We start from the raw sequence: 44475 nt of genomic DNA on the forward strand, positions 1-44475 counted from the left end.
ACGTGTTACAAGTTTAGATCGTTAAGAACGACCACCGAAATAAAAGGAACCTATGTTACCGAAAATGACAATCGGGTGACCAGAATCGGAAAGTTTTTACGTAAAACGAGTATCGACGAGCTACCACAATTTTTAAATGTTATTAAAAACGAGATGTCGGTGGTGGGGCCAAGACCGCACATGCCATCTTATACTGAAGACTACTCAAAAAAAATTGATAAATTCAATTTTATTTTTCGACACAATGTAAGACCTGGAATTACAGGGTTAGCACAAATTAAAGGGTACCGCGGGGAAATTAAAACCGACGAGGATATTATAAACCGAATTAAATACGATATCTTTTATATCGAAAATTGGTCATTGTTATTAGACATTAAAATTATTTTTCAAACAATAATTAATATGTTTAAAGGGCAAGACGAAGCTTATTAACTGACTATTTGAAAGCCTTAGTTTCTATTATTACGCCGCTTTATAATTCGGAGCTTTTTATTTCCGAAACGATAACGAGTGTCCTAAATCAAACCTATTCGCATTGGGAACTATTGTTAATCGACGATGGCTCTACCGATGCAACGTGTACTATTGTAAATAATTTCGTTGCTAAATACCCTAATATTTTCCTCTTAATAAATGATACAAATAGGGGAGCAGGGCATTCTCGAAATAGAGGTATTCAAGTGGCAAAAGGTGATTTTATAGCCTTTTTGGATGCAGACGACCTTTGGAAACCTGAAAAATTAGATAAACAAGTTTCGTTTTTAAACACGCAGGATACCGACATTTGTTTTAGTAGCTATGAACTTATTAACGAGGCCAGCCAGCCGCTTAACACTAAGGTGGAGGCCTTACCTATATTGAATTATGCCAAACTCTTAAAAAGCAACTATATTGGTAATCTCACCGGAATGTATAATGCCAAAACGTTGGGTAAAGTCTATATGCCACTTTTAAGAAAACGTCAAGATTGGGTACTGTGGTTAAATGCCCTAGAACGCTCCGGAAAACCAGCGCTAAGTATCAACGACGCGCTGGCGTATTACCGCCTACGAAAAGCATCTATTTCAGCAAGCAAGTGGCGTTTAATTAAGTATAATTATTGGGTGTATAAAAAAGGTTTAGGGTATTCTATACCCGCTTCCATTTTAAAAATGATAGTGTTTTTATACGAACATTTTTTAGTAAAATCTAAACAGAATAAAACAATCTAATAACACACGCCGTTTTCCTAATTTAAAACACTCCAATACGAATTACGCACACCAAGACTCGCGTTTTCAGCACTTCCTGTTGGGCTTAAAAGACAATAATTACCTTTTCAATTAGGTTGCTTTTTTTTATTGTTAAAAAAGTAACCATAGAAATCTAGGCTTACCAAGCGTCATCTAAACTTTTCATTCGACACCTAAATGTAGGAACTCGTTTATTATAATTTGGAGTATCTACCTTTGATATGACAGGTTTTATGAGTTTATAAATTTTATATTTGACTTCTTGTATAGAAGATTTTGTTTAATTAACGGCGCCACTAATTTATCAAGAATGCCATTCACTTTCAATTAAATAGAACTCTTAAGTTTCTCGATGTAATTTATTCATTACGTATAAACTTCAAAAAAACACGAAATCAAAACCATATACTTAAAAGTGTCATTAGCCAAAAGCTATTCACAAAAGAAAGGCATTCATAAAAAAACTATAAATAAGAAACAAACTGCTTCAACTTCCCACTTTTAGACCGATGCAACACCTGTTTTTGTTTGTAAACAAGGTGCAGTCCTGGTTCTAAATAGATGTCGAATGCGTGTTGAATCTCTCGTTTTTTATCCTCGGAAAGACTATTGGTACTCACATAGCTTATCTTAAACGTGTTTAATTCTAGCTGCTCGATAATAAACTCTTTTACTATCGAGGCGTCTTCAATAATCGTTTTGGTGATATAATAAAAGGTGAGTCCGGCGGCTGTTTTACCACTGGGTAGCCTTGCGATATCGCTCGTTCGACCTATAAGGGTTTCTAAAAGGGGTGTCTTTGTAGTACTGGATTTTGAAAGACGCCCCAAATCACCAAGGTCGTAACGAATAAAAGGATGCGCCTTGTTGTACAACGACGTGACTACAACACGACCTATTTCGCCGTAGGGCAACACTTTATTATCATCATCAATAATTTCAACGTATAAGTCCGCACTGTTTACGCGCCAGTGGTCATTAGCGTCTTGGAATGCTATCAATCCTAATTCGGCAGCGCCATATTCGTTAATTATGGGTACACCCAAATACTGTTCTAAAAGATGCTTGTCGTCTTCAAAAAGCATTTCGGAAGTGACAATACACGCTTTTAAAGTGGGACAAACGGATTGTAATATAATCTGTTCGCGTTTTAAATATTTAGCAAACTGTACGATGGCACTGGTGTAGCCATTAATATAATCGAACGGCGTATTCGAAAAGGTTTTTAGGTTGTTTTTAAATGTCGCATCGCTTAAATCAAAAACCGAAAACCGATAGCGATTACTGAGCGCGTCTTTTAACCGTTCTTTATAGTAGCCTTGAGTATCTAAAGGAATGCCATAAAAGCGCGCTTGTTTAGAGTGGTTGAGGTTGATATTAAAAACGTTATAGCGCTTTATAAACCCGGCCCACGTTAGGGCGTGACAGTAATTGTCTTTAGCAAAAATAAAAGGGGTACCAGACGAGCCCGACGTTTTATGAATATGGCAATTTCTTAAAGTAAACCCCTCAGATAAGCGCTGTTGCAACGGTTGTTGTACCTCTTTTTTTGTTAGAATAGGCAAAGAGTTCCAATCGGTAGTATTTATCCCTTCCGTTAAACCGCGATAAAAGGAATTGTGTTTTAAGTGATACGTTACAATCTTTTGACGTTGTTTTTCGATGTACAAAGGATATTCCGCGGAAGAGATCGCAGAAATGGCTTCAAAATCGGAGCACGCCTTAGTCATCGGGAAACCTTTAAAACGTAAAGAGAGGTTAAATAAATTCAAAAGAAAAACGGATAAATATGTTTTTGTAAAGTAAATAATTATTTTTGCGGAAACAACAACAACTATGAACATTTTAATTCTTGGTTCTGGCGGAAGAGAACACACAATTGCTTGGAAAATCGCACAAAGTGCAAAGTGTAAACATTTATTTGTAGCACCTGGAAATTCAGGGACTTCAGAAATTGCGACTAATGTGCCGCTTTCTGTTACCGATTTCGAGGCTATAAAAGACGTCGTCCTTAAAAACGATATTAAAATGGTGATTGTAGGGCCAGAAGATCCTTTGGTGTTAGGGGTTCATGATTTCTTTTTAGCGGACGCGCAACTCAAGAACGTGGCGGTTATTGGACCACAAAAAGCAGCCGCCGAATTAGAAGGGAGTAAAGAGTTTGCTAAAAAGTTTTTATTTAGACATAACATACCAACAGCCGCTTACCAGAGTTTTGATGCCACTACCGTTGAAGCGGGGTGCGACTTTTTAGAAACGCTTAAACCACCGTATGTTTTAAAAGCAGACGGGTTAGCAGCCGGAAAAGGTGTGCTTATTTTAAAGGATCTTGAAGAGGCTAAAACCGAACTAAAAGCAATGCTTGTAGATGCCAAATTTGGAACGGCAAGTACCAAAGTGGTTATTGAAGAGTTTTTAGACGGGATAGAATTAAGTTGTTTTGTGCTAACCGACGGTAAAAACTATAAGATTTTACCTACGGCGAAAGATTATAAACGTATTGGAGAAGGGGATACGGGATTAAACACTGGAGGAATGGGAGCCATTTCTCCAGTGCCATTTGCCGATAACGAGTTTATGTCTAAAATAAAGGAACGCGTGGTAATACCCACCATTAACGGACTCCAAAAAGACAACTTACCGTATAAAGGCTTTGTATTTATTGGTCTAATTAAAGTTGGAAATGATCCATTTGTAATAGAATATAATGTGCGCTTGGGAGACCCTGAGACCGAAGTGGTGTTACCGCGTTTAAAGAATGATTTAGTAGAGGTGTTTCAAGCAGTTGCGAGCCAAACGCTAAATGACATCACTATTGATATCGATGATAGAGCGGCAACAACAGTTATGTTGGTGTCTGGAGGGTATCCTGAAGCTTACGAAAAAGGAAAAGAAATAACAGGCTTAGAAAACATTGAAGGGTCTTTAGTGTTTCATGCGGGTGCAAATTTAAAAGAGGGTAAAGTGGTAACGTCTGGCGGACGTGTAATGGCAGTTACAAGCTTTGGAAAGACCTACCAAGAGGCCATAAAAAAATCTTACCAGAATATAGATAAACTACATTTTGATAAGATGAATTATCGTAAGGATATAGGTTTCGATTTATAAGAAACCTATCGCTTTAATTTATAAAAAGGAGTGAGAAGATACCGATTTATCTTCTTCGTTATTATCACTATGTTTTTTCAATTGAAGCATCCAGTATACGACCGCGACAGCAGCGATTACTATAAAGATCCAAGAAAATAAATTTGCGATCCACCAGTTCTCTAATTCTATTGTTGCTAAGGCATCAAATGGAACAAGCGCTACATTTACAAAAAAATCCTGAATGGCATAAAAAAAATCTTTCATCTGTCTTATATTTATAAGTACAAAAATACAAAAACTGCTTATGATTACAAGTTTTTTTAGTAAATCAAAACCAATTAATTTTTTAATTGTATTTCTTATATCTTTCATAGCCTTATTAACAGCTGTTTTTAAATACGAATCGGGGGCTTTTACGCTTGAGCGAATAGTAAAATTAGGCCTTGTTTTCGGGGTGTCTTACGTGTCCATTTTAGTCGTTGATTTTATAGTAACTAAGAATTCCTTAACCGGAAAAAGTAATTACGAAATACTCTTATATAGCTTGTTTTTGCTATTAGTACCCCAGGTTTTTACCAATCAAGAAGTATTATTTTCTAATCTTTTAATCCTGCTTGCAATACGCCGTATTGTAAGTATAAGAACCCAAAAAGAGGTAATTAAAAAATTGTTTGATGCCGGATTTTTGGTGGCCTTGGCAAGCTTAATTTATTTCTGGGCTGCACTGTTTTTTATCGTTATTCTTTTGGCATTATTCTTTTTTTCGGAGCAACGTTTAAAAAACTGGTTGGTACCTTTTGTGGGGTTTTCTGCGGTAATTGTAGTCGCTATTACAGCTTCCGTAGTGTTTAACGATACGCTTTATGGCTATTTAACCCTAGCGCCTCAAGTAGATTTTGATTTAAGTCATTACAATTCCATTCAATTTATGGTAGCAATCACCGTACTATTATCGTTTGGTTTATGGTCTTCTATCTTTTATTTGAAAGACTTAAATACGAAAACAGGAACCTTTAAACCAGCTTATAAAGTGGTGTTTGTAAGTTGTCTAGTAGCAGCGGCTATTTTAATTATTGCACCCAATAAAGACGGAAGCGAATTTGTATTTCTCTTTGCACCATTATCGGTGGTCATCACCAATTACATAGAAACCATCGCAGATAAATTGTTTAAAGATTTATTTGTTATTGTACTCTTTATAATTCCCTTTTTATTGTTAGTGTTGTAGTTTTTTACCGAAAGCCAAATCGCCAGCATCGCCCAAGCCAGGAACAATATAGCCGTTGTCGTCTAGGGCTGGATCTACTGCCGAAATCCATAAATGGGTATCGTCCGGAAAGTGTTCTGACACAAAATCAATGCCTTCTTGTGCGCCAATTACAGCGACCAAATGAATATGTTTAGGGGTTCCAAAAGGTTGTAAAGCTTCAAAAGTAGCGCGTAATGATTGCCCGGTAGCAATCATAGGATCGGCTAAAATTAAAGTTTTGCCTTCCAAATCTGGACACGCTAAATATTCGACTATAATTTCGAAAGATTCAGGGTCTTTTAAATGGTGTCTATACGCCGAAATAAAGGCGTTTTCTGCGGTATCAAAGTAATTTAATAAGCCATTATGAAGTGGTACTCCTGCCCTTAAAATGGAACACAACACAATGTCATTATCTATAAGTGGTATGGTCGATGCGCCCAAAGGGGTCGTAATGGTTTGATTGTTATATTGAAACGTTTTACTCATTTCGTAGCTTAAAATTTCGCCGATACGTTCAATATTTCTTCTAAAACGCATACTGTCTTTTTGAACGGTCACCTCTCGTAATTCTGAAATAAACGTGTTAAGGACAGAGTTTTGTAAAGCAATATTGTGAACAATCATAAAAAAAGGGTTTAAGAGAACGCAAAGTTAGGTATTTCTAATGATATAGACTTAATGCGAAAAATGTAAAAAGCCTTCAAAATTTTAGTTAATAGTGTTGTGCTATTTTGTCTGTTTTGAGCGCCGTCTAGTCCTCAATAGTATACCTTTTGAAGGTCAGGAGTGTGTGCGGACAGTTAATTGCGTAAGTGTTTAAAAAATTAATCATCTAAGGTTTGGTAAAACATTATTAAATTAAAAAAAAGTGTTTTACTGGCCTATCGGAAATCTATCGTAAAATTTGAAATGAATACGCCTTAAAATTTCAGACTGTTTGAGCAATCGATACAGAGGCGTCAGGCACTATTATACTGGCTGGGCTTTGATATTTAGTTGTACAATGAAAAATTTAGATAGCGGTTCGTAAGTCTAGATTTTTATGGTTACTTTTTTCAGCAATGGAAAAAAGTAATACTATAAATACTAAGAAAGTTATTAGGTATTAAAAGTTAAGCTATAGTGCGCTCGCACCTTCAAAAATATAAGAGATAAACAAAAGCTTTTGCTTTGACGCCTTTGCTAAGTAGTTCGCTATGATATTCTATTGGGTAAATATCACTAGTGTTGCGCGTAAAAAACAGAAAATGAATACCAAATTTTGAATACCCGCAGAGTGGCTAAGCTTAATTATCTTATTTTATTTGCTTAGATTTGTATTCAAAATAAGGCAACAATGAACTTTACAAGCAAAGCAAATTCAATACTTCAAGAGGTAATTAATACCTATCACGTTGTAAATACTGTAGACCAACCGTTTACTAATATATACGATGAAAAAGACCAATTAATAGAGCACTTACTATATAGAAAATGTTGGATAGATACCGTGCAATGGCATTATGAAGACATTATTAGGGATCCACAAATAGATCCAGTTGCGGCATTAACGTTGAAACGTAAAATTGATGCGTCAAATCAGGACAGAACCGATATGGTGGAGTATATTGATGGTTATTTCTTAAAGAAGTTTGCCAATATAACACCTAAAGATTCAGCTAAAATCAACTCTGAAAGTCCGGCTTGGGCAATCGATAGACTGTCTATATTAGCCTTGAAAATTTATCACATGAATGAAGAAGTAGAGCGTAAAGATGCTTCTGAAGCACATAGTGCTGCCTGCCATAAAAAACTTACTGTGTTGTTAGAGCAACGTGCAGATTTAAATATAGCAATCGATGATCTATTACAAGATATAGAATCTGGCGATAAATATATGAAGGTGTACAAACAAATGAAAATGTACAACGACGACGAATTAAACCCTGTTTTAAGAGGGCAGAAATAAAACTCTTTTAATACTATTTAGAAACGAGATGTCTACACAACCAAAGCATATTTTAGTAATAAGACTCTCTGCTATGGGAGATGTTGCAATGGCCGTACCGGTTTTGCGTGCATTTACCGAGCAACACCCGCAAGTGAGGCTTACCGTGTTAACACGAGCGTTTTTTAAGCCGTTTTTTAAAGACTTAAAACAAGTCACCGTTTATGCACCTAATTTAAAAGGGAAACATAAGGGTGTTTTAGGAATGTATGCATTGGCGAAAGAATTAAAAACGCTAGATATTGATGCCGTAGCCGATGTACACAACGTATTGCGTAGTAAATTGTTAAAATGGTTTTTAAAAGGACTTCCGTTTAAGCAAATTGATAAAGGGCGTAAAGAAAAAGAAGCACTAATAAAAGGGACTGCCGTTAAGCAATTAAAAACGACGCACGAGCGTTACGCCGATGTGTTTCGTGCGTTAGGGTTTGACTTAGACTTAAGTGCGCCTACTTTTCCAGATAGTAAGAATTTAAGCGGAAACGCTTTAGCGCTTATCGGGAACGATTCAAATAAGTGGATTGGGATTGCTCCTTTTGCACAGTACGACTCTAAAATGTATCCTATCGATTTAATGGAGGACGTCATTACTGTTCTTTCTAAACAACACACCGTTTTGTTATTTGGTGGCGGAAAGAATGAAATAAGCCTTTTAAATGCCTTGGAGAGCAAATACGATAATGTTATAAATGTTGCTGGAAAACTAACCTTTACAGAAGAGTTAGATGTTATTTCTAATACCGATGTAATGTTGGCTATGGATTCTGGTAATGCGCATATCGCCGCAATGTTAGGTAAAAAAGTAGTGACGGTATGGAATGTAACGCATCCGTTTGCAGGTTTTGCACCATTTAATCAACCGGCAAGTAATAGTTTACTGGCTAATCGAGAAGAATTCCCCCTAATACCGACGTCCATATATGGTAATAAATATCCGGAAGGTTACGAAAAAGCCGCGAGAAGTATTCGACCTAAAGACATTATCGCTACAATAAACACTTTACTATAAACTAGTATTGGCCGATTATAGGGAGCAGACCACATGTCTTTTAAGAATAAAGAACTAAGAATTAATTAGAAACGGTCTGAACGGTCTGAAAAACAGAAAGGCGCGAAGAAAAATCCCTCACTATCTTTTTAAAACCAGTGATGATAACCAAATAAAAAGCTCCGTAAATTACGGAGCTTTTTATTTTTATAGGAGATTACTAAAACGCATTATTATACATCATCATAATCTACCGTTATTGTTGCCGTGTCGGGATGTGCTTGACAGGTTAATATTAAGCCTTCGGCAACTTCACCATCAGTTAAAATATTGTTTTTTCGCATCGTTGCTTTGCCCTCGGTTACTCTAGCGATACAACTACTGCAAATACCTCCTTGACAAGAATAAGGAGCATCTAGGTCATTGTCTAACGCCGCTTCAAGTATGGTTTGCTTTTTTTGCATAGTAAAGGTAGCCTCTTCATCGTCAACAATAACTTTAATCGTAGCGTTACCGTCGCTTACGGTTTCCGGCGTCGCTACATCGGCAGATTTTGCAGCCTTAAACAATTCGTAATGAATACGGTCGCTAGGTGTGTTATGCTCAATTAACACATCTCTTACGGTATGGATCATCGCTTCTGGTCCGCATAAATAATAAGCATCAACATCAATATGTTTATGCTTGTTTTTCATAACGTAGTTTACCGTGCTTTTTTCAATACGACCAAAGATAGCATCCTCTTCATCGGCTTGACTAAACACAAACTGAATATCAAATCGGTTTTTATATTGGTGATGTAAGTCTAATAATTCCTGAAGGAAAATAGTGTCTTCCGTTGTTTTATTACCGTACACTAAAATAACTTTACTGTGCACCTCTTCTTCCAAAGCGCTTTTAATAATACTTAAAATAGGAGTAATGCCACTTCCAGCAGCAAATAAGGCGATGTTTTTAGTTATTTTATCGTTCGGCTTAAAATTAAAACGCCCTTTTGGTGGGGCGACATCTAGTATGTCACCTTCTTTTAAGGTGCTATTTACATAGGCGGAAAAGGTACCGTCTTCAACTTTTTTAATGGCTACTTTTATGTCGCCACTTTTTGGAGACGAACACATCGAGTAATCTCTTCTAATTTCTTTTCCGTTAATCGTCGTTTTTAAAGTAATGTATTGTCCAGCGATAAAGGAAAACGTGTCTTTTAAAGTCTCTGGTATCGAAAAACTTAAAGTAACGCAGTGCGCGGTCTCTCTGTGTATGTTTTTTATTGAAAGGTTATGAAATTGCGACATAGTTTTTATTTTAATACAAAAATAGTGAAGCCCATTTAGTTTATACTTTAAATTTTAAAAAAAATGCACCTCAACTTCATGCCTAAGAAAATTATGTATACATTTATCCTGTAATGGGAAATTCAAAATTATATAAAGGAAGTCTTTCAACCATCATTTTAAAGCTTTTAAGTGAGACTGAAAAAATGTATGGTTACGAGATCACACAAAAGGTAAAAATACTTAGTTACGGCGAATTAACTATTACGGAAGGCGCTTTGTATCCTGCATTGCATAAATTAGAAGCTGAAGGCTTTTTGGAGGTTGAGGTTTTTAAAGTCGATAATAGATTTCGCAAATATTATAAATTAACAGAAAAAGGTGCTACAGAAACCACAAGTAAGCTTGAGGAATTAAATGATTATATCAAGACTATGCAGGCGTTAATGTCCCCATCTTTTAATCTGCAATAAAAAATAAATGTAAGTATTCGCTATGAAAATTACAGAACAGCAAATTGAATCACTTTACAAGTTTACTAGGCAGCATTACGTTGAGCACTATGATTTACAAACAGAACTTGTTGACCATTTAGCTAACGATATTGAATCGTTTTGGGAAGAAAACCCTAATTTAAGTTTCATTGAAGCCCGAAATTTAGCCTTTAAAAAATTTGGAGTTTTTGGCTTTATGGATGTTGTAGATAATAAACTAAAGGCGATGAATAAACGTTATGCTAAACTATTATGGGACTTTGGAAAAGAGTGGTTTGCTTTGCCTAAAATCGTTATTACCTTAATTATCTTTATCGTTTTTTTAATGTGTTTTAGCTCTCAGTATGGCAGTTATTTTATCTATGGAGTTACAGGAGGTATTGCTATTTATAGTCTCGTTAAATTTATAGTGTTAAAACGAAAATTAAAAATAAAGAGAATAAAAACAGGGCGGATTTGGTTATTAGAAGACCTTATTTTTAACGCTGTAGCTATGAACGTGTTCTTTTTAATAATTCATATACGACCGTCTTTAGAAATAATGGAATCTGCAGGTGTTATTTCCTGGTCATCTATTGGTTTTGCCTTGTTTTTTACACTGGCCTCAATTTATTCTTATATCTCTTTGAATGTCCTACCTGAAGAGTCAGAGAAATTACTAAACCAAGTTTATCCAGAATATAAAATGGTGTAATGTGTAACAAATAAAGCAAAAAACACACTAACCTTAATATAATGCAAACTAATAACCTATTATGATTAAACGCCTTTTAAGTTTCGAATGGAAACAATTTTCTCGTTCTTCCTATTTCAAAAAAGGAATCGCTATAAAAATATTATTGGCTTTTGCTGTGTTGTATTTTGGCGGAATGGCGTTACTTTTAGGGGGGAGCTTATTCTTTATTCTTAAAAAAACAATTCCGGAAACAGACCCGATGACTACCGTAAATAGCTTTTTATTCTTTTGGTTTATTTTCGATTTTATGTTGCGCTACTTTATGCAGCAATTACCGGTAATGAATGTAAAGCCTTTAATGATTATTCCCGTAAAACGCAACACCGTAATTTACTATTTGTTAGGCAAGACGAGTGTATCGTTTTTTAATATTTTACCGCTCTTTATAGTGGTTCCTTTTACCATTGTTTTACTAGTTCAAGGCTATCCCGTTATACCAGTGTTGGCTTGGCTTATAGGTTTTGTGGCGATTACGGGATCTATTAATTTTATAAACTTTTTAGTCAATAAAAATAATGTGGTGTTTTATGTTGTGCTGGCTCTTGTCGCCACCTTTGGCGTTTTAGAGTATTATTCTATTTTCAAAATTTCAGAACCGATGGGTTATGCTTTCAACTATATGTATGCGCACCCCTATTTGGTGGTGGTTCCCATTGTCGCTTTAGTCGCTTTATTTAATGCGACGTTTCATTTTATAAAAAAAGGCTTTTATTTAGACGATGCCATTTCAAAAAAAGTAAAAGAAGTGAGTACTACCGATTTATCGTGGCTAAACCGTTTTGGTGCAGTGGCTCCTTTTTTAAAGAACGATATTAAATTAATACAAAGAAACGTAAGACCGCGTCAGGTAATGATGATGTCTTTTATGTTTCTATTTTATGGGTTAGTCTTTTATACACAAGACACCTATCGCGAGATGCCAGCTCTTTTAGCCTTTGCTTCGATGTTTATAACGGGTGGTTTTTTAATGACGTTTGGCCAGTATGTGCCGTCTTGGGATAGTGAATATTACAAGTTGTTAATGAGTCAGAATATACCGTATAAAACCTATTTAGAATCGAAATGGTATTTAATGGTTGTGGCGGTATTGTTCTCCTTTATATTGAGTACGCCTTACATTTATTTTGGCTGGGATATTTTCGGTATGATTGCTGCCGGAGCGGTCTTTAATATTGGTTTAAACTCCTTCTTAACCTTATTTGGTGGGGCCTTAAACCGCGTGCCCATAGAGCTAAATGTGAAAGCAAAAGCCTTTAGTAATACTAACGGGTTTAATCCTACGCAATTACTCATTGGGCTGCCTAAATTTTTACTACCCATGCTAATATTTTATGTGCCCTATAAATTGATTAATTTCAATGCAGGACTTATTGCTCTAGCCTTGGTTGGGGTATTAGGAATTGTTTTTAGACCATATATTTTTAATAAAATAGAGCAGGTATATCAAAAAGGAAAGTATAAAACTATAGCCGCTTTTTCAGAAAAACAATAATTCATTACAATTCAATACTTATGATAAAAACAGTTAATTTAACCAAAAAGTATAATGATGTTACGGTGTTAAATATCGAGGAAATCGAGATTCCAAAAGGACAGAGTTTCGGATTGGTAGGCAATAATGGGGCAGGAAAAACAACGTATTTCAGTTTGCTGTTAGATTTAATCGCGCCGTCTTCTGGGTATATTGAGAATAATGGTGTCTTGGTGCACGAAAGTGAAGATTGGAAACCATTTACGTCATCTTTTATAGATGAAAGTTTTTTAATAGGGTATCTAACTGCCGAAGAATATTTTTATTTTATTGGCGATTTACGCCATCAAACTAAAGCCGATGTGGATACATTATTGGCTCAGTTTGCAGATTTTTTCAACGGAGAGATTTTAAAACAGAAAAAATATTTGAGAGATTTAAGTAAAGGAAATCAAAAAAAAGCAGGAATTGTTGCCGCATTAATCGGAAACCCTGAGGTTATTATTTTAGATGAACCTTTCGCAAATTTAGATCCGACAACGCAAATTAGACTAAAACAAATCATTAAAGAATTAGCCCGGTCTAAAGGCGTTACCATACTTATCTCTAGTCACGATTTATCGCACGTTACCGATGTGTGCGAGCGTATTGTAGTACTAGAAAAAGGGGCAGTAATTAAGGATTTAAAAACGAGCCCAGCAACCTTAAAAGAATTAGAAGCTCATTTTTCGGGTCTGGTGGGTGTAGAAAAAGCGACAGACTTACAATAAAAAATATAACTCTAAAGTGCACATTTTTTGCTTTAATTGGCAAAAACTCAAAAAGATGCTTATTTTTACGTGCTTATGTAGAAAGAACATAATATTTTCGCAAGTTCTTAGTTATGTAATAGAAAAAAAAATAGCACTCTTGAAAATAGCTTTAAAACCCATATTATCAGCAGTAATCGTTACTTTAATTTTAGTAGGATGTTCTCGTAAAAAAGACCGTTTTATTAATAGAAATTTTCACGCGATAACAGCCGAATACAATACCTTATTTAATGGTTTTAGTGCCTTAGAGCAAGGCCGAAATAGTTTAAATGCGTCGTATCGCGATAACTATTGGGCGATTCTACCCATCGAGAGAATGCAAATAGAGGAAGAGGTGCTTTTACCGGGACAATCTAAAAATGCCGAGTTTACTAAAGCGGAAGAAAAAGCAGTAAAAGCGATACAAAAACACAGTATGAACGTTGAAGGGAAAGAGAAAAACCCGCAAATGGACGAAGCGTATTTACTATTAGGAAAAGCGCGTTATTTCGATCAGCGTTTCATTCCGGCATTGGAAGCTTTCAACTACATTTTGTACAAATACCCTGCAAGTGATAAAATAAATCAAGCTAAAGTTTGGAGCGAAAAAACCAATATGCGCTTAGATAATAACACGTTGGCTATAACAAATTTAAAGCTATTATTAGAGCAAGAAGAATTGGAAGGTCAGGATTTAGCCGATGCCACTTCAATACTCGCGCAAGCTTATATTAATACCAAGCACTTAGACAGCGCACTAATACCAATGGCGGTTGCTGCCAAATCTACCAAAAAAGACCACGAAAAAGGGCGGTATTTTTTTATTAAAGGACAGCTTTATGATGCATTGAATAAGCCGGATAGTGCTAATAGGGCGTTCGATAAAGTGATTGACTTAAATCGGAAAATTCCGAGAAAATACTTAATTAACGCACACTTAGAAAAAGCTAAAAACTTCAATTATCAGTCTGGCGATAAATTGGTGTTTACCGAGCATTTAAAAGCCCTTGAAGAAGATCGCGAAAACAGACCGTTTTTAGATCATATTTACCATCAAAAAGCGCAGTACTACTTAACGAGTGGTAACGACTCTTTAGCGCAAGTATATTACAACAAATCACTACGAGAAAATTCAACAGATAAAATTTTAGTAGCCACTAATTACGAAACGCTGGGAGATATAAGTTTCGATACCAATCTCTACAAAGAAGCCGGCGCTTATTACGATAGTACGATGACTAATATGGTAGAAAATAGCAAACCATTTAGGATTATAAAACGTAAAAGAGAAAATTTAGAGACTGTTATTTATTATGAAGACATCGCCGTAGTTAATGATAGTATTTTAAATCTTGTATTATTGTCTAAAGCCGAGAGGCTGCAGTATTTTGAAGACTATACTACAACTTTAAAACTACAGGCTGAAGCTGAAATAGAGAAACAAGCTATTATAGATCAGAAAAAGGGATTAGCGGTTAACAATGCTGGAAACACAAATGCTTCTAGTTTTGCTAAAAGTGCAAAAAGCAGTGGTAAAAGCTCAAATTTTTATTTCTATAATGACCAAACGGTAGCCTATGGTAAAAACGAATTTCTACGCATTTGGGGAGATCGCGAATTAGCCGAAAATTGGCGATGGTCTAGTAAAAGCGCGTCGAGCAACGTGGTGGCTTTAGAAAATGGAAGTGGCATAGATGCCGCCGAAAGCGAATTGTTTGATCCCGAATACTATATCGCGCAAATTCCATCGGAACCCGAGGTGATTGCGACGCTTCAAAAAGATAGAAATTATGCGTACTATCAGCTAGGGTTAATTTATAAAGAGAAGTTTAAAGAGTATAATTTATCTAAAAATAAATTCTTAGCGCTGCTTAAAAGCAATCCCGAAGAGCGATTAATTTTACCATCAAAATACAACTTGTATAAAATCTATGAACTTCAAGGTCGTAGTGATGCGGTGTCTATAGCTAAAAACGATATTGTTACCAATTACCCAGACTCGCGATATGCGCAGATTTTGAATAATCCAAACTTGGCGGCACTGCGCGATGAAAACAGTCCGGAGAGTGTTTATGAAAAGGTCTATGCCTTATTTCAAAATCAAGAATTTGAACGCGTAATTTTAGAAAGTGACAGTCATATTTCAACGTTTGAAGGTGATGCTATTGTGCCTAAATTCGAACTACTAAAAGCCTTTGCTATTGGTAGACTTAACGGTTTTGAAGCGTATGAAAACGCGATAAATGCTGTGGCAGTAACGTATGCAAATACTTCTGAAGGCTTACAAGCACAAGACATTATTAATAGCTCTTTAGAAACCCTACGCTCTTCAGCATTTGTAGAAAATGATAGTTTTAAACACTTTAAAGTGATTTACGAATTTGAAAACACACCAGAAAACGGTTTGGAAGATTTCGTAAAAACAATAGATGAAAGTGTTAAAAAGGTGAAGTACTTTAAATTAAGCACTTCGGTAGATGTTTATAATAAAGACACCACTTTTGTAGTGGTGCACGGACTAAAAAGTATAGAAGGTTCTCAAGGCTTTATGCAACTTTTAAATAAGGAAGACCGGAAAAAAATAAAGCGTCCGTTTTTCTCTATATCTTCAAAAAACTATCGCACGCTCCAAATTCATAAAAACGTAGACGCTTATAAAGCCATACAATAAATCCCAAAAATTTAAATTCAATGTTTTCCGATAACAAAAAAAACAAAAACGATAATCACGCGTCCATTCAAAATATTATTGCTAAGGGCACAACGGTAGTAGGAGATTTTACCAGCGAAGGCGATCTACGAGTTGACGGTGTTATAGAAGGTAATGTAAAAACGCCAGGAAAAGTAGTTGTAGGTAAATCGGGAGTTGTAACGGGGACTTTAGAATGTTCTAATGCGTATTTCGAAGGCACATTCTCAGGACAATTAAAACTTTCAGAAACATTAAGCTTAAAAGCGACAGCGGTAATACAAGGTGAAGTTATCACCCAGAAGCTAGCTATAGATCCCGGCGCAACATTCGATGTAACTTGCGAGATGAAAACAACAGTAAAAGATATAAAAGGTGACTCAAAAATCAAAAAAAACACTTAATCCCTATGTGCGATTTACGACCATAGCCTTGCAAATGGGGTTAACCATTTACTTGGGGAGTAAATTAGGGGAATGGCTAGACATAAAATTTAATAACGACGACCAATTATACTACAAAATAGTTACGTTGGTTTCTGTTTTTATTGCCATTTTTATGGTAATAAGGCAAGTTATTAATTTAACCAATAAAGAGTAATTTAATTAAAATTAATAGTCTACTAACTAATGACCAAACGCATACTATATTTTGTATTGGCTATCGCAGCATTATTTGCTTTAGCCTTTAGTTTACACAGTTACTTAACCACTTCCGAGCTTTCTTTTTCTTTACTAAAAGTTTATAGTTTTCACGCCATTGCATCTGTGCTTGTGTACGTGGCCATCGAGCTTTTGGCAACTACATTGCCTAATCAGGCCGGTTACGGCTACTTAATGATGATGTTTTTTAAAATAGGAATCTTTGTCTTGATGTTTCAAGAATCTGTGTTTTCTAAAGAGAGTTTATCCCAGCCCGAGCGCATAGGTCTGGTGGTTCCATTGTTTCTTTTTTTAATGGCTGAAGCTATTGGCGTGGGTAAGCTGTTAAACAGTAAATAGTTAGTGTAAAATAAGTGTAGATTTTAAACTTTGTTTTTAAGTTGAAAATCTATTAAAAAAAAAGAGTTTGGGATTTGAAATTATTCCGTACATTTGCACAAAATTTGCAGGACATAAATTTCATTATTTAGATAAAGTATGATGGTAGCAACAAAATCTATCAAGTTTTTAGTAGTATTCGTTTTAGCATTGACTTCATTTACGGCTTTTGCTCAAGATGACGCTGTTGAAAACAATTTAGTAGATTCACCAGATGAAATAAGAGAGTATATTGCTCATCACCTTAAGGATTCTCACGATTTTCATTTTTTTACAGATAATGCATCGGGAACGCACTATGGGTTTCCGTTACCGGTTATTGTTTGGACAAGCAATGGGTTAAAGACTTTTATGTCTTCGGCATTTCATCACGATGACGATGGTGAAGTTATTGTAGACAAAGACGGTGCGCAATTATTAAAATACCATTCAAAAATATACGAGTTAGAAAACGGTGCAACGGCACTTAGTTTTGACGAAGATAACCACCCAACCAACGCCAATAGAGTGCTTGATTTTTCAATTACGAAAAGTGTTTTTGGGATGATTCTAACAGGGTTATTAATGTTGCTAGGGTTCGGTGCCTTGGCAAGAGGATATAAAAAAGGTAAAACTATTCCGAAAGGATTTTCTAGAGTGTTAGAGCCTTTAGTTATTTATGTTCGTGACGAAATTGCAAGACCAAATATTGGAGAGAAAAAGTACCGTAAGTTTATGGGCTTCCTATTAACGGTCTTCTTTTTTATCTGGATTTTAAATGTACTAGGGTTAACACCACTTGGATTTAACGTTACAGGACAGATTGCTGTAACCGCATGTTTGGCTATTTTTACAATGGTAATTTATATGTTTAGCGGTACCAGAGACTTCTGGGCACACACGTTGTGGATGCCGGGAGTGCCTTATATATTAAGACCAATTTTGGCAGTGATAGAATTAGTAGGTTTTGTAATTATAAAACCCTTTTCTTTATTAGTACGTTTATTTGCTAACATTACAGCAGGTCACTTTGTAGTAATGAGTTTAATGGCATTAATGATTACAATGAAAGCCGCTTTCGGTCCAGTAGCATCAACAGGGATGTCTTTAGTACTCTCTATATTTATTATGTTTATTGAGCTTTTAGTAGCGTTCTTACAAGCCTTTATCTTTACGATGTTATCATCGTTATTTATTGGTATGGCTGTAGAAGAGCACGACGCCCATTAAAAATTACGAGTGCATAATTAGTACTCATTGTATAGTGTGACAGCACGCGAGGTACAACACGTGTTTAGCATAAAAGAAGAATTTGTTTAATTAATATTTATAAAACCAAAGTAGTATGTACAATTTAATTGGAGCAGGATTAATCGTAATCGGTGGAGGTATCGGTCTAGGTCAAATTGGAGGAAAAGCAATGGAAAGTATTGCACGTCAACCAGAAGCAGCTGGAAAGATCCAAACAGCGATGATCATCATCGGAGCCTTATTAGAAGGTTTAGCATTCGGTGCATTAATCTTAGGGAAATAAGAATTTCCTAAAAAACAAAGAAACACGTTTCTGCAACGGTTGGTTGCAGAAACTGTTTTAAATTAAACAAAAAAAGAGAATTTAAGTAATCTATATAGAATGGAAACTTTATTAAACGATTTTTCGATAGGCTTATTTTTTATGCAAGCCGCTATCTTATTAATACTAATAGTATTGATGAGAAAATTTGCTTGGAAACCAATTTTAGACGCCTTACAAACTAGAGAAGATGGTATTCAAAATGCATTAGATGCTGCTGAAAAAGCAAAATTAGAAATGCAAAACCTTACCGCTTCTAATGAGAAGTTACTTCAAGAAGCACGTATTGAAAGAGATGGGATGATGAAAGAAGCGCGTGAAATGAAAAATAATATGATTTCTGCTGCAAAAGAAGAAGCTCAGGTACAGGCAAACGCTATGATCGAGCAAGCTCAAGTGGCGATAGAAGGAGAGAAGAAAGCAGCGATGGCCGAATTAAAGAACCACGTGGCAAGCTTATCTTTAGAGATCGCAGAAAAAGTAGTACGTCAGGAATTATCTAACAAAGACAAACAATTGGTATTGGTTGATTCTTTGCTAGCAGAAGCAAAATTAAATTAAGTATAACCAAATAAATAACCTTCAGACTTTGTATTTTGTAAAGCAAATACAAAATGTAGGTTAATAGTATAGGAAACTATGGCAGGAGCAAGAGCGGCAATACGATACGCAAAAGCAATGTTAAGCTTAGCAAAAGATCAGAATTCAGCAGAAGCTGTAAGTAATGATATGAAGCTATTCGCTAAAACTATTGCACAAAGTCAAGACTTAAGCGATATGCTACAAAGTCCAGTTATTGGTGCAACTATTAAAAAATCGGCGTTATTAGAAATTTTTAAAAACTCTAATACGTTAACCGTAAATTTAATAGATACTTTAATTGCAAACAGACGTTTATCACTTTTAGAAAATGTAGCTTTACAATACGTAAAGTTGTACGACGAATCTAGAGGAATGCAAGAAGCAACTGTAACAACAGCTGTAGCATTAACAGAGGAGTTAACAGCAAAAGTGTCTGCAAAAGTAAAAGCCCTTACCGGTAAAGACGCAGAATTAATAAATATTATTGATGAAAGCATTTTAGGTGGTTTCATTTTACGCGTTGGAGACCTACAGTATAACGCTAGTATAGCGAACCAATTAAGTAAACTAAAAAGAGAATTCACATTAAACTAAGATAGTTATATCTAAATAAAGAATAAGATGGCAGAAGTAAACCCAGCTGAAGTATCAGCAATCTTAAAACAACAACTTTCCGGATTTGAAGCAAGCGCTTCTTTAGACGAAGTTGGAACAGTATTAACTGTAGGTGATGGTATCGTACGTGCTTACGGATTAGCTAACGCTCAATATGGAGAATTAGTAGAATTCGATGGTGGTACAGAAGGTATTGTGCTTAACTTAGAAGAAGACAATGTCGGTATTGTATTACTGGGGACTTCTGTAGGAATAAAAGAAGGCTCTATAGTAAAACGTACTGAGCGCATCGCCTCTGTAAAAGTTGGTGAAGGTATTGTTGGTCGTGTTGTAGATACATTAGGTAACCCAATCGATGGTAAAGGACCAATCGCTGGAAAAACGTATGAGATGCCTTTGGAGCGTAAAGCACCAGGAGTTATTTATCGTGAACCAGTAACAGAACCATTACAAACGGGTATTAAAGCGATTGACGCTATGATTCCTGTAGGTAGAGGACAACGTGAGTTGGTTATTGGTGACCGTCAAACTGGTAAAACAACGGTTTGTATCGATGCTATCTTAAATCAAAAAGAATTTTACGATGCAGGGAATCCTGTATCCTGTATATATGTTGCCATAGGACAAAAAGCATCGACAGTAGCTTTAATCGTAAAAACATTGGAAGAAAAAGGCGCTTTAGCTTATACAACTATTGTTGCAGCAAACGCATCAGATCCAGCAGCAATGCAAGTATATGCACCAATGACAGGCGCATCTATTGGAGAATATTTTAGAGATACTGGTCGTCCAGCGTTAATTGTTTTTGATGATTTATCCAAACAAGCTGTAGCGTATCGTGAGATTTCATTATTATTACGTCGTCCACCAGGTCGTGAGGCGTATCCAGGTGATGTTTTCTACTTACACTCAAGATTATTAGAGCGTTCTGCAAAAATTATCAATGACGATTCTATTGCAAAAGAAATGAACGACTTACCAGACGTTTTAAAGCCTATTGTAAAAGGAGGAGGTTCGTTAACTGCTTTACCAATTATCGAAACGCAAGCGGGAGATGTTTCGGCATATATCCCAACTAACGTAATTTCTATTACAGATGGACAAATCTTCTTAGATGGAGATTTATTTAACTCTGGTGTACGTCCGGCAATTAACGTAGGTATTTCGGTATCACGTGTTGGTGGTAACGCACAGATTAAAGCAATGAAAAAAGTATCTGGAACGTTAAAATTAGACCAAGCGCAGTACCGTGAGCTAGAAGCTTTCGCTAAGTTTGGGTCCGATTTAGATGCCGTTACTTTAAATGTAATTGAAAAAGGAAAACGTAACGTTGAAATCCTAAAACAAGCTCAAAACGATCCGTTTACAGTCGAAGATCAAGTTGCAATTATCTATGCAGGATCTAAAAACTTATTAAGAAACGTACCCGTAAATAAAGTAAAAGAGTTTGAGCGTGATTATCTCGAGTTCTTAAACGCGAAACATAGAGACGTTTTAGACTTATTAAAAGCAGGGAAATTAACTGATGAAGTTACAGATACTTTAATGTCTGTGGCAAAAGATTTATCAGGAAAATATAAAGCATAATTAACATTCCCACGAGAGTGGGAATCTTATTTCATATTTTAAAATATGGCAAATTTAAAAGAAATACGTAATAGAATTACTTCGGTATCTTCAACGATGCAGATTACCAGTGCTATGAAAATGGTATCGGCTGCGAAGTTAAAGAAGGCTCAGGATGCTATTAGTGCAATGCGACCTTATTCTGATAAGTTAACAGAACTTTTACAGAGTTTAAGTGCTTCTAACGATTCAGAATTGGGAAGTAAATACGCAGAACAAAGAGAGGTTAAAAACGTACTTATTGTTACCATAACCTCAAATAGAGGGTTGTGTGGTGCTTTTAATTCTAATATTATTAAGCAAACACAAAGGCTAATTAACGATGTTCACGCAGACAAAAATGTTTCCATTTTAGCAATTGGAAAAAAAGGGAATGACAAGTTTGCTAAGAATGACATCGTTATGGCAAATAGAAGTGACCTTTTCGACGATTTAACGTTCGATAATGTTGCCGAAGTTGCCGAGATGCTAATGGCGGAGTTTTTAAACAATAAATACGATAAAATAGAGATTGTATACAATAAGTTTAAAAATGCGGCGACTCAAATTGTAATGACAGAACAGTTTTTACCGATTGTTCCGGTTGAAGGTGATGAAGAAAATACAACAGATTATGTCTTTGAACCTTCTAAAGTAAAAATTATTGAGGAGCTAATTCCTAAATCGCTTAAAACACAGTTGTATAAAGGCGTTAGAGATTCTTTCGCCAGTGAGCATGGAGCACGTATGACAGCGATGCATAAAGCCACCGATAACGCCACTGAATTAAGAGATCAATTAAAATTAACGTACAATAAGGCTCGTCAAGCGTCCATCACCAATGAAATTTTAGAAATTGTGGGTGGTGCTGAAGCACTGAACAATTAGACGTAGCGTTAGTGAAGTCAAATTTTCAAAAGGTGCTGAAGCACTGAACAATTAGACGTAGCGTTAGTGAAGTCAAATTTTCAAAAGGTGCTGAAGCACTGAACAATTATAAATAGTATTTAAGTGTTAATACATTTAAAGCCTTACTTAAAAAAGTAAGGCTTTTTTTTATGCGTATTTTTTTACCATCTTCATGCTATTAGAATGGTGATTTAGTATTTAGTTTTCTATCGCTTTATAACTATTCAATTGTTAGCTATTCTATTTGTTTTTAGCATTAATCGCAAGCTATTTCCTTTTTTAGGTCTTACGAATTCAATACTTTTAGCGTAAAATAACGACAATAACTTTGAGCGGATTCAAATCTCTTTTTAAACAAACATTTATATATGGTTTAGCAACTGTGTTACCGCGAATGTTGAGCTTTCTATTAGTGCCGCTGTACACCACAGAAGACGTGTTATCTTCAGTTGAAGAATATGGTGTTGTGTCCTATATATTTGCCTATTTCGTGCTGTTTAATGTGGTATTGGCTTACGGGATGGAAACAGCCTTTTTTAGATTTTTTAATAAAGAAGACGATGCTAAAACGGTTACTGGTACGGCTTCCATTTCATTAATAATAAGCTCTATTTTGTTTTTAGGAGCTGGTTTACTGCTGCAAAATCAAATTGCAGCACTAGTTGATATTAAGGTCGAATATATTCAACTCGTTATTTGGATTCTATTACTAGATGCGCTTGTTATTATTCCTTTTGCGTGGTTGCGTGCCAACGCTAAACCAATGCGTTATGCGATAATTAAACTTATAAATGTCGCGACCAACATAGCTTTAAACTTTTTCTTTTTGCTAGCTTTAAAGAAAATAGCACCTAAAAGTGCTATTATAGAGCAGTTATATATTCCCGATTTCGAAGTCAATTATATATTAATTGCCAACCTCATTGCTAGTGGGATAACATTGGTTTTAATGTTGCCATTTTATGCGAAGCTTAAATTCGTGTTTAATACGTCATTGTGGAAACGGATGATGAAGTACGCCGTTCCTGTATTAATTGCAGGGGTTGCATTCTCCATAAATGAAACCTTCGATAGAATATTACTAAAACAATTATTACCCGAAAATGTTGCCGAGAGGGAAATTGGGATGTACTCTGCGTGTTATAAAATTGCAATGTTTATGACATTGTTTATCACGGCGTATAGATTGGGAATAGAGCCTTATTTTTTCAGCCACTCGAAAGCGAAGAATCCACAAAAGAATTACGCTAAAATTCTGGAGTATTTTGTGGCATTTGGCGCAGTTATTCTGTTAGGAGTGGTGGTGTTTGTCGATGTTTTAAAAGTAATTATAGTACAAAGTGAGGCGTATTGGGAAGCGATGTGGATTGTACCTGTCGTTTTATTAGCCAATTTCTTTTTAGGAATATATCACAACTTATCGGTGTGGTATAAAATTACAGACCGCACAAAATTCGGTGCTTATATTTCTGTCTTTGGCGCGCTGCTTACCCTAGGTTTAAATTATTGGTTAATTCCCATTTATAGTTATAAAGGATCGGCCGTCGCCACATTAGCGGCATATACTTTAATGATGATTTTATCGTTTTATTTTGGAAGGAAATATTATCCTATTCCTTATAACTTAAAAAAGATAGGAGTGTACCTTGTGCTTTCCATTGCGTTATCGATCGTTTCGTTCTATTATTTAAGAGGGAATTATGTCTTTGGAATTTCAGCATTAATTGTATTTTTAACGCTAGTATATTTTATGGAGAAAAAGGAATTAAAACAATTATTAAAACTTTAAAATGACTATTAAAATTATAAACAAATCTAGCCACGCGCTACCAAGTTACGAAACTATTGCATCGGCAGGAATGGATTTACGGGCACATATTAGCGAAAGTATTACTTTAAAACCAATGGAGCGAAAAATTGTATCTACAGGGTTGTTTTTAGAACTCCCTATTGGTATTGAAGCTCAAGTACGTCCAAGAAGTGGCTTGGCTATTAAAAAGGGAGTTAGCGTGCTTAATGCTCCGGGAACAATCGATGCCGATTATAGAGGTGAAGTGGGCGTAATATTAGTTAATTTGTCTACCGACGATTTTACTATAGAAAACGGCGAACGTATAGCGCAAATGGTGATTGCAAAACACGAGCGTGCCGATTGGCTTCAAGTAGAAACCCTTTCTGAAACCAGTAGAGGAGATGGTGGCTTTGGCAGCACAGGTGTTAAGTAAGGAGTAGAAAAAATAACCTAAATTATCTATAGCATCACAAATAAGCCAAAGGGCATTTTGTATAGAAGTGTAGCAGATAATTTTTAAGAAAGGGTAAAACAGCTTAAATTGAAGCAGCACTCCCAACAGAGTTAAGTATAATATAAAAACCATCTGCTTTTGCAGAGCGTAATATGAAAATAATAGTACCAATGGCGGGACGAGGATCTCGTTTACGTCCGCATAGTTTAACCGTACCAAAACCTTTAATTCCTGTTGCTGGGCAGCCTATTGTGCAGCGCTTAGTAAAAGACATTGTTAAAGTTTTAAATCAGCCTATCGAAGAAATTGCTTTCATTTTAGGTGATCGGGCGTGGTTTGGCGACGATGTGGTATCGAGCTTAAAAGAACTAGCCCAAGGGTTAGGTGCAAAAGCAACGATTTACAGGCAAGACGAGCCTTTGGGAACAGGACACGCTATTATGTGCGCCAAAGAGTCGCTTTCTGGGCCTGCCGTTATTGCGTATGCCGACACGTTAATTAGAGCCGATTTTAACCTAGATCCAGAGGCCGATGCTGTTATTTGGGTAAAGCAAGTCGCGAAACCGGAAGCCTATGGTGTGGTTAAATTAAACGCGAATAAAGAGATTGTAGAGCTTGTAGAAAAGCCGAACACTTTTGTGAGTGATTTAGCCGTAATCGGTATTTATTATTTTAAAGATGTTGCGGTTTTAAAAACAGAGTTGCAACACGTTTTGGATAACAACATTATTAATGGTGGCGAATACCAAATTAACGATGGTATTAAAGGAATGATGGCTAAAGGGAAAGTCTTTAAAACTGGCGAAGTTAGCGAATGGATGGACTGCGGAAACAAAGCGGTAACCCTGGAAACGAACCAGCGGATGTTAGGCTTTTTAACAGCCGATGGCGAAGAACAATTGGTTTCAAATTCTGTAACTTTAGAGAATTCTGAAATTATAAAACCGTGTTTTATCGGTGACAATGTGGTGTTGAAAAATAGTACAATCGGACCGAATGTGTCGATAGGAAATAATTGCACAATTGAAAACGCAACCGTTAAAAATAGTTTAATTCAGAATCATACCACTATTAAAAACGCTAATTTAGAAGAAGCAATGATTGGAAATCACGTGACTTATAATGGTGAATTCACTAAAATAAGTATTGGCGATTATTCAATACTGGAATAATTTTTGACTTTATATTAAATATGACGCTAAAGCGCTACATAACTCTTATAATTTTCGGAATATTCAGTATTTCGCAAGCGAGTTACGCGCAAGAGGAATTAAATACACCAAACGATGATCTCGGAAATGTTACCGACGAATTTCAGGAGTATTTTTTCGAAGCGTTAAAACAAAAAGCCATCGAAAATTACGATAAATCGGTCACGGCACTTTTAAAGTGTATCGAAATTGACGATTCAGAATCTGTATTGTATTTCGAATTGGGAAAAAATTATAATCTGCTTAAGAATTTTGGTGAAGCTGAAGAAGCGCTGAAAGAAGCAGTGAGTAAAGAGCCTGATAACGAATGGTATCTCGATGAACTATATGCGGCTTATGTGCATTTAAAAGATTATAGAAGAGCTATAAAAACGGTGAAACAGCTCGTTAAATTTCATCCAGATTATAAGGAAGATTTAGCCGCTATTTATGTGCAAACACAAAATTATAAAGACGCCTTAGACGTCTTGGACGAATTGGATGAGGAATTAGGATTGTCTTCCGATCGCGACCAACTCAGAAACCGGATTTATAAGGCTACCGGACGAAAAAAAGAACAAATCGAAAATTTAAAGGATCGTGTTGATAAAGATCCGGCTGTCGAAAAAAATTACTTAGCCCTTATTTATCGTTATAGTGAAAATAATGACGAGGAAAAAGCATACGAAACCGCTAAAACACTTCTAGAAATTCACCCAGAATCGCAATTAGTACATTTAGCTTTATACAAGTTTTATTTAAACGATAATAAGCAAGATGAGGCCATCGCGTCTATGAAAACCGTGTTAGGCAGTAAAGCTATCGCTGCCGAAGCTAAAGTAAAAGTGTTAGCCGATTTTGTGCGTTTTGTAAGTGAAAACCAGCAATACGAAAACGAATTGGTGGCTATTACTTCGCAAATATCGCAAACCACTACAAATGCAAAAACGCTCATAGAACTCGCGCAGTATTATTTAGTTAAAAACAATAAACCTAAAGCATTAGAGTACTATTTGCAAGCCGAAGCTAAGGAGCCTGAAAATTTCGGGTTGATTAGAAATATATTACTTTTGCATATCGATTTAAAACAGTATCAACTTGCCCAGGAAAAAAGTGCCCAAGCGTTAGAACGTTTTCCTTCGCAGCCCGTTTTATATCTTATTAATGGCGTGTCGCTAAACCAATTAGAACGCAACAAAGAGGCCGTTGAGACGTTGGAAATGGGATTTGATTATATTATTGAAAACGCAAAAATGGAAGCCGATTTTTATAAGCAACTTACTAAGGCGCATACGGCTTTAAATAATTTAAAAAAGGCACAAGCGTTTAGCGATAAAGCCAAATCTTTAGAACCTTTAGAATAAATGAATATACAACGTATTTTAGGTCTTTTACTAGTAGGAATTACGCTTAGTTTTACCGGCTGTAAGTCGACTCAAACGGTAGTTTCAGACGGTACATTAAACCCTAATTTGTCGGCTAAACAACTTATAAAAAATAACACAAAAAACAACGCAGACTTTACAACCTTAACATCTCGAATCAAAATTGAAATAGAGAATGGAAACAAGTCGCAATCGGTAAACTTCTCTTTGCGAATGGAAAAAGGTAAAGTGATTTGGTTGAGTAAATTGGGCATCGTAAAAGCTATGATTACACCAACGCGTGTAGCTTTTTATAATAAATTAGACAACACGTATTTCGATGGTGATTTCGCGTATTTAAGTGAGTTGTTGGGTACCGAACTAAACTTTAATAAAGTACAAAGTCTGCTATTGGGCGAATCGTTATTTCCTCTAGATCACAGTGATTATAACCTCTCTATTTACGAGAAGTCGTATTTGTTACAACCCAAACAACAAGAAGATGTTTTTGAGATTTTTTTATTGTTAAACCCAACGCATTTCAAAATGGATTCGCAACAAATTGCCCAATCAGAAACGTCGCGTTTGCTTCAAATAGATTACGTAACCTATCAAAATGTCGAAAATGAAATCCTTCCCGAACACATAAAAATTATCGCTTTAGAAAAAGACGAAGAATTAGAAATTAATATAGAAATGAAAGGAATAAACTTAAATGAAGACTTGCGTTTTCCGTTTAAAATTCCTTCAGGATTTGATGCAATTACTTTAGAATAATGAGAATACAACCGACCTGTTTTACGCTGCTTTTAGGAATCTTTTTATTATGTGCCAACGTGGGGTTTTCTCAATCTGGCAAGCAAAGAGAGTTAGAAGCACGCCGTGTGGAATTGCGTAATGAAATCCAAAAAATTAATGCGTTAGTATCTTCTAATAAAGACAAGCAGAAGTCGGAAGTAACGCTAATAGAAAACTTAAATTACAAAGTGAGTGTGCAGCGTAATTTAATAAAAGTAACCAATCAGCAGACCAATTTATTAACGCGAGAAATTAATAATAACCAAAAGCAAATTTCGGAATATAGAGACGAATTAACGTCTTTAAAGGCCAATTATGCTAAAATGATTCAGCGGTCGTATAAAAACAAAAATAAGCAAAGCCGTATTATGTTTTTGTTGTCTTCCAGCAATTTTAAACAAGCCTATAAACGGGTGCAGTACTTAAATCAATACGCCGAATTTCAAAAAGAACAAGGCGAAATTATTAAGTTGAAAACAAAGGAATTACAAGAAGCAAACACCTTATTATTGAAGCAAAAGGAACAAAAAGGAAAGCTAATTGCCGAGAATAAACAAATACAACAGGATTTAGAACGCGAGATGAAACAGCATGAAATAATCATGCAGTCTATAAAAAGTAACTTAACAAAATACACGGCCGAAGTTAAAGCGAAGCAACAGGAAGCCGATAGAATTGATCGTGAGATCGATAAAATTATTAAAGCTGAAATTGCTAAATCCAATAAAAAGGCAGGAACGTCTAAAACAACAGCCTCGTCAAGTTTTGCCTTAACTGCCGAAGCAAAGGCGTTAGCAAAAGACTTTTTAGGCAATAAAGGTAAGTTACCTTGGCCAGTAGAAAAAGGCGTCGTAAAAGTGCGTTACGGAGACCAGCCGTCGCCCATCGATGGTTCATTAACCATTAAAAGTAGTGGGGTAAGAATTTCTACAGAGAAAGGCGCTAATGTACGTGCCATATTTAATGGTGAAGTAATGCGCATCATTCAGCAAAAAAGAAGTAATCCAGTGGTTTTAGTTAAACACGGTAATTATATATCGGTATATTATAACTTAGGAAAAGTCTATGTAAAAGCTGGAGATAAGGTAACCACAAAACAAGATATTGGGGAGGTGTTTACAAATCCTAATACTGGAGAAACGGTATTAAAATTTAGTATTTATAAAGACAATCACACACAAAATCCATCCTCTTGGATTTATAAGATGTAAAAAAAGCTCCTGTAATTTACAGGAGCTTTTTTTAATACTATGACGTCTTTTGGTGTTTAAGCAAACAATGCTTTCAATTCTGTAGCATCTTTAGCTTTCATTTTTCCAGCAAGTACTAAGCTTAGTTGTTTACGTCTTAAAGCACCTTCGTAACGTTCTATTTCTAAGGGACTTTCTGGAACAATTTCAGGTATAGCAATTGGTGTTCCTGTTTCGTCTACCGCAACAAAAGTATAAATGGCTTCGTTCGCTTTTGTACGCATTCCAGATTCTCTGTCTTCCACCCACACGTCAATATAGACTTCCATCGACGTTTTAAATGCGCGAGAAACTTTGGCTTCAACCGTAACAACACTTCCTAGAGGTACAGCTCTATTAAACTCAACGTGATTAACCGATGCGGTGACAACAATACGGCGGGAGTGGCGTCTTGCTGCAATACTGGCAGCACGGTCCATTCGAGCTAATAATTCACCTCCAAATAAATTGTTTAATGGATTGGTCTCACTTGGTAAAACCAAATCTGTCATTATTGTTTTTGATGCTTCTGCTGTTTTTGCTTCCATAAAATAGCTATCTATATTCGTTTTGTAACCGATAAATGGTTTAAATCAAAAGCAAAGGTAAGACCATTTGAGAAAATAGTCTTTATTTTATTAAAAATTATAAGGAAAATAGTCTTAGTTTAAGTCTTTTACTAATAACCAAGCGCTTGAGTTATTTGAGCGTTTAATAGCGTTAAGCGCGTTAATGGCGGCACGTCTTTCTGAAAAACTAGAATAAATGACTTGATGTAATCCGTATTTGTTAACGCCAATTTTACGAGCGTTAAATCCTTCATTTTTTAATTCTTCTACCTTTTTATCACAGTTGTCTTCCACTCGAAATGCACCGGCAACAATATGGTAATTTCCGGATTCTTTTTCAACTTTTAGAGTGACTGCAGGTAACGGATTACTAATTACAAAAGTAGCCTCTTGTATTTTATGTTCTAATTGTTGGTTGGCTTCTTCTTGTGCGATTTCATTATGCGTATTCACTGAATTTACATAATAATTAGCGACACCAAAACCACCTAATGTTAGAGCAATTACTCCAACTGCTGCATACTTTAAATAAGGGCGTGCACGGCGTCTTTTTGGCGTATCGGCAATAGGAATGACTTTCTCTATAGCTTCGGCTTCTTTCGTGTACGTTTCTCTGCCCATAGAATGAGAGACAAACTGAGATAAACCAAAAGCATCAGTTAAATAATTTAAATGGTACGAAGGAGTAAACTGTATTTTTCCTTCACTATTAAATACCAAATCACCAATATGTTTAAAAGTAATGGTTTTGCCTTCGGTTAAAAGCGATTTTAGAGCGGTCACTTCTTTAGCGATTAATACCAAAGCGTCTTCAAACGAAATGTTTTCAACATCTGCAATATAGCGTGCTAACAAGCCATCGTTGGTTTGAATTTGTTCATTAAACGACAACAATTTTTTTGGTGGATAAAAGGCGTTTGTTGTGTTATTAACGGTCGCCGATACACGTTGTGATATAAAAGCGCCAAATTCTGGCACCATAACACAGTCGTAACGGTATAATAAATCGCTTATGTAAGTCTCTAATTGCATAATAACAAAGTTAATTTTTTTTGTTTGTGAATAAAACTTAAGCCGTACTTTTTATTAACAGTTATAAAATTTGTTTATTGTAGTCTCTAAATCAATGGTTTGCTATGACGGAAAATGACTTGCTTTATACTTTAGCGTTGCAAAATGTAGCTCGAATAGGGGACACAACGGCTAAAAAATTGATTAATCACTGTGGATCGGCTGAGGCTGTGATGAAAGAAAAACGCCATAATTTATTAAAAATTGATGGTATAGGAACACTCACTCTTAATGATTTGTTTGAAAGAAACCATTTGGAAGCTGCCGAACAAGAATTAAAATTTATTAAAGAGGAAGGTATAAAGGCGCATTATTTTACTTCTGAAAAGTATCCAGAAAAATTGAAGCATTGTATTGATAGTCCGATTTTATTATTTGAAGCCGGCACAATAAACCTCAACAAAAAACATATTATTAGTATTGTAGGGGCCCGAAAAATAACAACGAGCGGTATCGCATTCTGCGAGCGGTTGGTGGAAGAACTAGCGCCTTATGATCCTGTTATTGTTTCGGGGTTTGCTTACGGTACTGATATTACAGCGCAAAAGGCCGCCATTAAAAACAAGCTTCAAAATATTGGTTGTTTGGCGCACGGGCTGAATCAGATTTATCCTAAAGTGCATAAAAAGTATATGGCCGACGTAGAAAATAATGGGGGCTTCTATACCGATTTTTGGAGTACAGCAGTGTTTGATAGAAATAATTTCTTAAAACGTAACCGCCTTATCGCGGGCATTAGCGAAGCGACAATAGTTATCGAGTCTGCCGAAAAAGGCGGGAGTTTAGTGACGGCCGATATTGCCAATTCGTATAATCGCGATGTGTTTGCCGTTCCCGGTCGCACTACCGATTCGCAAAGTGTCGGCTGTAATAACCTCATTAAATATCAAAAAGCCCATTTGCTATCTACACCACTAGACGTTCCTTATCTATTGAATTGGCAATTAGAAGATAACGAGAAACCGGCAATACAAAAACAGTTGTTTGTAGAATTGGACGATAACGAAAAGATAGTATATCAATTTTTAGAAGGCCACGATAAAGAACTCTTGGATGTTATTGCTTTAAAATGCAATATGCCAACCTATAAACTGGCTGGCATATTGTTAACTATGGAATTAAAAGGCGTGGTAAGACCACTACCTGGTAAATTATTTGAGATTATTTAATACCCTATTTTTGCGCGCACACGTTTTAAAACGGCAGTAGCAACTACTCTTGCTTTTTCGGCGCCTTTCGCTAAGGCGTCGTCTATGGCGTCCAAATTATTCATATAATAAGTGTAGCGTTCGCGAGGGGTTTCAAAGGTTTTTAAAACCAATTCGTATAACGCTTGTTTGGCGTGACCGTACCCATAATTACCATTGTCATAGTTGGCTTTCATCGTTTCAATTTCAGCATCCGAAGCTAATAAACTATAAATAGCAAAACAATTACAGGTGCTCCAATCTTTAGCCGCCTCAAGCGCAGTGCTATCGGTTTCAATACTCATTATTTGTTTGCGTAATTGTTTTTCTGGTAAAAAAATATTAATCGTATTGCCTTTACTTTTGCTCATTTTGGCACCATCAATTCCAGGAATAAGTTTAGTATTTTCTTCTGTTTTTCCTTCCGGCATTACAAACGTGTCGCCCATTTTTGCGTGGAAACGAGAGGCCACATCACGTGTCATTTCTATATGTTGTAATTGGTCTTTTCCTACCGGGATAATGTCTGCATCGTATAATAAAATATCGGCAGCCATTAACATAGGGTAGTTAAATAACCCAGAGTTTACATCGTCTAAACGGTCGGCCTTATCTTTAAAACTATGTGCTAATGTTAAGCGTTGGTAAGGAAAAAAACAACTTAAATACCACGTCAACTCCGTAGTTTGCGGAATATCACTTTGTCTATAAAACACCGTTTTCTCTATATCTAAACCTAGAGCTAGCCAAGTGGCAGCCGTAGAATAGGTGTTGTTACGCATTGTTTTAGCATCCTTAATCTGTGTTAATGAATGTAAATCGGCAATAAATAAAAACGCATCATTATCTGTATTTTTAGACATTTCGATTGCCGGTAGTAATGCGCCTAAAATGTTTCCTAAATGTGGCGTTCCTGTGCTTTGTATTCCTGTAAGTATTCTTGACATAGTGTTTCCCACGAAAGTGAGAGTCTCATTAAATTAAACTTAATTTCAATTCTAAAAACAAAGGTACTTTTTTTAAATAAAATGGAACCATTTACGTCAATTCAATTATGTATTTTTACAGCTTATGATTTTTTTTAAATACATTTTCACCTTTCTCTATCGTGTTTGGTTTTATATCTTACTCGCTATACCGATAATAGTGTTATCGCCGTTGCTTTTAATTTCGATATTAAAGGAAGAGTGGTATCCATTTTTCTTTAAGTTAGCGCGACTCTGGGCGCGATTTATTCTTATAGGTATGGGGTGTAAAACTCGTATTAAGCGCGATCAAAAAACTATAAAAGGCAAGAGTTACATGTTTGTGGCTAACCATACCTCGATGACCGATATTATGTTGATGTTGGTAACCGTGAAAAATCCTTTTGTATTTGTGGGCAAACAAGAGCTTGGTAAAATACCGATCTTTGGATTCTTTTATAAACGTACGTGCATTCTAGTCGATAGAACGAGTCCTAGAAGTAGACACGCCGTGTTTTTAAGAGCTCAGAAACGCTTAAAACAAGGTCTAAGTATTTGTATTTTTCCTGAGGGAATGGTGCCCGAAGAACATATCGATTTGGCCGAATTTAAGGATGGTGCATTTAGGCTTGCCATTAATCATCAAATCCCGATTGTACCTATTACGTTTGCCGATAATAAAAAACGCTTTTCATACGCTTTCTTTAGCGGTAGCCCTGGTAGAATGCGCGTTAAAATGCATCGGTTTGTAGACACTGAAGGGCTGACTATTAAAGAGACTAAAATCCTTAGAGAGCAGGTAAGAAATATAGTTTTAGAACAACTTCACGTGTTTCACAAAAAACAAAAAAACTGTTCATGACACCGAACAGTTTTTTCATATGTTCTCGATAGTATCGAGAGAAAATAATAAACCTACCTACTAAGTTTACTACTTAAAATGTATAGCTAAATCCAGTATAAACCCCAATAATATAGGGTTTGAAATTTCCTGAAGATGCGCTGTAGGTGTTAATTTGGTACTTAAAAGTAGGCTCGAAATTAAAGGTAAACGTTTTAGAAAAATTATAATCTAACCCCAAACTAAGATTCGTGCTAAAGCTAATATCGTTAATGTTATTGGCTTCTCCAATTTTTGTTTTATAATTATCAAACTCGGTAACCACTTGGTTATCGCTTAAGAAAAAGGTACTCATACCACCAATTATATGTAAGCCCATACGTTTGTTAATAAGGGCGTACTCCAATTCTAAGGGCACTTCTATATAACTCATTCTCTGGCTTAAAGCGGCGTTAAAGTTATCATTAAAAATACTGTTTATTTGTTGAACATTAAAACTTTCGGTACTTAAAACCGATAAATTTTCGCCGTTGGGTGTCGTTTCAAAATCAATATTACGAAGTGGTTTTATATCTGGGTTTCCTGTCGATACGCTTTGATACACCACAACGCCAGCCGTGTCGTAACTTAACTTAAGGGTGTTTACGCCCGATCTTAATGTTAATTTATCATTTAAAGCGTAACCTACTTGAATACCGTAACTCATATTAAGTTCTCCGTCTTTAGAGTTATTTACAAATTGTTCGTCTATAGATGAGCCTGTGCCAAGCGAATTGTAATAAACAGGTGCAACATTAGCCGTAATACTCCACTTGTTAAAAGGGATCGCTCTTTCTTTTTCATCCAATTTTTTTAGCCTGGCAATTGCTTCTTCTATCGATTCTCCTAACGAAGAGTCGATTATTGGGCTCTCGTCTGTAGTTTTGTTTTTTTTTAAATCGGTATAATCTAGAGGCGTTATTGTCTCTTTAGTATTAAATAATTCTTCAGTAGTTTTTACGTTGAGGGTGTTTTTTTTATAAGGATTAGAATATAAATTACTATTCTTTTTTGAAGAATTTGCGGTAATTGTAGTAGCATTTTGTTTATCAGCCGGTTGGGAATTAGATTTTGGTTTAGATTGGGAAAGGGATGAAGAGGATGTAGATGCTAATGGGGTGTTTGTGGCTGAAGTGTTTAAGCGCGTTGAAGTCTTACCTCCGTCTTTCTTTTTAGTGTTGCCGACTATTGAGGAAGGATTCGCCACTGCTGCATCTTGAGAGGCTTTAGACGGTGGATTTCCTTTTGAATAAATGCCGTTACGTTTGTTCTCTACGGAAGAACTATTCAATTCTTGAGCAGTAGAGTGCGTTACTGACGGGGTGTGTTTAGTGCCGTTTGAAAGAGTGTTGGTTGTAGACTGATTTGTGGAATCCACTATTTGATTTTCGTGATCGGTAACGTTTCCAACAGTTTCCTTAGTTCCTATTGAAGTTGAAGACGAGGAGTTCGTGGTGCTTCTGGTGGTCTCTTCTCCTGATGGACTATCGGTATTTGTGGTGCCGTTGGTAAATACGTTAATACCGGCAGTCATCAAAACTAAAACTATCGCAGCAATCGCTGCCCATTTAGACCATAAAGGAACGACTGGTTTAGCGGTTTCTTTTGGTGGGTTTAATTGTTTTTTAATGTTTTGCCAAACGGCGTCGCTTGGTTTGGCTTCAAAGTCTTTAAACTTTTCCTGAAAAAGTCTATCGATGTGTTTTTTGTTACCCATAATATTATGATTGGGACTGTAATCCCATTTTATATGCTTTAATTTTTGTCCTTAAAATCTGTCGCGCTCGCGCTAAATTAGATTTCGAGGTTCCTGTGTTTATTTTTAGTGCTTCAGCGATATCTTGATGCGAATAACCGTCTAAAACATAAAGGTTAAAAACCAAGCGGTATTGGTCTGGCAATTCTTGTATTATTTTCAATAAATAGTGTAGCGATACTTGATTTTCGTCTTCTTCCGTTATGGTCTCATCTGCAATATCTTCTTCTTTTATAATGGAGAATACGCCGCTTTGTTTCCGGTAGCGTTGTAAGGCTGTGTTTATCGTTATTCGTTTTATCCACCCTTCAAACGATCCTTTATTTTTATACTGATTTATTTTTTTAAAAATAGTTATAAACGCATCTTGTAAATTATCTTCCGCTTCGGCATAAGACCGCGAATACTTTAAGCATAACGAAAACAATGTGCTCGAAAAGAGCGTGTAGAGTTCGCTTTGTGCTTTAGTATCATTGGCCTTGCAATTTTCTATGAGCCGATCTAAACTCAATTATCTAAATGGTTTAGTTATTAGTTATTCTATTACTGGTATCTCGTAATTAAGGTAAATATCTTCATTATTTTCATCTTTACCACTCCAAAACATAAATTTATAAGTGCCAGCAGAAGTGGCTTTAAAATTAAAAGAGGCTTCAGTTATCGCATTAATCTCGTTACAATTCGCGTTGGTGTACACCGTACTAATAATAGAAACGGTACGTTCGTTGTGGTCTTTTGAGTAATAAATATCGCTAAAAGAATGACAATTTGTGGGTTTTATATAAAATAGCGTAATAGCATAGACGTCGTCTATTATAAATGCGTCAGGAATAGTAACAGATTCAATGGGGAGTAAGGTCTGGTAACTGCGCAATGAATCGTCATTGACGTTACACGATAACAGTAGTAGAGCTATACAAGCAAATAGTCGCTTTTTCATAGATAATAAATAGACTTAAAAAATTGCGTATTTATAGGTAGATGCTCTAAGTGTTAAAAGGTTGCGTGTAAAAACAAAAAAAATCCCGAAGAGATCGGGATTTTATTAAGTGTAGAAAGTGGTAGACTATTGTTTAGAATCTTCTTTTATAAGTTCTTTAATCTTCTGTTCTAGTTCCTCAAATAACTCAGGGTTGTCTTTTATTATTGCTTTAACAGCATCACGACCTTGTCCTAATTTGGTGTCGCCATAGCTAAACCAAGAACCGCTTTTCTTAACGATTTCTTTGTCTACCGCGACGTCTAAAACTTCACCAACTTTACTAATACCTTCACCATACATAATGTCGAATTCTGCCAATCTAAATGGTGGTGCTACTTTGTTTTTAACAACCTTAACACGGGTTTTATTTCCCATAACGTTACCATCGGTATCTTTAATTTGAGTAGAACGTCTAATATCTAAACGTACAGAAGCATAGAATTTTAAGGCGTTACCACCAGTGGTTGTTTCTGGATTTCCGAACATAACCCCAATTTTCTCACGTAATTGGTTAATAAAGATTACGGTACAATTAGTTTTGCTAATCGATGCGGTTAATTTTCTCAGCGCTTGAGACATTAAACGCGCGTGTAATCCCATTTTAGAATCGCCCATTTCGCCTTCAATTTCACTTTTTGGAGTTAATGCTGCGACCGAGTCAATAACAACAATATCAATGGCTCCCGAACGGATTAAATTATCTGTAATTTCTAAAGCTTGCTCACCATTATCTGGTTGAGAAATAATCAAGTTATCAATATCTACGCCCAATTTTGCCGCATAAAAACGATCGAAAGCGTGCTCTGCATCTATAAATGCTGCAATACCTCCTAATTTTTGTGCTTCGGCAATAGCGTGTAAGGTTAATGTTGTTTTACCAGAAGATTCTGGCCCGTAAACTTCTATAACACGACCTCTTGGGTAGCCACCAACGCCTAAGGCGATATCTAATCCTAGAGATCCAGACGGAATAGCCTCAACATCTACTACTGCAGCGTCGCTCATTTTCATTACTGTTCCTTTTCCATACGCTTTATCTAACTTATCTAATGTTAGTTTAAGCGCTTTTAATTTTGCTTCTTTTTCGCTGCTCATCTTTTTGTTTTTTCGTATTTGTTAGGCTAAAATACTACTTCATTTTAAGTATTACAATTTTATGACGCAACCTTTTTGCTCTTTTTGCATCTACTTAATAAAGCGGGAAAAAATTAGCTATGAAAAAGATTATTTACGCCTGTTTTATAAGTCTAACTTTAATTAAATAGTATTAAAGTCATGAAATATTTAAAAAGAATTTTAATGTCAAAAACATTAGGTGTTTCAGTCTCTGTTTATGTTAACAGTAGCTGTAGAGCCGATGGTGGTTAGCTCGTGTTTTTTTTTAGCAATAAAAAAATAATAACGAGTTAGTCTATTAAAAGTCCTTTGCAGAGCGTAAAGGACTTTTTTTTGCCCTAAACCGTAGAAATGAGTACTTTTGCAGAAATGAGTCTTTAACCTTAAAAAATTAGTATAGCATGCAACTGTACAATAAACTAAGTGCCAAAGAGAGAGTAGAACTTATAGAAAACGCCGGGCAAGAGCGTTTAACACTTTCTTTTTATCAGTATGCCAAAATTGGCAACCCACAAATGCTTCGTGATCATTTATTTTTAAACTGGGATGCCTTAGACGTCTTAGGTCGAATTTACGTCGCAACCGAAGGTATTAACGCCCAATTATCTTTACCGGCAAATCGTTTTAATGCCTTTAAAACACACCTAGAGACTATCGATTTCCTTAAAGATATTAGATTAAATATCGCGGTAGAACAAGATAACATGTCGTTTTTAAAGCTGAAGGTGAAAGTGCGCCATAAAATTGTTGCCGACGGATTGGAAGATGGTGCTTTCGATGTCACCAACAAAGGGGTGCACGTCGCTGCCACTGAATTTAATGCGCTTATAGAAGATAAAAACACAGTGCTTGTTGATATGCGCAATCATTACGAAAGTGAGATTGGCCATTTTAAAAACGCCGTTACGCCAGATGTTGATACCTTTAGAGAATCTTTAGATATTATTGAAGAAGATTTAAAGGAGCATAAAGAAAATCAAAACTTGGTTATGTACTGCACCGGTGGTATTCGCTGTGAAAAAGCAAGTGCGTATTTTAAGCACAAAGGCTTTAAAAATGTGTACCAACTAGAAGGGGGTATTATTGAATATACACGCCAAGTAAAAGCGCAAGACTTAGAAAACAAATTTTTAGGTAAAAACTTTGTGTTCGACGACCGTAGGGCCGAAAAAATTAGCGAAGACGTTATTGCAAATTGTCACCAATGTGGCGCCGCTTGCGATACACACGTAAACTGTGCAAACCAGGCGTGCCACTTACTTTTTATACAATGTGAATCGTGCAAAACAGAACTAGATAACTGCTGTTCTATCGCGTGTAAAGAGGTTCATGCCTTACCCTTCGAAGCTCAAAAAGAATTGCGTAAAGGACAAGGAAATAGCAACGATATTTTCAAAAAAGGGCGCGCAGATCATTTGCCCCATAAGAAAGAGTTAAGGACTATTTTTGAACCCGTCAAAAAATAATCGTATTCCCTATAAAATATTCAAAAGCCTGATATACTAATCAGGCTTTTTTTATGTTTTATAGTCTTTAGAATAATCTTATATTTACAAATCAAAGTAAAACTTTGTATTGTCTGGTTTTAACTTAAAAAACAGACGATTTTATTAATCATCTTCTGGCGTTAAGTCGTTCAGAATCAACATATACATATATGGCTTGTACAAGCTGCTCAACAAAAGACGGTCAACCTGGTGGCTGCAAAAATAACGGAACCTGCGGTACAGACAGTTGCAATAAGTTAACTGTTTTCGATTGGTTATCTAACATGTCTGTTCCAAACGGAGAAAAACCTTTCGATTTTGTGGAAGTACGTTTTAAAAACGGACGAAAACACTATTATAAAAATACAGAAAACCTATCGTTAAGCATAGGGGATGTTGTTGCTACCGAAGCACAATCGGGGCACGATATTGGAATGGTAACTTTAGCAGGCGAATTAGTGCGTGTGCAAATGAAACGCAAAAAGGTAAGCCAAACGGAAGACGTTTTAAAAATATACAGAAAAGCATCGCAAAAAGATATTGATATTTGGACGGAAGCGCGAGATAAAGAAGAGCCAATGAAGGTTAAAGCACGCCAATTTGCTATCGGTTTAAATCTTCAAATGAAAATCTCAGATATAGAGTTTCAAGGAGACGCCAGTAAAGTGACGTTTTATTATACCGCTGAAGATCGTGTTGATTTTAGAGAATTAATTAAACTCTTTGCCAAAGAATTTAGAACGCGAATCGAGATGAAACAAATTGGTTTTCGTCAAGAAGCAGCACGTTTAGGAGGAATTGGTTCTTGTGGTCGCGAATTGTGTTGCTCTACTTGGTTAACCGATTTTAGATCGGTAAGCACCTCGGCAGCACGTTACCAACAATTGTCATTAAATCCTCAAAAATTAGCGGGACAATGTGGTAAACTAAAATGTTGTTTAAATTACGAACTCGATTCGTATTTAGATGCCTTAAAAGCATTTCCTAAAACAGATATTAAACTGTTTACCGAGAAAGGAACGGCGGTATGCCAAAAGACCGACATCTTTAAAGGGCATATGTGGTATGCTTACGAAGGGGAATGGATGAACTGGCATAAAATTACTACCGATCAGGCGAGAGAAATTATAGAACTTAATCGAAAAAAAGAAAAAGTAGAAAGCTTAGAAGAATACGCTTCAGATTTATTAGAAGAAGATATTAAATCCGATTTCGAAAACGTGGTAGGTCAAGATAGTTTAACACGTTTTGATAGTCCAAAAGGCTCAAAAAAACGTAAAAACACTAAAGGCCGAAACCCAAAAAATAAAAACACGAGAAAACCTGGAGATAAAAAAGAGGTAAATACTCTAGATAAACCAAAAGGGAATGCGCCTAATAAGCCAAGGAATAAACCGGAAAGTAAAGTAGATAATAAGTCGGCCAATAAAGCGGAACCAAAAACGCAAAATAAACCAAAACCGAGACCTAAACAACGCCCGAAGCCAAGAGCTAAAAATGACGATAGGACAGCAAAAATCGACCAGAGTAAGGGGCCGGTGAAAAGTAGAGAGAAGACTCAAAGCGCTGAAAAAGGAAGTGACAAAGCATCTAGTAAAGGCAACACCAAAAGTGATCAAGGAAAAGGAGATATAAAAGGCCAAGACAACGCGTAATTCAAAAATAAAAACAAAAATGCTGAGTAGATTACTGTTAGGATTAGCGTGTAGCTTGTGTGTGTTTTCGTGCGATTCGAATGCTGTTTTCGATACGTATAAGACCGTGCCCGAAGCGTGGAATAAAAACGATGTTATAAGCTTTAATATTACGGCGCCCGATTCTATAAGTCCTTACAATTTGTTTGTAAACTTACGTAATACCAATGCGTACAAATTTAATAATCTATATCTTATCGTAGAAATGAATTTCCCTAACGGAAAAGCGGTGAAAGATACGTTAGAGTATAGAATGGCCGCTCCCGATGGAACCCTCTTAGGGACTGGGTTAAGTAGTGTAAAAGAAAATAAATTGTGGTATAAAGAAGGGGTGGTTTTTGAGGAGAGTGGTGAGTACACTGTAAAGATCCAACACGCTATGCGAAAGAATGGTGACGTTAATGGTGTGTTAGATTTAGAAGGGGTAACCGATATCGGCTTTAGAATTGAGGAACTTTCAGCAGAACACTAAAAAAGTAATACATAATAGATGGCAAAGAAAAAAGAAGCCCAAAACACTCAAAGTTTCGCTAAGTACGTTCGCGGATTCTGGATTTTATTTTTAATTGGTATTGCAGCAGTTGTACTCATATTTTCATTAGCGTCATGGGGCGTTTTTGGTGATATGCCCGATCACACGCAATTGGAAAACCCGAATACTAATTTAGCCTCAGAAATTATTTCTAGTGATGGTAAAACGTTAGGTAAGTTTTATTTTAACGACAACCGTACGCCGGTAAGTTACGAGGAGTTTCCTAAACATTTGGTAGAGGCGTTAATTGCTACCGAAGATGCGAGGTATTATGGCCACTCTGGAATTGATGGCTTGGGAACCGTTCGTGCCCTTGTAAAATTAGGCGCTGGTGGTGGTGCGAGTACTATTTCGCAGCAATTAGCTAAGCAATTATTTCACGGTGAAGGGTCCTCGAACATCGCAGAGCGTATCATTCAGAAAATTAAAGAATGGGTTATAGCCATTCGTTTAGAGCGACAATACACCAAAGAAGAGATTGTTACACAATACTTTAATATCTACGATTTTAATAATAATGCTGATGGTATCCGTTCGGCAGCGCGTATTTATTTTGGTAAAGAGCCTAAAGAATTATCTATTAAAGAATCGGCAATGCTAGTGGGGATGTTCAAAAATTCAGCATTGTACAATCCGAGACCAAACCGAAACCCTGTAGGAGTTAAAAACAGAAGGAATGTGGTATTGTCGCAAATGGAAAAGTACGGGTATATCTCGGAAACCGTTAAAGATTCTTTACAAAAATCCGACTTAGATTTAAACTACACACCAGAATCTCACCGTGAAGGGATAGCCACTTATTTTAGAGGGTATCTGGACGGTTATATGAAAGAATGGATTAGTGAAAACCCAAAACCAGACGGTTCAAAATATAACTTATATAACGACGGATTAAAAATTTATACAACTATTGATTCGCGTATGCAAACCTATGCTGAAGCGGCGGTGAAAAAGCATATGAATAAATTACAATCAGAATTTTTTCATCAAAACACACCCGAGAGAAATAAAACGGCCCCCTTTTTAGACTTGTCTAACGATGAAGTAGAGGCGTTAATTGAACGCTCTATGAAACAATCGGAACGTTGGAGACACATGAAATATGATTTGAAAATTGCCGATAAAGACATTCGCGAATCCTTTCAAAAGCCAACAAAAATGACCGTGTTTTCGTGGGGAGGAGAAATCGATACGATTATGAAACCTATCGACTCTATGCGTTATTACAAGTCATTTTTACATACTGGAATGATGAGTATGAACCCTAAAACAGGCCTAGTAAAAGCGTGGGTTGGTGGTATCGATTTTAGACACTTTCAATACGACCATGTTAAGCAAGGGAAACGTCAAGTAGGTTCTACTTTTAAACCGTTTGTATATGCCACAGCCATCGACCAGCTTCATATGTCGCCATGCGATAAATTACCGCGCTCACAAATTACTATCGAAAAAGGTAAGTTTGGTAATATGGAACCTTGGACACCTAAAAATGCTAGTGGCAGATATGGTGGTGAGGTAACTTTACAACAAGGTTTAGCGGGATCGATAAATACTATTACAGCACGATTAATGGATAAGGTGGGCCCCCAACCCGTAGTCGATTTAGCAAAGAAATTAGGGATAGAGTCTACTATTCCTGCCGTGCCTTCTATAGGTCTAGGAACGGCCGATATTAGCGTTTACGAAATGGTAGGCGCCTATGCTGCTTTTGCAAACAAGGGTGTGTACACCAAGCCAGTAATGATAGAGCGTATTGAAGATAAAAATGGTACGGTATTATTTCAGTTTACACCAGAAACTCGCGATGTTTTAAGTGCCGAATCGGCGTATGTTACTGTAAAATTAATGGAAGGCGTTACTACTTCTGGCTCGGGAACGCGCTTAAGAACGCAAGGAGCCGAAAAATGGAATAAAATGTATCAAGAAATTATTACAGGCTATCCCTATCAATTTACAAACCCTATTGCCGGAAAAACAGGAACCACACAAAACCAAAGTGACGGTTGGTTTATGGGTATGGTGCCAAACCTAGTTACTGGTGTTTGGGTAGGAGCAGAAGACAGATCGGTTCACTTTAAAACCATTACTTACGGTCAAGGAGCCTCGATGGCATTACCTATTTGGGGAATGTATATGCGCAGCTGTTACGAAGATGAAGATTTAGAAATTTCTAAAGGTGATTTTGAAAGACCTGAAGACTTGTCTATCGAGGTCGATTGTAGTAAGTATAATGCAGAAGGAAATGAAGAAGGTTCTATTGGAGACGAAGGTTTACCAGATGAATTAGATATATAGTTTATTTTTTAGTGTAAAATCTAAAAGCCATTATGCAAGTAGTGGCTTTTTTTGTTTGCAAAATTTGCGTTTTTTCTCCAATTACGGTTTTTACCGTAATGAAAAGCGCAAATAAGTTGAGGTTTTCGATGAATGGTATAAAAAGGTATTGTGAGATTGTTATTATTATTATTATACACTTGGTTTTTAATAGTTAAAATCACTAATTTTTAAAACCAACGAAACGAATGAAAAAAAGAAAATGTAAACAGTATTTAAAACTAGTAATGTTGCTCTTCGGGGTTACATTTGTGCTATCTAGTTGTCAAAAAGATGATGACATTTATTTACAAGAATCTAAAACTCAGGAAACAAATCTAAATGTAAGTATATTTAGAAAAAAGCAACTGGAGAAGAACAGTAACTTAATGCGTGTCATTAATAAAACAGAAAAAGTAGTAAGTAAAAATAAGGCCAATAAAACAGTATACAATTCCTATTATGACTTTACTATTAACACTAGTTACGCAAAAGTTATAGAAAGCAACGGCTTAAAAAATTATACGTTTGGAGTTTATAGAACTGAAGATTGGATGTGCTAATTTAGCGGACAGTACAAGTTAAGCATAAAGTCTTACATTTAACTTATGACACAAGAGCGAAAGAAATATGATCCAGCTTTTAAACGACAAGCTGTAGAATTAAGTAAGGACAGAAAGAACCTGTCAGAACTAGCAAGAGAACTAGGTATCAAGGTTACTCTTTTATACAAGTGGCGTAAAGAATTTGAAGCTTTTGAATCGGGAAGTTTCCCAGGCAATGGTAATT

Annotated in this window: 45 protein-coding genes (1 of these 45 running past the window's edge); 34 read left to right on the forward strand and 11 right to left on the reverse strand. The window is 36.0% G+C overall.

Features of this window, described 5'->3' with window-relative positions:
• Positions 1–435, forward strand: partial view of an exopolysaccharide biosynthesis polyprenyl glycosylphosphotransferase gene (locus tag ES677_RS04825; RefSeq protein WP_148380595.1) — the end only. The gene continues 975 nt to the left of window position 1, outside the view; the window shows 435 of its 1410 coding nt (coding positions 976–1410); its start codon lies beyond the left edge, outside the window; its stop codon occupies positions 433–435.
• 8 nt (positions 436–443) lie between these two features.
• Complete coding sequence (locus ES677_RS04830; RefSeq protein WP_148369892.1) at positions 444–1214, forward strand: glycosyltransferase family 2 protein; 771 nt, start codon at positions 444–446, stop codon at positions 1212–1214.
• A 485-nt stretch (positions 1215–1699) separates the two neighbouring features.
• Here ES677_RS04830 and ES677_RS04835 read toward each other — a convergent pair whose 3' ends face one another.
• The gene (locus tag ES677_RS04835) at positions 1700–3007 is read right to left on the reverse strand and encodes a phenylacetate--CoA ligase family protein (RefSeq protein ID WP_148380596.1); all 1308 of its coding nucleotides are present in this window, start codon (positions 3005–3007) and stop codon (positions 1700–1702) included.
• A 64-nt stretch (positions 3008–3071) separates the two neighbouring features.
• On the opposite strand from ES677_RS04835, the gene purD reads away from it, so the two are divergent.
• Positions 3072–4343, forward strand: a complete 1272-nt coding sequence (gene purD / locus ES677_RS04840; RefSeq protein ID WP_148380597.1) for a phosphoribosylamine--glycine ligase — start codon at positions 3072–3074, stop codon at positions 4341–4343.
• Positions 4344–4361: 18 nt separating this feature from the next.
• Here the strand turns inward: purD and ES677_RS04845 are convergent, their stop codons facing one another.
• Entirely contained in the window at positions 4362–4589 is a 228-nt protein-coding gene (locus tag ES677_RS04845) for a DUF6341 family protein (protein ID WP_148369895.1), read from the reverse strand.
• A gap of 40 nt (positions 4590–4629) precedes the next feature.
• Here ES677_RS04845 and ES677_RS04850 point away from each other — a divergent pair, with 40 nt between their 5' ends.
• Positions 4630–5553, forward strand: coding sequence for a DUF6427 family protein (locus ES677_RS04850; RefSeq protein WP_148369896.1), 924 nt, complete (start codon positions 4630–4632; stop codon positions 5551–5553).
• Here the strand turns inward: ES677_RS04850 and upp are convergent.
• Positions 5542–6201: a uracil phosphoribosyltransferase gene (upp, locus tag ES677_RS04855; RefSeq protein ID WP_148380598.1), complete on the reverse strand. Its 660-nt coding sequence runs from the start codon at positions 6199–6201 to the stop codon at positions 5542–5544. The two genes, ES677_RS04850 and upp, sit on opposite strands and share 12 nt — an antisense overlap.
• 712 nt (positions 6202–6913) lie before the next feature.
• Between upp and ES677_RS04860 the strand changes: the two genes are divergently transcribed.
• Positions 6914–7525, forward strand: a complete 612-nt coding sequence (locus ES677_RS04860; RefSeq protein WP_148369898.1) for a DUF4254 domain-containing protein — start codon at positions 6914–6916, stop codon at positions 7523–7525.
• A 28-nt stretch (positions 7526–7553) separates the two neighbouring features.
• Positions 7554–8573, forward strand: coding sequence for a glycosyltransferase family 9 protein (locus tag ES677_RS04865; RefSeq protein ID WP_246124373.1), 1020 nt, complete (start codon positions 7554–7556; stop codon positions 8571–8573).
• A 212-nt stretch (positions 8574–8785) separates the two neighbouring features.
• On the opposite strand, the gene ES677_RS04870 is transcribed toward ES677_RS04865, so the two are convergent.
• The gene (locus ES677_RS04870) at positions 8786–9844 is read right to left on the reverse strand and encodes a ferredoxin--NADP reductase (RefSeq protein ID WP_148369899.1); all 1059 of its coding nucleotides are present in this window, start codon (positions 9842–9844) and stop codon (positions 8786–8788) included.
• A gap of 113 nt (positions 9845–9957) precedes the next feature.
• Between ES677_RS04870 and ES677_RS04875 the strand changes: the two genes are divergently transcribed.
• From ES677_RS04875 to ES677_RS04970, 20 genes are all read left to right on the forward strand, one after another.
• Positions 9958–10296, forward strand: a complete 339-nt coding sequence (locus tag ES677_RS04875; RefSeq protein WP_148380599.1) for a PadR family transcriptional regulator — start codon at positions 9958–9960, stop codon at positions 10294–10296.
• A 22-nt stretch (positions 10297–10318) separates the two neighbouring features.
• Positions 10319–11011: a hypothetical protein gene (locus tag ES677_RS04880; protein ID WP_148369901.1), complete on the forward strand. Its 693-nt coding sequence runs from the start codon at positions 10319–10321 to the stop codon at positions 11009–11011.
• Between the two features lie 61 nt (positions 11012–11072).
• The gene (locus ES677_RS04885) at positions 11073–12545 is read left to right on the forward strand and encodes a DUF5687 family protein (protein WP_148369902.1); all 1473 of its coding nucleotides are present in this window, start codon (positions 11073–11075) and stop codon (positions 12543–12545) included.
• 20 nt (positions 12546–12565) lie between these two features.
• The gene (locus ES677_RS04890; RefSeq protein WP_148380600.1) at positions 12566–13294 is read left to right on the forward strand and encodes an ABC transporter ATP-binding protein; all 729 of its coding nucleotides are present in this window, start codon (positions 12566–12568) and stop codon (positions 13292–13294) included.
• 139 nt (positions 13295–13433) lie between these two features.
• The gene (gene porW, locus ES677_RS04895) at positions 13434–15986 is read left to right on the forward strand and encodes a type IX secretion system periplasmic lipoprotein PorW/SprE (RefSeq protein ID WP_170235046.1); all 2553 of its coding nucleotides are present in this window, start codon (positions 13434–13436) and stop codon (positions 15984–15986) included.
• A gap of 20 nt (positions 15987–16006) precedes the next feature.
• Entirely contained in the window at positions 16007–16408 is a 402-nt protein-coding gene (locus tag ES677_RS04900) for a bactofilin family protein (RefSeq protein WP_148369905.1), read from the forward strand.
• A complete protein-coding gene (locus ES677_RS04905; RefSeq protein WP_246124374.1) occupies positions 16380–16604 on the forward strand; it encodes an AtpZ/AtpI family protein in 225 nt (74 codons plus the stop codon). Before ES677_RS04900 ends, ES677_RS04905 begins: the two co-directional genes overlap by 29 nt.
• A 29-nt stretch (positions 16605–16633) precedes the next feature.
• Positions 16634–17005 (forward strand): DUF6168 family protein, encoded by a 372-nt coding sequence (locus ES677_RS04910; RefSeq protein ID WP_148369906.1) that lies wholly within the window; start codon positions 16634–16636, stop codon positions 17003–17005.
• A 138-nt stretch (positions 17006–17143) separates the two neighbouring features.
• Positions 17144–18253, forward strand: coding sequence for a F0F1 ATP synthase subunit A (atpB, locus tag ES677_RS04915; RefSeq protein WP_148369907.1), 1110 nt, complete (start codon positions 17144–17146; stop codon positions 18251–18253).
• Between the two features lie 115 nt (positions 18254–18368).
• The gene (gene atpE / locus ES677_RS04920; RefSeq protein WP_054727931.1) at positions 18369–18557 is read left to right on the forward strand and encodes an ATP synthase F0 subunit C; all 189 of its coding nucleotides are present in this window, start codon (positions 18369–18371) and stop codon (positions 18555–18557) included.
• Positions 18558–18656: 99 nt separating this feature from the next.
• Complete coding sequence (locus ES677_RS04925; RefSeq protein ID WP_148369908.1) at positions 18657–19157, forward strand: F0F1 ATP synthase subunit B; 501 nt, start codon at positions 18657–18659, stop codon at positions 19155–19157.
• Between the two features lie 78 nt (positions 19158–19235).
• The gene (atpH, locus tag ES677_RS04930) at positions 19236–19772 is read left to right on the forward strand and encodes an ATP synthase F1 subunit delta (RefSeq protein ID WP_148369909.1); all 537 of its coding nucleotides are present in this window, start codon (positions 19236–19238) and stop codon (positions 19770–19772) included.
• Between the two features lie 27 nt (positions 19773–19799).
• On the forward strand, positions 19800–21380 hold the full coding sequence (gene atpA / locus ES677_RS04935; protein WP_148369910.1) for a F0F1 ATP synthase subunit alpha: 1581 nt from the start codon (positions 19800–19802) through the stop codon (positions 21378–21380).
• 45 nt (positions 21381–21425) lie between these two features.
• A complete protein-coding gene (gene atpG, locus ES677_RS04940; RefSeq protein ID WP_148380602.1) occupies positions 21426–22286 on the forward strand; it encodes an ATP synthase F1 subunit gamma in 861 nt (286 codons plus the stop codon).
• Between the two features lie 349 nt (positions 22287–22635).
• A complete protein-coding gene (locus ES677_RS04945) occupies positions 22636–24096 on the forward strand; it encodes an oligosaccharide flippase family protein (protein ID WP_148380603.1) in 1461 nt (486 codons plus the stop codon).
• A 1-nt stretch (position 24097) separates the two neighbouring features.
• Positions 24098–24532 (forward strand): dUTP diphosphatase, encoded by a 435-nt coding sequence (gene dut / locus ES677_RS04950; RefSeq protein ID WP_148369913.1) that lies wholly within the window; start codon positions 24098–24100, stop codon positions 24530–24532.
• 173 nt (positions 24533–24705) lie between these two features.
• Entirely contained in the window at positions 24706–25725 is a 1020-nt protein-coding gene (locus ES677_RS04955; protein ID WP_148369914.1) for a sugar phosphate nucleotidyltransferase, read from the forward strand.
• A 20-nt stretch (positions 25726–25745) separates the two neighbouring features.
• Positions 25746–27107: a tetratricopeptide repeat protein gene (locus tag ES677_RS04960; protein WP_148380604.1), complete on the forward strand. Its 1362-nt coding sequence runs from the start codon at positions 25746–25748 to the stop codon at positions 27105–27107.
• Positions 27108–27884 (forward strand): DUF4292 domain-containing protein, encoded by a 777-nt coding sequence (locus tag ES677_RS04965; protein ID WP_148369916.1) that lies wholly within the window; start codon positions 27108–27110, stop codon positions 27882–27884.
• Positions 27884–29116 carry a murein hydrolase activator EnvC family protein gene (locus ES677_RS04970; protein ID WP_148380605.1) on the forward strand — a complete coding sequence of 411 codons (1233 nt, stop codon included), beginning with the start codon at positions 27884–27886 and terminating at the stop codon, positions 29114–29116. The genes ES677_RS04965 and ES677_RS04970 overlap by 1 nt, the downstream gene beginning before the upstream one ends.
• 56 nt (positions 29117–29172) lie before the next feature.
• On the opposite strand, the gene ES677_RS04975 is transcribed toward ES677_RS04970, so the two are convergent.
• Together ES677_RS04975 and ES677_RS04980 are read right to left on the reverse strand one after the other, a co-directional pair.
• A complete protein-coding gene (locus ES677_RS04975) occupies positions 29173–29682 on the reverse strand; it encodes an acyl-CoA thioesterase (RefSeq protein WP_148380606.1) in 510 nt (169 codons plus the stop codon).
• Between the two features lie 114 nt (positions 29683–29796).
• Complete coding sequence (locus ES677_RS04980; RefSeq protein WP_148380607.1) at positions 29797–30735, reverse strand: HU domain-containing protein; 939 nt, start codon at positions 30733–30735, stop codon at positions 29797–29799.
• A 104-nt stretch (positions 30736–30839) separates the two neighbouring features.
• On the opposite strand from ES677_RS04980, the gene dprA reads away from it, so the two are divergent.
• Positions 30840–31943 carry a DNA-processing protein DprA gene (dprA, locus tag ES677_RS04985; protein ID WP_148380608.1) on the forward strand — a complete coding sequence of 368 codons (1104 nt, stop codon included), beginning with the start codon at positions 30840–30842 and terminating at the stop codon, positions 31941–31943.
• On the opposite strand, the gene trpS is transcribed toward dprA, so the two are convergent.
• Positions 31940–32908, reverse strand: coding sequence for a tryptophan--tRNA ligase (trpS, locus tag ES677_RS04990; RefSeq protein WP_148369921.1), 969 nt, complete (start codon positions 32906–32908; stop codon positions 31940–31942). The genes dprA and trpS overlap by 4 nt on opposite strands.
• A 124-nt stretch (positions 32909–33032) precedes the next feature.
• On the opposite strand from trpS, the gene ES677_RS04995 reads away from it, so the two are divergent.
• Positions 33033–33788: a lysophospholipid acyltransferase family protein gene (locus tag ES677_RS04995; protein WP_148369922.1), complete on the forward strand. Its 756-nt coding sequence runs from the start codon at positions 33033–33035 to the stop codon at positions 33786–33788.
• 73 nt (positions 33789–33861) lie between these two features.
• Here the strand turns inward: ES677_RS04995 and ES677_RS05000 are convergent, their stop codons facing one another.
• The 4 genes from ES677_RS05000 to recA all read right to left on the reverse strand — a co-directional run bounded on the left by ES677_RS05000 (position 33862) and on the right by recA (position 37639).
• Positions 33862–35523 carry an outer membrane beta-barrel protein gene (locus tag ES677_RS05000; protein ID WP_148380609.1) on the reverse strand — a complete coding sequence of 554 codons (1662 nt, stop codon included), beginning with the start codon at positions 35521–35523 and terminating at the stop codon, positions 33862–33864.
• Positions 35524–35527: 4 nt separating this feature from the next.
• The gene (locus ES677_RS05005) at positions 35528–36073 is read right to left on the reverse strand and encodes an RNA polymerase sigma factor (protein WP_148369924.1); all 546 of its coding nucleotides are present in this window, start codon (positions 36071–36073) and stop codon (positions 35528–35530) included.
• A gap of 24 nt (positions 36074–36097) precedes the next feature.
• Positions 36098–36502, reverse strand: coding sequence for a hypothetical protein (locus ES677_RS05010; protein WP_148369925.1), 405 nt, complete (start codon positions 36500–36502; stop codon positions 36098–36100).
• A 126-nt stretch (positions 36503–36628) separates the two neighbouring features.
• The gene (gene recA / locus ES677_RS05015) at positions 36629–37639 is read right to left on the reverse strand and encodes a recombinase RecA (RefSeq protein WP_148369926.1); all 1011 of its coding nucleotides are present in this window, start codon (positions 37637–37639) and stop codon (positions 36629–36631) included.
• Positions 37640–38061: 422 nt separating this feature from the next.
• On the opposite strand from recA, the gene trhO reads away from it, so the two are divergent.
• The 6 genes from trhO to ES677_RS05045 all read left to right on the forward strand — a co-directional run.
• Positions 38062–39126 (forward strand): oxygen-dependent tRNA uridine(34) hydroxylase TrhO, encoded by a 1065-nt coding sequence (trhO, locus tag ES677_RS05020; protein WP_148369927.1) that lies wholly within the window; start codon positions 38062–38064, stop codon positions 39124–39126.
• 191 nt (positions 39127–39317) lie between these two features.
• The gene (gene ricT / locus ES677_RS05025) at positions 39318–40802 is read left to right on the forward strand and encodes a regulatory iron-sulfur-containing complex subunit RicT (RefSeq protein ID WP_148369928.1); all 1485 of its coding nucleotides are present in this window, start codon (positions 39318–39320) and stop codon (positions 40800–40802) included.
• 19 nt (positions 40803–40821) lie between these two features.
• Positions 40822–41313: a gliding motility lipoprotein GldH gene (locus tag ES677_RS05030; protein WP_148380610.1), complete on the forward strand. Its 492-nt coding sequence runs from the start codon at positions 40822–40824 to the stop codon at positions 41311–41313.
• An 18-nt stretch (positions 41314–41331) separates the two neighbouring features.
• Positions 41332–43668 carry a penicillin-binding protein 1A gene (locus ES677_RS05035; protein ID WP_148380611.1) on the forward strand — a complete coding sequence of 779 codons (2337 nt, stop codon included), beginning with the start codon at positions 41332–41334 and terminating at the stop codon, positions 43666–43668.
• 227 nt (positions 43669–43895) lie between these two features.
• The gene (locus tag ES677_RS05040) at positions 43896–44249 is read left to right on the forward strand and encodes a hypothetical protein (RefSeq protein WP_148380612.1); all 354 of its coding nucleotides are present in this window, start codon (positions 43896–43898) and stop codon (positions 44247–44249) included.
• 45 nt (positions 44250–44294) lie between these two features.
• A partial coding sequence (locus tag ES677_RS05045; protein ID WP_148380285.1) for a transposase occupies positions 44295–44475 on the forward strand: 181 nt, incomplete at its 3' end.

The organism is Bizionia gelidisalsuginis (assembly GCF_008086185.1).
Taxonomy (GTDB): Bacteria; Bacteroidota; Bacteroidia; order Flavobacteriales; family Flavobacteriaceae; genus Bizionia; species Bizionia saleffrena.

Excerpts from the sequence above, each read along its gene's own strand:
- trpS (WP_148369921.1), bottom strand. The coding sequence starts at position 32,908 with ATGTCAAGAATACTTACAGGAATACAAAGCACAGGAACGCCACATTTA.
- ES677_RS04875 (WP_148380599.1), top strand. The coding sequence starts at position 9,958 with ATGGGAAATTCAAAATTATATAAAGGAAGTCTTTCAACCATCATTTTA.
- ES677_RS04890 (WP_148380600.1), top strand. The coding sequence starts at position 12,566 with ATGATAAAAACAGTTAATTTAACCAAAAAGTATAATGATGTTACGGTG.
- ES677_RS04925 (WP_148369908.1), top strand. The coding sequence starts at position 18,657 with ATGGAAACTTTATTAAACGATTTTTCGATAGGCTTATTTTTTATGCAA.
- dut (WP_148369913.1), top strand. The coding sequence starts at position 24,098 with ATGACTATTAAAATTATAAACAAATCTAGCCACGCGCTACCAAGTTAC.
- atpH (WP_148369909.1), top strand. The coding sequence starts at position 19,236 with ATGGCAGGAGCAAGAGCGGCAATACGATACGCAAAAGCAATGTTAAGC.
- ES677_RS04865 (WP_246124373.1), top strand. The coding sequence starts at position 7,554 with ATGTCTACACAACCAAAGCATATTTTAGTAATAAGACTCTCTGCTATG.
- ES677_RS04980 (WP_148380607.1), bottom strand. The coding sequence starts at position 30,735 with ATGCAATTAGAGACTTACATAAGCGATTTATTATACCGTTACGACTGT.
- ES677_RS05030 (WP_148380610.1), top strand. The coding sequence starts at position 40,822 with ATGCTGAGTAGATTACTGTTAGGATTAGCGTGTAGCTTGTGTGTGTTT.
- ES677_RS04970 (WP_148380605.1), top strand. The coding sequence starts at position 27,884 with ATGAGAATACAACCGACCTGTTTTACGCTGCTTTTAGGAATCTTTTTA.
- ES677_RS04960 (WP_148380604.1), top strand. The coding sequence starts at position 25,746 with ATGACGCTAAAGCGCTACATAACTCTTATAATTTTCGGAATATTCAGT.
- ES677_RS04845 (WP_148369895.1), bottom strand. The coding sequence starts at position 4,589 with ATGAAAGATTTTTTTTATGCCATTCAGGATTTTTTTGTAAATGTAGCG.
- ES677_RS04870 (WP_148369899.1), bottom strand. The coding sequence starts at position 9,844 with ATGTCGCAATTTCATAACCTTTCAATAAAAAACATACACAGAGAGACC.
- ES677_RS04900 (WP_148369905.1), top strand. The coding sequence starts at position 16,007 with ATGTTTTCCGATAACAAAAAAAACAAAAACGATAATCACGCGTCCATT.
- ES677_RS05000 (WP_148380609.1), bottom strand. The coding sequence starts at position 35,523 with ATGGGTAACAAAAAACACATCGATAGACTTTTTCAGGAAAAGTTTAAA.
- ES677_RS04965 (WP_148369916.1), top strand. The coding sequence starts at position 27,108 with ATGAATATACAACGTATTTTAGGTCTTTTACTAGTAGGAATTACGCTT.
- ES677_RS04880 (WP_148369901.1), top strand. The coding sequence starts at position 10,319 with ATGAAAATTACAGAACAGCAAATTGAATCACTTTACAAGTTTACTAGG.
- ES677_RS04885 (WP_148369902.1), top strand. The coding sequence starts at position 11,073 with ATGATTAAACGCCTTTTAAGTTTCGAATGGAAACAATTTTCTCGTTCT.
- ES677_RS04850 (WP_148369896.1), top strand. The coding sequence starts at position 4,630 with ATGATTACAAGTTTTTTTAGTAAATCAAAACCAATTAATTTTTTAATT.
- atpG (WP_148380602.1), top strand. The coding sequence starts at position 21,426 with ATGGCAAATTTAAAAGAAATACGTAATAGAATTACTTCGGTATCTTCA.
- ricT (WP_148369928.1), top strand. The coding sequence starts at position 39,318 with ATGGCTTGTACAAGCTGCTCAACAAAAGACGGTCAACCTGGTGGCTGC.
- atpA (WP_148369910.1), top strand. The coding sequence starts at position 19,800 with ATGGCAGAAGTAAACCCAGCTGAAGTATCAGCAATCTTAAAACAACAA.
- atpB (WP_148369907.1), top strand. The coding sequence starts at position 17,144 with ATGATGGTAGCAACAAAATCTATCAAGTTTTTAGTAGTATTCGTTTTA.
- ES677_RS05040 (WP_148380612.1), top strand. The coding sequence starts at position 43,896 with ATGAAAAAAAGAAAATGTAAACAGTATTTAAAACTAGTAATGTTGCTC.
- recA (WP_148369926.1), bottom strand. The coding sequence starts at position 37,639 with ATGAGCAGCGAAAAAGAAGCAAAATTAAAAGCGCTTAAACTAACATTA.
- dprA (WP_148380608.1), top strand. The coding sequence starts at position 30,840 with ATGACGGAAAATGACTTGCTTTATACTTTAGCGTTGCAAAATGTAGCT.
- ES677_RS04910 (WP_148369906.1), top strand. The coding sequence starts at position 16,634 with ATGACCAAACGCATACTATATTTTGTATTGGCTATCGCAGCATTATTT.
- upp (WP_148380598.1), bottom strand. The coding sequence starts at position 6,201 with ATGATTGTTCACAATATTGCTTTACAAAACTCTGTCCTTAACACGTTT.
- ES677_RS04995 (WP_148369922.1), top strand. The coding sequence starts at position 33,033 with ATGATTTTTTTTAAATACATTTTCACCTTTCTCTATCGTGTTTGGTTT.
- ES677_RS05010 (WP_148369925.1), bottom strand. The coding sequence starts at position 36,502 with ATGAAAAAGCGACTATTTGCTTGTATAGCTCTACTACTGTTATCGTGT.
- purD (WP_148380597.1), top strand. The coding sequence starts at position 3,072 with ATGAACATTTTAATTCTTGGTTCTGGCGGAAGAGAACACACAATTGCT.
- ES677_RS05035 (WP_148380611.1), top strand. The coding sequence starts at position 41,332 with ATGGCAAAGAAAAAAGAAGCCCAAAACACTCAAAGTTTCGCTAAGTAC.
- ES677_RS04860 (WP_148369898.1), top strand. The coding sequence starts at position 6,914 with ATGAACTTTACAAGCAAAGCAAATTCAATACTTCAAGAGGTAATTAAT.
- ES677_RS04975 (WP_148380606.1), bottom strand. The coding sequence starts at position 29,682 with ATGGAAGCAAAAACAGCAGAAGCATCAAAAACAATAATGACAGATTTG.
- trhO (WP_148369927.1), top strand. The coding sequence starts at position 38,062 with ATGCAACTGTACAATAAACTAAGTGCCAAAGAGAGAGTAGAACTTATA.
- atpE (WP_054727931.1), top strand. The coding sequence starts at position 18,369 with ATGTACAATTTAATTGGAGCAGGATTAATCGTAATCGGTGGAGGTATC.
- ES677_RS04955 (WP_148369914.1), top strand. The coding sequence starts at position 24,706 with ATGAAAATAATAGTACCAATGGCGGGACGAGGATCTCGTTTACGTCCG.